Source organism: Methylobacterium carpenticola (assembly GCF_042748905.1).
Classification (GTDB): Bacteria; Pseudomonadota; Alphaproteobacteria; order Rhizobiales; family Beijerinckiaceae; genus Methylobacterium; species Methylobacterium carpenticola.
On sequence record NZ_JBHZEO010000001.1, the window covers coordinates 7,501 to 64,361 of the forward strand.

General features: G+C 71.4%; 51 protein-coding genes (2 of these 51 only partly in view). 28 read left to right on the plus strand and 23 right to left on the minus strand.

Going from position 1 to position 56,861, the window contains the following annotated elements; genetic code table 11:
• Nucleotides 1-63 carry the final stretch of a DEAD/DEAH box helicase gene (locus ACE101_RS00040; protein WP_379125481.1) on the plus strand. Its footprint begins 1,590 nt before the window's first position, so only the last 63 of its 1,653 coding nucleotides appear in the window; its start codon lies beyond the left edge, outside the window; its stop codon occupies nt 61-63.
• Nucleotides 64-76: 13 nt separating this feature from the next.
• Here ACE101_RS00040 and ACE101_RS00045 read toward each other — a convergent pair whose 3' ends face one another.
• A complete protein-coding gene (locus tag ACE101_RS00045) occupies nt 77-487 on the minus strand; it encodes a group III truncated hemoglobin (protein WP_379125482.1) in 411 nt (136 codons plus the stop codon).
• Between the two features lie 221 nt (nt 488-708).
• On the opposite strand from ACE101_RS00045, the gene ACE101_RS00050 reads away from it, so the two are divergent.
• Both ACE101_RS00050 and ACE101_RS00055 read left to right on the plus strand, forming a co-directional pair.
• Nucleotides 709-1,668 carry a hypothetical protein gene (locus ACE101_RS00050; protein ID WP_379125483.1) on the plus strand — a complete coding sequence of 320 codons (960 nt, stop codon included), beginning with the start codon at nt 709-711 and terminating at the stop codon, nt 1,666-1,668.
• A gap of 137 nt (nt 1,669-1,805) precedes the next feature.
• A complete protein-coding gene (locus ACE101_RS00055) occupies nt 1,806-2,936 on the plus strand; it encodes a mechanosensitive ion channel family protein (protein ID WP_379125484.1) in 1,131 nt (376 codons plus the stop codon).
• A 16-nt stretch (nt 2,937-2,952) separates the two neighbouring features.
• Here the strand turns inward: ACE101_RS00055 and hmuQ are convergent, their stop codons facing one another.
• Nucleotides 2,953-3,288, minus strand: a complete 336-nt coding sequence (gene hmuQ, locus ACE101_RS00060; protein ID WP_379125486.1) for a heme-degrading protein HmuQ — start codon at nt 3,286-3,288, stop codon at nt 2,953-2,955.
• 156 nt (nt 3,289-3,444) lie between these two features.
• On the opposite strand from hmuQ, the gene hemP reads away from it, so the two are divergent.
• The 6 genes from hemP to ACE101_RS00090 all read left to right on the plus strand — a co-directional run bounded on the left by hemP (nt 3,445) and on the right by ACE101_RS00090 (nt 9,250).
• On the plus strand, nt 3,445-3,636 hold the full coding sequence (gene hemP / locus ACE101_RS00065) for a hemin uptake protein HemP (protein ID WP_379125487.1): 192 nt from the start codon (nt 3,445-3,447) through the stop codon (nt 3,634-3,636).
• Nucleotides 3,633-4,517: a heme/hemin ABC transporter substrate-binding protein gene (locus ACE101_RS00070; protein WP_379125488.1), complete on the plus strand. Its 885-nt coding sequence runs from the start codon at nt 3,633-3,635 to the stop codon at nt 4,515-4,517. Before hemP ends, ACE101_RS00070 begins: the two co-directional genes overlap by 4 nt.
• Before the next feature lie 13 nt (nt 4,518-4,530).
• Complete coding sequence (locus ACE101_RS00075; RefSeq protein WP_379125489.1) at nt 4,531-5,604, plus strand: FecCD family ABC transporter permease; 1,074 nt, start codon at nt 4,531-4,533, stop codon at nt 5,602-5,604.
• Nucleotides 5,588-6,481, plus strand: a complete 894-nt coding sequence (locus ACE101_RS00080; RefSeq protein WP_379125490.1) for a heme ABC transporter ATP-binding protein — start codon at nt 5,588-5,590, stop codon at nt 6,479-6,481. The genes ACE101_RS00075 and ACE101_RS00080 overlap by 17 nt, the downstream gene beginning before the upstream one ends.
• 133 nt (nt 6,482-6,614) lie before the next feature.
• The gene (locus ACE101_RS00085) at nt 6,615-8,756 is read left to right on the plus strand and encodes a TonB-dependent hemoglobin/transferrin/lactoferrin family receptor (protein WP_379125491.1); all 2,142 of its coding nucleotides are present in this window, start codon (nt 6,615-6,617) and stop codon (nt 8,754-8,756) included.
• Between the two features lie 101 nt (nt 8,757-8,857).
• Nucleotides 8,858-9,250 (plus strand): VOC family protein, encoded by a 393-nt coding sequence (locus tag ACE101_RS00090; RefSeq protein WP_379125492.1) that lies wholly within the window; start codon nt 8,858-8,860, stop codon nt 9,248-9,250.
• A 6-nt stretch (nt 9,251-9,256) separates the two neighbouring features.
• On the opposite strand, the gene ACE101_RS00095 is transcribed toward ACE101_RS00090, so the two are convergent.
• The 7 genes from ACE101_RS00095 to cyoA are packed head-to-tail and all read right to left on the minus strand — an operon-like array spanning nt 9,257 to nt 16,091.
• Nucleotides 9,257-9,805, minus strand: a complete 549-nt coding sequence (locus ACE101_RS00095; RefSeq protein WP_379125493.1) for a response regulator transcription factor — start codon at nt 9,803-9,805, stop codon at nt 9,257-9,259.
• Nucleotide 9,806: 1 nt separating this feature from the next.
• A complete protein-coding gene (locus ACE101_RS00100; protein WP_379138391.1) occupies nt 9,807-11,114 on the minus strand; it encodes an ATP-binding protein in 1,308 nt (435 codons plus the stop codon).
• A gap of 53 nt (nt 11,115-11,167) precedes the next feature.
• Complete coding sequence (locus ACE101_RS00105) at nt 11,168-11,893, minus strand: SURF1 family protein (RefSeq protein WP_379125494.1); 726 nt, start codon at nt 11,891-11,893, stop codon at nt 11,168-11,170.
• On the minus strand, nt 11,890-12,282 hold the full coding sequence (cyoD, locus tag ACE101_RS00110; protein ID WP_379125495.1) for a cytochrome o ubiquinol oxidase subunit IV: 393 nt from the start codon (nt 12,280-12,282) through the stop codon (nt 11,890-11,892). Before cyoD ends, ACE101_RS00105 begins: the two co-directional genes overlap by 4 nt.
• Complete coding sequence (gene cyoC / locus ACE101_RS00115) at nt 12,279-12,908, minus strand: cytochrome o ubiquinol oxidase subunit III (RefSeq protein WP_379125496.1); 630 nt, start codon at nt 12,906-12,908, stop codon at nt 12,279-12,281. The genes cyoD and cyoC overlap by 4 nt, the downstream gene beginning before the upstream one ends.
• 10 nt (nt 12,909-12,918) lie before the next feature.
• A complete protein-coding gene (gene cyoB, locus ACE101_RS00120) occupies nt 12,919-14,946 on the minus strand; it encodes a cytochrome o ubiquinol oxidase subunit I (RefSeq protein ID WP_379125497.1) in 2,028 nt (675 codons plus the stop codon).
• Nucleotides 14,947-14,966: 20 nt separating this feature from the next.
• On the minus strand, nt 14,967-16,091 hold the full coding sequence (gene cyoA / locus ACE101_RS00125; RefSeq protein ID WP_379125499.1) for a ubiquinol oxidase subunit II: 1,125 nt from the start codon (nt 16,089-16,091) through the stop codon (nt 14,967-14,969).
• A gap of 153 nt (nt 16,092-16,244) precedes the next feature.
• Here cyoA and ACE101_RS00130 point away from each other — a divergent pair, with 153 nt between their 5' ends.
• Nucleotides 16,245-17,564: an MFS transporter gene (locus tag ACE101_RS00130; RefSeq protein WP_379138394.1), complete on the plus strand. Its 1,320-nt coding sequence runs from the start codon at nt 16,245-16,247 to the stop codon at nt 17,562-17,564.
• 299 nt (nt 17,565-17,863) lie between these two features.
• Nucleotides 17,864-18,046 (plus strand): hypothetical protein, encoded by a 183-nt coding sequence (locus ACE101_RS00135; protein WP_379125500.1) that lies wholly within the window; start codon nt 17,864-17,866, stop codon nt 18,044-18,046.
• Between the two features lie 27 nt (nt 18,047-18,073).
• Here the strand turns inward: ACE101_RS00135 and ACE101_RS00140 are convergent, their stop codons facing one another.
• From ACE101_RS00140 to ACE101_RS00170, 7 genes are all read right to left on the minus strand, one after another.
• Nucleotides 18,074-19,135: an HWE histidine kinase domain-containing protein gene (locus tag ACE101_RS00140; protein ID WP_379125501.1), complete on the minus strand. Its 1,062-nt coding sequence runs from the start codon at nt 19,133-19,135 to the stop codon at nt 18,074-18,076.
• A gap of 173 nt (nt 19,136-19,308) precedes the next feature.
• A complete protein-coding gene (locus ACE101_RS00145) occupies nt 19,309-20,850 on the minus strand; it encodes an amidohydrolase family protein (RefSeq protein WP_379125502.1) in 1,542 nt (513 codons plus the stop codon).
• A 14-nt stretch (nt 20,851-20,864) separates the two neighbouring features.
• Nucleotides 20,865-21,695, minus strand: coding sequence for a carbon-nitrogen hydrolase family protein (locus ACE101_RS00150; protein ID WP_379125503.1), 831 nt, complete (start codon nt 21,693-21,695; stop codon nt 20,865-20,867).
• Complete coding sequence (locus tag ACE101_RS00155; protein WP_379125504.1) at nt 21,692-22,489, minus strand: ABC transporter ATP-binding protein; 798 nt, start codon at nt 22,487-22,489, stop codon at nt 21,692-21,694. Before ACE101_RS00155 ends, ACE101_RS00150 begins: the two co-directional genes overlap by 4 nt.
• On the minus strand, nt 22,486-23,379 hold the full coding sequence (locus ACE101_RS00160) for an ABC transporter permease (RefSeq protein ID WP_379125505.1): 894 nt from the start codon (nt 23,377-23,379) through the stop codon (nt 22,486-22,488). The genes ACE101_RS00155 and ACE101_RS00160 overlap by 4 nt, the downstream gene beginning before the upstream one ends.
• A gap of 59 nt (nt 23,380-23,438) precedes the next feature.
• A complete protein-coding gene (locus ACE101_RS00165; RefSeq protein ID WP_379125506.1) occupies nt 23,439-24,491 on the minus strand; it encodes an ABC transporter substrate-binding protein in 1,053 nt (350 codons plus the stop codon).
• 317 nt (nt 24,492-24,808) lie between these two features.
• Nucleotides 24,809-25,636, minus strand: a complete 828-nt coding sequence (locus tag ACE101_RS00170) for an aldo/keto reductase (RefSeq protein ID WP_379138397.1) — start codon at nt 25,634-25,636, stop codon at nt 24,809-24,811.
• 230 nt (nt 25,637-25,866) lie between these two features.
• Between ACE101_RS00170 and ACE101_RS00175 the strand changes: the two genes are divergently transcribed.
• The 7 genes from ACE101_RS00175 to ACE101_RS00205 all read left to right on the plus strand — a co-directional run bounded on the left by ACE101_RS00175 (nt 25,867) and on the right by ACE101_RS00205 (nt 34,522).
• A complete protein-coding gene (locus ACE101_RS00175) occupies nt 25,867-26,538 on the plus strand; it encodes a GntR family transcriptional regulator (RefSeq protein ID WP_379125507.1) in 672 nt (223 codons plus the stop codon).
• Nucleotides 26,539-26,620: 82 nt separating this feature from the next.
• Nucleotides 26,621-28,006, plus strand: a complete 1,386-nt coding sequence (locus ACE101_RS00180) for an aspartate aminotransferase family protein (protein ID WP_379125508.1) — start codon at nt 26,621-26,623, stop codon at nt 28,004-28,006.
• Nucleotides 28,007-28,554: 548 nt separating this feature from the next.
• Complete coding sequence (locus ACE101_RS00185) at nt 28,555-28,947, plus strand: hypothetical protein (protein ID WP_379125509.1); 393 nt, start codon at nt 28,555-28,557, stop codon at nt 28,945-28,947.
• Between the two features lie 75 nt (nt 28,948-29,022).
• Nucleotides 29,023-29,400 (plus strand): hypothetical protein, encoded by a 378-nt coding sequence (locus ACE101_RS00190; RefSeq protein WP_379125510.1) that lies wholly within the window; start codon nt 29,023-29,025, stop codon nt 29,398-29,400.
• 143 nt (nt 29,401-29,543) lie between these two features.
• Nucleotides 29,544-30,857, plus strand: coding sequence for an efflux RND transporter periplasmic adaptor subunit (locus tag ACE101_RS00195; RefSeq protein WP_379138399.1), 1,314 nt, complete (start codon nt 29,544-29,546; stop codon nt 30,855-30,857).
• A 10-nt stretch (nt 30,858-30,867) separates the two neighbouring features.
• Nucleotides 30,868-34,119: an efflux RND transporter permease subunit gene (locus ACE101_RS00200; RefSeq protein ID WP_379125512.1), complete on the plus strand. Its 3,252-nt coding sequence runs from the start codon at nt 30,868-30,870 to the stop codon at nt 34,117-34,119.
• Between the two features lie 100 nt (nt 34,120-34,219).
• The gene (locus ACE101_RS00205; RefSeq protein ID WP_379125513.1) at nt 34,220-34,522 is read left to right on the plus strand and encodes a hypothetical protein; all 303 of its coding nucleotides are present in this window, start codon (nt 34,220-34,222) and stop codon (nt 34,520-34,522) included.
• 6 nt (nt 34,523-34,528) lie between these two features.
• Here the strand turns inward: ACE101_RS00205 and ACE101_RS00210 are convergent, their stop codons facing one another.
• Both ACE101_RS00210 and ACE101_RS00215 read right to left on the minus strand, forming a co-directional pair.
• A complete protein-coding gene (locus tag ACE101_RS00210; RefSeq protein WP_379125515.1) occupies nt 34,529-34,786 on the minus strand; it encodes a hypothetical protein in 258 nt (85 codons plus the stop codon).
• A 68-nt stretch (nt 34,787-34,854) separates the two neighbouring features.
• A complete protein-coding gene (locus ACE101_RS00215; protein WP_379125516.1) occupies nt 34,855-35,901 on the minus strand; it encodes a TRAP transporter substrate-binding protein in 1,047 nt (348 codons plus the stop codon).
• A gap of 753 nt (nt 35,902-36,654) precedes the next feature.
• Here ACE101_RS00215 and ACE101_RS00220 point away from each other — a divergent pair.
• The 3 genes from ACE101_RS00220 to ACE101_RS00230 all read left to right on the plus strand — a co-directional run bounded on the left by ACE101_RS00220 (nt 36,655) and on the right by ACE101_RS00230 (nt 42,920).
• Complete coding sequence (locus ACE101_RS00220) at nt 36,655-38,748, plus strand: peptidase domain-containing ABC transporter (protein ID WP_379138402.1); 2,094 nt, start codon at nt 36,655-36,657, stop codon at nt 38,746-38,748.
• Nucleotides 38,745-40,208, plus strand: coding sequence for an HlyD family type I secretion periplasmic adaptor subunit (locus ACE101_RS00225; RefSeq protein WP_379125517.1), 1,464 nt, complete (start codon nt 38,745-38,747; stop codon nt 40,206-40,208). The genes ACE101_RS00220 and ACE101_RS00225 overlap by 4 nt, the downstream gene beginning before the upstream one ends.
• A gap of 213 nt (nt 40,209-40,421) precedes the next feature.
• Nucleotides 40,422-42,920, plus strand: a complete 2,499-nt coding sequence (locus ACE101_RS00230; protein ID WP_379125518.1) for an esterase-like activity of phytase family protein — start codon at nt 40,422-40,424, stop codon at nt 42,918-42,920.
• Nucleotides 42,921-42,944: 24 nt separating this feature from the next.
• On the opposite strand, the gene ACE101_RS00235 is transcribed toward ACE101_RS00230, so the two are convergent.
• A complete protein-coding gene (locus ACE101_RS00235) occupies nt 42,945-43,949 on the minus strand; it encodes a P1 family peptidase (RefSeq protein WP_379125519.1) in 1,005 nt (334 codons plus the stop codon).
• A 202-nt stretch (nt 43,950-44,151) separates the two neighbouring features.
• On the opposite strand from ACE101_RS00235, the gene ACE101_RS00240 reads away from it, so the two are divergent.
• From ACE101_RS00240 to ACE101_RS00270, 7 genes are all read left to right on the plus strand, one after another.
• Nucleotides 44,152-45,417 carry an efflux RND transporter periplasmic adaptor subunit gene (locus tag ACE101_RS00240; RefSeq protein ID WP_379125520.1) on the plus strand — a complete coding sequence of 422 codons (1,266 nt, stop codon included), beginning with the start codon at nt 44,152-44,154 and terminating at the stop codon, nt 45,415-45,417.
• Nucleotide 45,418: 1 nt separating this feature from the next.
• A complete protein-coding gene (locus ACE101_RS00245; protein WP_379125521.1) occupies nt 45,419-48,562 on the plus strand; it encodes an efflux RND transporter permease subunit in 3,144 nt (1,047 codons plus the stop codon).
• A gap of 172 nt (nt 48,563-48,734) precedes the next feature.
• Entirely contained in the window at nt 48,735-49,952 is a 1,218-nt protein-coding gene (locus ACE101_RS00250) for an ABC transporter substrate-binding protein (protein WP_379125522.1), read from the plus strand.
• Nucleotides 49,953-50,150: 198 nt separating this feature from the next.
• Nucleotides 50,151-50,975, plus strand: coding sequence for an aldo/keto reductase (locus ACE101_RS00255; RefSeq protein ID WP_379125523.1), 825 nt, complete (start codon nt 50,151-50,153; stop codon nt 50,973-50,975).
• A gap of 352 nt (nt 50,976-51,327) precedes the next feature.
• A complete protein-coding gene (locus ACE101_RS00260) occupies nt 51,328-52,431 on the plus strand; it encodes a chymotrypsin family serine protease (RefSeq protein WP_379125525.1) in 1,104 nt (367 codons plus the stop codon).
• An 11-nt stretch (nt 52,432-52,442) separates the two neighbouring features.
• Nucleotides 52,443-52,688 (plus strand): hypothetical protein, encoded by a 246-nt coding sequence (locus tag ACE101_RS00265; protein ID WP_379125526.1) that lies wholly within the window; start codon nt 52,443-52,445, stop codon nt 52,686-52,688.
• Nucleotides 52,689-52,710: 22 nt separating this feature from the next.
• Nucleotides 52,711-53,148 carry an acyl-CoA thioesterase gene (locus ACE101_RS00270; RefSeq protein WP_379125527.1) on the plus strand — a complete coding sequence of 146 codons (438 nt, stop codon included), beginning with the start codon at nt 52,711-52,713 and terminating at the stop codon, nt 53,146-53,148.
• Here the strand turns inward: ACE101_RS00270 and ACE101_RS00275 are convergent.
• The 4 genes from ACE101_RS00275 to ACE101_RS00290 form a co-directional block, all read right to left on the minus strand.
• The gene (locus ACE101_RS00275) at nt 53,104-55,626 is read right to left on the minus strand and encodes a sensor histidine kinase (RefSeq protein ID WP_379125529.1); all 2,523 of its coding nucleotides are present in this window, start codon (nt 55,624-55,626) and stop codon (nt 53,104-53,106) included. The two genes, ACE101_RS00270 and ACE101_RS00275, sit on opposite strands and share 45 nt — an antisense overlap.
• A gap of 6 nt (nt 55,627-55,632) precedes the next feature.
• Nucleotides 55,633-55,926, minus strand: a complete 294-nt coding sequence (locus ACE101_RS00280) for an Rdx family protein (protein ID WP_379125530.1) — start codon at nt 55,924-55,926, stop codon at nt 55,633-55,635.
• A gap of 52 nt (nt 55,927-55,978) precedes the next feature.
• A complete protein-coding gene (crcB, locus tag ACE101_RS00285; RefSeq protein ID WP_379125531.1) occupies nt 55,979-56,353 on the minus strand; it encodes a fluoride efflux transporter CrcB in 375 nt (124 codons plus the stop codon).
• Between the two features lie 90 nt (nt 56,354-56,443).
• Nucleotides 56,444-56,861 carry the final stretch of a class I SAM-dependent methyltransferase gene (locus ACE101_RS00290; RefSeq protein ID WP_379125532.1) on the minus strand. It continues 461 nt past the right edge of the window, so only the last 418 of its 879 coding nucleotides appear in the window; its start codon lies beyond the right edge, outside the window — the gene reads right to left on this strand; it ends in the stop codon at nt 56,444-56,446.

A 56,861-nucleotide genomic window follows, 5' to 3' on the forward strand; every position in this document is an offset into this window, starting at 1 on the left:
GTGGCCCTGCGCTTCGCGGATGGGCGCGTGTTCACGGAGACCCGGCGGGAGGATGCCGCCTGAGCCCGATGCCGCCTCACGCTTCGTCCCGGCCGGGCGCGGCACCGGGCCGGAAGAACAGCCCCGCCTTCAGGCTGTCGCCGATGCGGTGCGCCCGCTCGGCCAGGGCGGCGGCGATCTCGGGCGCGAAGCGCTCGGCCGCCGTCGCCTCGAACAGGGCGAGCCAGCGGGCGAAGTGCTCCGGCCGGATCGCCCCGAGGGCTTGGTGCTTGCCGAAGGGGTTGCCCTTGTAGCGCCCGGTGCGCAGGAGCAGCGAGGACCAGAAGTCCCGGATGGTCGCCATGTGAAGCGGCCAGTCCGGATCGGGAATCGCCCCCGCGAAGACCGGCCCGATGAGCGGGTCGCCACGCACGCGCGCGTAGAAGGCATCGAGGAAGCGGGCGAGGCTCGCCTCGTCGAGGGTCGGCTCAGGGGTGACCGGGGACATGCAACCTCCGCTCTCATACGGTTTCCGGATGATCGCTTCGCGATGCGGAAATCGGCTTCGCTCAGTCGCCGCGCGGGCTTGTGATGGGTTTTCCGGAAGATCGCTCCCGGAAAACCCATCAGGGGCGTCGCCCTCCCGCCCGTCACGGGCGCCGCCTGCGGGATGAACCCGGCGTGTCCGGGACGGATCCGTGCTATGGCGCGCCGACCAGGGAACGACCGATGCTGACCCTCATCCGCCGCCGCGCGGCCGGCCTCCTCCTCGCCCTCGCCGCCGCGCTCGCCGGAGGGGCCTCCACGGCCGCCGAGCCGGTCTTCCCCGCCGCCGGGTCGATCGGTCTCGTGCCGCCGCCGGGGATGATTCCGGCCAAGGGCTTCGGCGGCTTCGAGCACGGCTCCGGCGCCGCGATCGTCATCGCCGAGATGCCGCCCGAGGCCTATGGGCCGATCGTGACGAAATTCACCGCCGAGGGCCTGCGCCCGACGGGCTTCGTCGTGCGCGGCGAGAGCGAGGCCTTGCCCGTTGCGGGCGGCGAGGGGCGGCTCCTGCGCGGCAGCCAGCAGGCGCATGGCCTCACCTACGCGAAATGGGTCGCCATCGTGACGGGCGGCAGCGGGACCGGGATCGTGACCGTGCAGGTGCCGGAGGGCGCGGCGGCGCAGGTTCCGGGCCCGGCCGTCGAGGCGGCCCTGCGCAGCATCGCCTTCCGCGCCCCGCAGAGCATCACCGAGCAGGTCGCGGCCTTGCCCTACACGGTGGGCGACTTCGCCGGGTTCCGGCCGGTGCTGGTGATGGCCGGCAGCACCCTGCTCCTCACCGAGGGCCCGAAGGGGGCCGATCCGGAGGGGACCCAACCCATGGTGGTGGTGGCGCCCTCGCTGGGGCAGGCGACGGGGGGCGCCGGACAGGAGAGCGCCATCGCCCGCAAGGCCCTCGGCAGCCTGCCGCAGGTGAAGGACCTCGCCGTCACCGGCGAGGAGCGCGCCGCGCGGGGCACGGGCGTCGTCGTGACGCTGCGGGGCTCGGGCAAGGATGCCCAGTCCGGGCGGGCGATCCGGGTGGTGCAGACGATGGTGTTCGACGCACGCGGCTCCCTGCGGGTCGTCGGCACGGCGGCGGCGGACCGGCCCGGGGCGATCGCCCGCGCCGAGCGCGTCGCGGCCTCGATCGCCTTCCGGTAGCCGCCGCGCGGACACGGGGGCGGATCGTCGCGCCGGCGCCCGGGCGGGAACCCGCCACCGCATCGCGGGACGCGATTGTGCGATGCGGAACCTCGCTCCGCCCCGGTCATTGCCCCTGCCGCAGGAGGTGATGTCCGATGCCGAACGTCGAATCACTGCTCGCGGTCCTGGCGGGGTGGCTCGCGTGGCTCCCCTGGTGGGCCGTCTGCCTCGTCCTGGTCGCCGGGTGCTGCGCGGTCGTGCTGCCGCTGCACCGGATCGCGACCCGGATCCTGGAGCGGGCCGTCCGGTCGCGCAGCCTGTTCTGGCGCTCCCTCGTGGCGCGGACCCACGGCCCGAGCCGGCTCGCCCTGCTGATCGTCGCGCTCAGCGCCGCCTCGGCGGCCGCGCCCCTTTCCTGGCAGGTGCGGATCGCGGTCAACCAGATCCTGATCGTCGCCCTCGTGACGCTGGTGGGCTGGTGCTGCGTCACGGCGCTCAACATCGCCTCCGTGATCTACCTGCGCGGCTACAAGCTCGACGCCGAGGACAACCTGCTGGCGCGCAAGCACGTGACCCAGGTCCGGCTCCTGAAGCGCGCCGCCGCCACGCTGGTCGTCCTCCTGACGGTCGCGGTCGCCCTGATGACCTTCGAGCCGGTCCGGCAATACGGCGTCAGCCTCCTCGCCTCGGCGGGGGCGGCCGGCCTGATCCTCGGCCTCGCCATGCAGCCGGTGCTCTCGAACCTCGTCGCCGGCATCCAGATCGCCGTGACGCAGCCGATCCGGATCGAGGACGCGATCATCGTCGAGAACGAGTGGGGCTGGGTCGAGGAGATCACCGCCACCTACGTGGTGGTGCGCCTCTGGGACTGGCGCCGGCTCGTCCTGCCGCTGACCTACTTCATCCAGAAGCCGTTCCAGAACTGGACCCGCGAGGGCTCCTCGCTCATCGGCAGCGTCATGCTCTACGTCGACCACGCGGCGCCGGTCGAGGCGATGCGGGGAAAGCTGCGCGAGATCGCCGCCGCCTCGAAGCTCTGGGACCGCAACGTGGTCAACCTGCAGGTCTCGGACGCGCGGGAGACCGTGATCGAGGTGCGGATGCTGGTGAGCGCGCGCAACGCACCGCAGGCCTGGGACCTGCGCTGCGAGGTGCGCGAGAAGATGATCGCCTTCCTGCGCAGCGAGCATCCCGAGGCGCTGCCGCGGCTGCGGTCGGAATGGACCAGCGCCGACCGGCTGATGGAGCGTCTGGAGGCGGGGAACCGCGTGCGGCGGGTGGCGTGACGGTCGCGCCCCGCGCTCAGGCCGCCGCCACCGCCGCGGGATGGGTCACCGTCTGGATGACCTCGAACCCTTCGAAGACCGGATGGCCGAGGGTGAGGGGCTGCGCGCCGGGCGCCCGGGCATGCGCCCGGCGGAAGGGCTCGGACCGGGTCCAGTCCTCGAAGGCCGCCCGCGACGCCCAGGTGGTGTGCGAGGCGTAGAGGATGTGATCCTCACGCTCCGGCCCGCGCAGCATGTGGAAGGCGATGAAGCCGGGGCTCTCGTGGAGGCTGCTCTCGCGCGTCAGCCAGACCTGCTCGAACGCCTCCGCCCTCTCCTTCAACACCTGAAAGCGGTTCATCGCGATGAACATCGGGGGCTCCGTCTCGGGGCGCCGCTTCCGGCGCCGGGAGCCACGGCCTAGCTCACCTTGCGCAACAGAAAAAGCCCTCTTAGGAGAGTTCATCGACAGTATCTGTTCTTTGGAATTGAGAAATTCTAAAGAGACGGCCACGGCAAAGATTGTAACATGTCCAAGCTTGACGCTGAAGAGAGCGAATCGACCGGAGTGGCGCCGGCGGAGGAGCGGAGCGCCGCGGCGGACACCGCGGTCAGCGCGGCCGCCCTGATGAACGGCCGGCGCGAGATCGTCATCCTGCATGCCGGCGCGCGCTACCGGTTGCGGATCACCGCCAACGACAAGCTGATCCTGACGAAATGACCGACGCCCCCGCCCCGCCCCGCTGGACCCGCCGCACCCTTCTCGCCGGCGCCCTCGGCTTCGCCGCCCTGCCCCGGCCGGCCGCCGCCGGGCCACCCGCCCGCATCGCCGCGCTCGGGGGCGCGGTGACCGAGATCCTCTATCGGCTGGGAGCCGCCGACCGGATCGCGGCGGTCGACACCACGAGCCTCTACCCGGCCGAGGCCCTGCGGGAGAAGCCGAATGTCGGCTACCTGCGGGCCCTGTCCGCGGAAGGGCTGCTCTCGGCCCGGCCGGACCTCGTCCTCGCCGCCGAGGGCGCCGGCCCACCCGACGTGCTCGCGCTCGTGCGGGAGGCCGGCATCCCCGTGGTCTCCGTCGCGGAGGCCCCGACGGAGGCGGGCGTCATCGAGCGGATCCTCGCCGTGGGCCGCAGTGCCGGCCTCGAGCGCGAGGCGGCGGCGCTGGCCGCGGAGGTGCGCGCCGACTTCGCCGCCCTCGCCGAGGAGCGCCGCCGCATCCGGCAGCCCGCCCGCGCCCTGGTGGTGCTGTCGCTCCAGAACGGGCGGGTGATGGCGGGCGGGCGCAACAGCACCGCGGACGGCATCCTGACACTCGCCGGCGCCGCCAATGCCGCGGCGGGAATCGAGGGCTTCAAGCCGATGGGCGACGAGGCGGTGATCGCCGCGGCCCCGGACGCGGTGGTGATGATGCGGACGGGCCACGGCGCGGCGACGCCCGAGAGCGTCTTCGCGCAGCCGGCCCTGAGCCAGACCCCGGCGGCCCGGCGGCACGCCCTCGTGACCCTGGACGGGCTCCTGCTGCTCGGCTTCGGCCCGCGCACGCCGCAGGCCGCGCGGGAACTGATGCGCGCGCTCTATCCCGACCTGCCGCGTGGCTGAGGCGCGGCCCGCCATGACACCCGCTACGACGCCCGCCGCCCTCCCGCGGCGAGGCGGGACCGCCGCCCTGTTCCTCGCCCTCGGCGCCCTCGCGGGGGCCGCGGCGCTCCTCTCCCTCGCCGCGGGCGCCGTCGCCATTCCGCCCGGGCGGGTCGCCGCCGTGCTCTGGACCGGCGGCGCGGATCCGGCCCTCGCCCGCGAGGCCTTCGTGGTCCTCAACATCCGCCTGCCGCGTACCCTGCTCGGCCTGATGGTCGGGGCGGCGCTCGCGGTCTCGGGTGCATTGATGCAGGGGCTCTTCCGCAACCCCCTGGCCGATCCCGGGCTCGTCGGTGTCTCGGCCGGGGCCGGGCTCGCGGCGGCGAGCGTGATCGTGGCCGGCGACCGGCTGCTCGCGATGCTCGGCCTGCCGGGCCCCCTCCCCTTCGCGGCGCTGCCGCTCGGCGCCTTCCTCGGAGGGCTCGCCACGACGGCCCTGCTCTACGCGCTCGCCACCCGTGCGGGCCGGACCTCGGTGGCGACGCTGCTGCTCGCCGGCCTCGCCCTCGGGGCGCTCGCGGGCGCGCTGACCGGAATCCTCGTGTATCTCTCGGACGACCGGCAATTGCGCGATCTCACCTTCTGGTCCCTGGGCAGTCTCGCCGGCGCCACCTGGGCGAAGGTGAACTTCAGCGCGCCCGCGATCCTGCCGGTGCTCGCCGCCGTGCCCTTCCTCGGGCGCGGCCTCAACGCCCTGGTTCTCGGCGAGGCGGAGGCCTTCCATCTCGGCGTGCCGGTGCAGGCGCTCAAGCGGGCCGCGATCCTCCTCGTCGCGGCGGCGGTGGGAGCGAGCGTCGCGGCGGCGGGGGTGATCGGCTTCGTCGGCCTCGTGGTGCCACACGTCCTGCGCCTCCTCGTCGGTCCCGAGCACCGCCGGCTGCTGCCCGCCGCGGCCCTGCTCGGCGGCGCATTGCTCGTCCTCGCGGACGTGGCGGCGCGCCTCGTCGCGAGCCCGGCGGAGCTGCCGATCGGCATCGTCACCGCCCTCCTCGGGGCGCCGGTCTTCCTGTGGCTGCTGATGGGACGCGCCCGTGTCCTCGACGTCTGACGCGCTGGTCGAGGCCCGCGGGGTGGATTTCGCGACGGGCGGGCGCCCCCTCGTCCGCGACGTCTCGCTGATCCTGGCACCGGGCACGCTCCAGGTGATCGTGGGGCCGAACGGGGCGGGCAAGTCGACCCTGCTGCGCCTGCTCGCGGGGGAGATCGCGCCCATGCGGGGCACCGTCACCTATGCGGGAGAGGCCGTGGGCCGGATCCCGGCCTGGCGCCTCGCCACCTTGCGCGCCGTGCTGCCCCAGGCCGCGCGGCTCGCCTTCCCGTTCACGGCAGCCGAGGTGGCGCGGATCGGCCTCGACGGGATCGGGCGCGGCCTCACGGCCGGGGACCGCGCCACGATCCTCGCCGAGGCCCTGGCGCGGGCGGACGTGGCCCATCTCGCGAGCCGCACCTATCCGAGCCTGTCGGGGGGCGAGCAGGCCCGGGTGCAGTTCGCCCGCGTGCTCTGCCAGCTCGCCGCCGGGCGCAGCGTGGCGCGCCGGCAGGTCCTGTTCCTCGACGAGCCGACCGCCAGCCTCGACCTGCGCCATCAGGCCGGCCTTCTCGACACGGCGAGGGCGCTCGCGGATGCGGGAACGGCGGTGCTCGCCATCCTGCACGACCTCAATCTCGCGGCGGCCTATGCGGACACGCTCATCGTCCTGCACGACGGCCGGCTCGTCGAGCGCGGGCCGCCCGGTGCGATCCTGCGCGACGACCTCGTCGAGCGCATCTTCGGAATCGGCTGGCCGGTGGGGCGGCTGCCGCCGCCGGACCAGCCCTTCGTGCTGCCGCGCCGCACTGTGGCAGGCACGCCACAATCCACCGCGGCGCAATCCGGAACTGGACCAATGCGAGATCCCGGCAGGGGCAGTCTGGAATCGGGCTAAACACCGATCCCCATTGGATTTCTTGATCTCCGGACAGCTTTGCGGCCAAGGTTTCCGGCACGCGAGCCAGCCAGCCCTCCGCCAGCCAGCCAGCCGACCCGATCGCCTGTCCTGCCTTGCGGATCCCCGTTCCATGCCCTCGCCCCATGCTGCGTCCCCGCGCCGAGCCGCCTCCCTCGCCCTCGGCAGCTCGCTCCTCGCCCTCACCGCAGCGCAAGCCCAGACCGCTCCCCCCACCACCGGCACCATCGACCTCGACACCATCACGGTGACCGCGACGAAGACGCCCGAGACGGCGATCGACGCCCTGTCGGGCACGAGCGTGATCACCCGCGAGCAGATCCGCCGCCTTCAGCCGAGCCGCCTCTCGGACGTGCTGCGCGACGTGCCCGGCGTGACCACCCAGGAGAACCAGAACGATCCGGCCCAGGCGATCAACATCCGCGGCCTGCAGGATTTCGGGCGCGTGAACGTGCTGGTGGACGGCGCCCGCCAGAACTTCCAGACCTCGGGCCACGCGGCGAACGGGGTGTTCTACCTCGATCCGGAACTGGTGGGCGGCGTCGACATCACCCGCGGGCCGACCTCGACCATCTACGGCTCGGGCGCCATCGGCGGCGTCGTGGCCTTCCGGACGCGCTCGGTCGACGACATCCTGCTCCCCGACGAGCGGATGGGCGCGGTGCAGAAATGGTCCTTCGGCTCGAACGGCCAGCGCTTCCTGAACTCCACGGCGGTCGGCGCGCGGATCGGCACCGCGGCGGACATCTTCGGCCAGTTCGTCTACCGCAACGCCACCCCCTACCGGGACGGCGGCGGCACGCTGGTGCCGGACACGGGCAGCGAGCTGCAAGCCGGCCTCGCCAAGGTCAACCTCCGGCCCGCCGACGGGCACGAGATCAGCGGCACCGCCCTCGTCCAGAACTTCGACTTCACCAACCGGGGCTCCAGCAACGCGGGCGCGCGCTTCGCCAACGCGGTGGCGGCCGACACCTACACGCTCGGCTACCGGTTCGCCCGGCCCGACGTGCCGCTGATCGATTTCTCGGCCAAGGGCTACACCACCACGACGCATAACCGGCTGACCTTCCTGCAGGACACCGCGAGCGGCCTCTACGGCCAGCTCGGTGCGCGCGCCGGCAGCCGGCTCGACTACGACATCGAGAGTCCCGGCTTCGACGTCCACAACACCGCGCGCTTCGACACCTTCGCGCTCAGCCACGCCCTCACCATCGGCGGCGACGGGGTCTTCGACCGGGTGCGGACCTCGGACCAGGCCGGCGGGTTCGGCGCCGCCTTCACGCCCTCCGGCACGCGCACGCTCACGGGCGCCTTCATCCAGGACGAGGTGCGCTACGGCGGCTGGCTGCGCGTGATCGGCGCCCTGCGCTACGACCAGTACGAGCTGTCGGGCGGGACCTACCGGTCGAGCGGCGAGCGGGTCTCGCCGAAAATCACCGTCGGCGTCTCGCCGCTGCCGTGGATCGAGCTCTACGCCACCTACGCGGAGGGCTACCGCGCGCCCTCGGTGACCGAGACCCTGGTGCAGGGCATCCACCCCTTCCCGGCCTTCACCATCCTGCCGAACCCGGCTCTACGCCCGGAAGTCGCGCACAACGTCGAGGGCGGCATCAACCTGAAGGCCGACGACGTGCTGCGGCCGGGCGACGCCGTGCGGGCCAAGCTCAACGTCTTCGCCAACACGGTCGACGACTTCATCAACATCCAGACGGTCGGACCGACCTACTTCGTCCCGGCGATCGCCGGCATTCCCGCCTCGATCTGCGCGCGCATCCCCGGCCGCTTTCCCTGCGTGATCCCGGTCCAGTCCTACCAGTACCTCAACATCGCGCAGGCCCAGCTCAACGGCGTCGAACTCGAAGGCACCTACGATTGGGGCGGGGGCTTCGCCACGCTGGCGGCGACCCACACGCAGGGGCGCGACCGCGCCACCGGCCAGACCCTGCTCACCGTGCCGCCGGATCGCATCAGCACGACGCTCGGCCTGCGCTTCCTCGGCGGCGACCTGACGCTCGGCACGCGCCTGACCTTCGTGGCGCCGCGCCGGGACGTTCCGGCGGGCTCGACCGTCCTGGCAACGCGGGGCTACGGCCTCGTGGACCTGTTCGCCTCCTATCAGGCGACGGACCGCATCCGCGCCGACTTCATCCTCCAGAACGCCTTCGACCGGCGCTACACGCAGTACCTCAACCTGCTGCCGAGCCCCGGCCTCACCGCCAAGGCGGCGGTCAGCATCAAGTTCGCGACGCAGTGAGAGCGGCGTCTGAATGTTGCCCCTTCCCCAAGGTCCCACTCCGTCATCTTGACGGATCGCGATCACGGTGAGGAAATCGCGATCCTCCCCAGGAGGACGCGATGCTCTCCCACGTCCATATCGGCATCCACGACTTCGACCGGGCCTTCGCCTTCTACGCCGCCGTGCTGCCCGAACTCGGCTGGCGGCTGAAATTCGTCGAGCGCGCGCGCCCCTGGGCGGGCTGGCAGCCCGGGGCAGCGGACAGGCCGCTGCTCCTCGTCGGCACGCCCTACGACCGCGCGCCGGCCTCGGCCGGGAACGGGCAGATGGTGGCGCTGCTCGCCCCGTCCCGGGCCGCCGTGGACGCGTTCTACGATCTCGCCCTCGCCCACGGCGCCACCGGCGACGGCGAGCCCGGGCTCAGGACCGAGTACCACCCGCATTATTACGGCGCCTACCTGCGCGATCCGGACGGCAACAAGCTCGGGGTGTGCTGCCACCACCCGGGCTGACGTCCCTCACTTCACCTGCTGCTTGTCCAGCTTGCGGGCGAGGGTGCGGCGGTGCATGCCGAGGCGGCGGGCCGTTTCGGAGATGTTGAAGTCCGTCGCCACCAGCATCTCGTGGATGCGCTCCCATTCGAGCGTCTTGATCGAGGTCGGGCGGTCGGTGAGCGAGACGTCGACGTTGCCCTCGGCCTTCGAGAAGGCCGCCTCGATGTCGTCGGTGTTGGCGGGCTTGGCGAGGTAGTGGCAGGCGCCGAGCTTGATCGCCTCCACGGCCGTGGCGATGCTGGCATAGCCCGTGAGCACCACGGTCAGGATCCCGGGATCGCGGTCGTGCAGCGCCTTGACGCAGGCCAGCCCCGATTCGCCCGCGAGCTTGAGGTCCACCACGGCGAAATGCGGCATGCGCGCCGCGAGCAGCGCCTCCAGCGCCTCCAGCCCGGCCACGCTCACCACCGTGTAGCCCCGCCGCTCGAAGGAGCGGGCGAGGGTCGCGGCGAAACGCGCATCGTCCTCGACGAGGACGAGCAGACGCTCCTCGGCCTTCCCGGTCGCCGCCATCTCAGACCGAGAGCACCGAGAGCGGCAGGCTGATGGTCACGACAGCACCTCCCTGGTCGCGGTTGCGGGCCGACACCGTGCCTCCGAGCTTACGCACGACATTGACCACGAGGAACAGGCCGAGCCCGCCGCCGAGGCGGCCCTTGCTCGACGTGTAGGGCTGGCCGAGCCGCGCCAGCATCTCCGGCGCGAAGCCCGGCCCGCGGTCGGCCACCGAGAGACGGAGGGCGTCGCCCTCCCGATCCACCGTCAGCTCCACGAAGTGCGGCGACATGTCGAGGGCGTTGTCGAGGACGTTGAAGACGACCTGCTTCAACGCGGTGTCGGAGACGATCGCCTGATCCTCGCCGAACACGTCGCGCAGCCGCAAGCCCCCGCAGGCGCGCATGCGGCGCCACTCGGTCACGAGTTCGGTCACGAAGCCGCGCACGCTGGTGAGATGCGAGGCCTCGCCCCGGGCGGTGCCCGCCGCGAGCAGGATGCCGGTGACGATGGCCTTGCAGCGCCCCACCGCCTCCTGCATCTCCTCGATCTCCCGGGCGATCTCGGGGGAGCGCGTGAGGTCCGGCATGCGCCGCCAATCCCCGAGGATCACGGAGAGGGAGGACAGGGGCGTGCCGAGTTCGTGCGCCGCCCCCGAGGCGAGCAGGCCCATGCGCACGATGTGGTCCTCCTCGGCGGCCCGCTGGCGCAGGGCGGCGAGGCGCGCGTCGCGCTCGCGCAGGTTCCGCGAGATCCGGGTCACGAAGACCGCGATCAGGGACGCGTTGAGCACGAACCCGACCAGCATGCCGATCAGGTAGAGGTCGAACAGCTCCCCCTCGCTCCCGGCCGGCAGCACGAGGGGCCGGTAGGCGAGCGTCAGCCCGACGAGGGCCGCCGCGGTGAGGGCGACGAGGCAGGCCGTCGCGTAGCGGTTCAGCAGCACCGCCCCGAGGGTGAGCTGCAGGAGGAACAGCGCGGTGAAGGGATTGGTGGCCCCGCCGCTGAGGTAGAGCTGGGCGGTGAGGGCCGCGACGTCGAGGAGGAGCGTGACGAAGAGCCCGCCCTCCGTGACGGTCGAGCCGCGCTTGAGCCAGGCGAAACCGAGGAGGTTGAGGAGGACCTGACCGGCGAGGACCGCGCTCATCGGGCCGAGCGGCAGCGCGATGCCCAGGACCCCCTCCGCCACCGCGATGGTGACGACCTGGCCGGCCACCGCGATCCAGCGCAGCTGCCAGAGCAGCATCAGGTTCTTGCGGGCGCTGTCGTCCTCGCCCGCCGGAGCGGGATCCTCGGGCCGGAACGGCGCGGCGAGCCGCGCCGCCAGCCGGGCGAGCACCTCCGCCGCCGAGCCCCGGCGGCCCTCCGGCGCGGCCCCGCTCACGGGCGCGGCTCCCGCAGCAGGCGGAAGACCGCGTAGGCCGACAGGGCGGAGAGCGCGAACCACGTCAGCGCGTAGACGAGATGGGTGTTGCGGAACGCGACCACCGTGAGGCCGCCGATCGGCTGGCCCGGCCCGTTGGCGGAGGCGTCGGCGTCGATGAAGAACGGGGCGACAGGCCCGAGGCCGCGGGCCGCCGCGATCGCCGCGACGTCGCGGGAGAACCAGCGGTCCGCCGCCGGATCGTTGCTGCGCAGGAAGGCGCCGCCCGGCTCCGGCATCCGCATCAGGCCGCGGACCGTCACCGGCTCCGCCTCGCCGCCCGGCGGCGGATGCCAGCCCGCGGGGACGAAGCCGCGATTGATCAGGATGGTGTCGCCCGCCGCGGTGACGAGGGGCACGAGCAGCCAGAAGCCCGGCCCGTGCTCGGTGACCGCCATGACGCGCACGGCGCGGTCGGGAAGGAAGCGGCCCCGGGCGACGACCCGGCGGTACTCGTCGGCGGCCGGCGCGATTTCCGGCCACGCGGCCCGCCCCGGCGCCGGGACGGGCGCCGCCGCGAGCCGGGCCTCGACCCGGGCGATGAGGTCGAGCTTCCAGGCCCGGCGCTCGATCTGCCAGATGCCGAGGGCGAGGCAGAGGATCGCCGCCGCGAGGGGCAGCGCGGCGATCAGGAATCCGCGCCGCCCCCGCGCGGGAAGCGGCGCGGCCGTCGCCTGCGTCACGGCATGGTGCGCATGTCGTGCGGCATCGGCATCATGTTGGTGTTGAGGTGGTACATCACCCATAGCGAGCCCGACAGCACGATCACGACGAGGACGAGCGTGAAGATCAGCGCCATCATCGTCCAGCCGCCTTCCGAGCGGGCGTTCATGTGCAGGAAGTAGATCATGTGCACCACGATCTGCACCACCGCGAAGGCCATGACGACGAGGGCGGTCACGGTCGCGTCGGCGATGACGTGGCCCATCACCAGCCAGAACGGGATCGCGGTCAGCACCACCGACAGCCAGAAGCCGGTCAGGTAGCCGCGGCGGGAGCCGTGGCCCGCCTCGTGGTGGTCGTGCGCGACCTCGACGTGGACGGCGTCGGACGCCTCGGTGCGCGCGCTCATCGCAGGGATCCCATCAGGTAGACGAAGGTGAAGACGCCGATCCAGATCACGTCGAGGAAGTGCCAGAACATGCTGAGGCACATCAGCCGGCGGCGATTGGCCGGGACGAGGCCGCGCTCGCGCACCTGCACCACCAGCGTCACCAGCCAGATCAGGCCGAAGGTGACGTGCAGGCCGTGGGTCCCGACCAGGGTGAAGAAGGAGGACAGGAAGGCGCTGCGCTGGGGCGTCGCCCCCTCGTGGATGAGATGCGCGAACTCGAAGAGTTCGAGTCCCACGAAGGCGAGGCCGAACAGGCCGGTGATCGCGAGCCAGCGCAGCGTGCCGTCCTGGTTGTCCTTCTCCATCTCCAGCATGGCGAAGCCATAGGTGATGGAGGAGAGGAGCAGCATGGTGGTGTTCACCGCCACCAGCGGCAGGTTGAACAGGTCCGCCCCGGACGGCCCCGCCGCGTAGTTGCGCCCCAGCACCCCATAGGTCGCGAACAGGATCGCGAAGATGAGGCAGTCGCTCATCAGGTAGAGCCAGAAGCCGAGCATGGTCCCGCCCTCGGCGTGGCCGTGCTCGTCGGCGACGTAGAAGCGCAGCTCCTGATCCGTCGCCGATGCCGTGTGCGTGTGTGCCATGGCTCGCCCTTTAGGCCGTCGCGCCGGCGAGCCGCTTGGTGCGCTCGCCTTCCGTCCGGACGACCATGTCGGCCGGGATGTAGTAGTCGCGGTGGTAGTCGAACGTGGAGTAGATCGCGGTGCCGACGAGGCCGACGAAGGAGATCGCCACCAGCCACCACACGTGCCAGACCAGGGCGATGCCGCAGACCGTGGCGATGCCGGCAAGAACCGGACCCGCCCAGGTATTCTTGGGCATGTGGATGGGCTGGAAGCCTTCGAGCGGGCGCTGGTAGCCGCGGTGCTTCATGTCCCACCACGCATCGCCGTCATGCACCAGCGGCGTGAAGGCGAAGTTGTAGGCCGGCGGCGGCGAGGACGTGGACCATTCGAGGGTGCGGCCGTGCCACGGGTCGCCCGTGAGATCGGCGAGTTCGTGCCGGCGCCGGATGCTCACCCCGATCTGGACCAGCATCGCCAGGATGCCGAGCAGGATCAGGAAGGCGCCGCAGGCCGCGATGACGAACCAGATCTGGAGCGAGCTGTCCGCGAACTGGCTGACGCGGCGGGTCACGCCCATCAGGCCGAGGATGTAGAGCGGCATGAAGGCGACCCAGAAGCCGACCACCCAGCACCAGAACGAGACCCTGCCCCAGAAGGGATCGAGCCGGAAGCCGAAGGCCTTCGGGAACCAGTAGTAGATGCCCGCGAACAGGCCGAACAGCACGCCGCCGATGATCACGTTGTGGAAGTGCGCCACCAGGAACAGGCTGTTGTGCAACACGAAGTCGGCCGGGGGCACCGCCAGCAGCACGCCGGTCATGCCGCCGACGACGAAGGTCAGCATGAAGGCCACCGTCCACATCATCGGCAGGTCGAAGCGGATCCGACCCCGGTACATCGTGAACAGCCAGTTGAAGATCTTCGCGCCCGTCGGGATCGAGATGATCATCGTGGTGATGCCGAAGAACGAGTTGACGCTCGCCCCCGACCCCATGGTGAAGAAGTGGTGCAGCCAGACGAGGTAGGACAGGATGGTGATGACCACCGTCGCGTAGACCATCGAGGCGTAGCCGAACAGGCGCTTGCCGCAGAAGGTCGAGACCACCTCGGAGAAGATGCCGAAGGCGGGCAGCACCAGGATGTAGACCTCGGGGTGGCCCCAGATCCAGATCAGGTTCACGTACATCATCGGGTTGCCCCCGAAGTCGTTCGTGAAGAAGTTGGTGCCGACGTAGCGGTCGAGGCTGAGCAGCGCCAGGACCGCGCCGAGCACCGGGAAGGAGGCGACGATCAGGATGTTGGTGCAGAGCGAGGTCCAGGTGAAGACCGGCATCTTCATCAGCGACATGCCGGGCGCGCGCATCTTCACGATGGTGGCGATCAGGTTCACGCCCGACAGCGTCGTTCCCACGCCCGCGATCTGCAGCGCCCAGATGTAGTAGTCGACCCCGACGCTCGGCGAGTAGGCGATGTTGGAGAGCGGCGGATAGGCGAGCCAGCCGGTCGCCGCGAACTCGCCGACGAACAGCGACATCATGACGAGCACGACGCCGCCGGTCGTCATCCAGAAGCTGAAGTTGTTCAGGAACGGGAAGGCGACGTCGCGGGCGCCGATCTGCAGCGGCACGACGAAGTTCATCAGCCCCGTGACCAGCGGCATCGCCACGAAGAAGATCATGATCACGCCGTGGGCGGTGAAGATCTGGTCGTAGTGGTGCGGCGGCAGATAGCCCTCGACCCCGCCATGGGCGATGGCCTGCTGGCCGCGCATCATGATGGCGTCGGCGAAGCCGCGCAGCAGCATGACGAGGCCCAGGACCATGTACATGATCCCGATCTTCTTGTGGTCGACGCTGGTCACCCACTCGCGCCAGAACGGGCCCCAGAGCCGGTAGTAGGTCATGGCGCCGAGGACGACGAGGCCGCCCAGCGCCACGACGAGGAAGGTCGCGACCAGGATCGGCTCGTGGATCGGCAGCGCCTCGAGGGTGAAGCGCCCGAACAGGAGCCGCCACCAGTGCGGATAGGCGTCGATCGGATTCGGTTCGGAGTTCATGGTCAGCCTGGATGCTGGCGTCAGTTCAGTCGCGGAAGGCGGTCGCGCGCCGGGGCGGCGTCGCGCGCGGAGACGTCGCGCGCCGAGGAGGCGCCGAAGCCGTAGGCGTCGTCCGGGGTGCAGAGCGCGGTGACGAAGCGGGCCGGGACCTTGCCGCTGCCGCGGCGCGCGGTCTTGTCGTAGTCGAGGGTCATCACGGCGGTGATGCCCTCGCGGCCGCCGCCCCCGCGGGCGTCGATCGCCGCCATGTCGCGCATGCACATCTTGGAGCGGTCGACGCACATGTTGAGGATGGCGTCGTAGAGCTTGGCATCGACGGCGTTGTAGAGGCGCACCGGCTCCCGCTCGCTCGGCCGCTCGAGCTTCAGGTAATCCTCGCGGGAGAGCGGACCGCCCTCGGCGCGGGCCTTCCCGACCCAGGCGTCGAAGCCCGGCTCGTCGAGGCCGCGGAAGGTGAAGCGCATGTGCGAGAACCCGGCCCCGCTGTAATTGGCCGAGAAGCCCTCGTAGTTGCCCGCCGCGTTGATGACCGCGTTGAGCTTCGTCTGCATGCCCGGCATCGCGTAGATCTGGCCCGCGAGCGCCGGGATGAAGAGCGAGTTCATCACCGAGGAGGAGGTGATGCGGAACTCGATCGGCCGGTCGACCGGGGCGGCGACCTCGTTGAGCGAGGCGATGCCCTGCTCGGGGTAGAGGAACAGCCACTTCCAATCGAGCGCCACCACCTGGATCACCAGGGGCTTGCCGGTGGCGAGCGGCGCGCCGTCGCTCGACACGATCGGCTTGGCCGCGCTGATGCGGCTGATCGGCCGGTAGGGATCGAGCAGGTGCGTCCCGAGCCAGGTGAGCGCGCCGAGCGCCACGATGATCAGCAGCGGGGCCGACCAGATCACCACCTCGAGCCCCGTCGAGTGATGGAACTCGGGGTCGTAGACGGCCTTGGTGTTGCCGGCGCGGTAGTGCCACGCGAAGGCGACGGTGAGCGCCATCACCGGAACGATGATGAGCAGCATCAGGGCCGTCGAGGCGATCAGCAGGTTGCGCTGCTGGAGCGCCACGTCGCCGGCCGGCGACAGGAGAACAGTGTTGCACCCCCCCAGGAGGAGGAGGCAGGGGAGCAGGACGAGAAGCGGTAAGGATCTCACGGGCGGCCCAACATGCTGCAGCGCAGCAGCCCCCCTAAGCCTCCGGGCAGCGCGCGGGCATTGGACGTTTTGTCCAAGCCCTGCCCGGGCGCCCGTCCTCTAAGGAGACGGGCATTGCGTAAGTCGGAGCGGGAATCGACGGACATGGCCACGATCACGGCGGATCACGCCGCAGCTTCCTCCTCCCAGTTGGAGCGGGATGCCCGCCTCGCCTCGTCGGATCCCGCTCACGTCGCGCCGGGCGAGATCGCGCTCGGGGTGATCATCGGCCGCACCTCGGAGTTCTTCGACTTCTTCGTGTTCGGGCTCGCCTGCGTGCTGGTCTTCCCGCGGCACGTCTTCCCGTTCGTGGATCCGCTCACCGGGACGCTCTATTCCTTCGGGCTATTCGCGCTCGCCTTCGTGGCGCGCCCGGCCGGCTCCGTGATCTTCATGGGCGTCGACCGCCGCTACGGCCGCGCCGCCAAGCTCACGGCCGCCCTGTTCCTGCTCGGCACCTCCACCTGCCTGATCGCCTTCCTGCCCGGCTACGGGGTGATCGGGAACTGGTCGTGGATCCTGCTGGCCCTCTGCCGCCTCGGCCAGGGTATTGCGCTCGGCGGCGCCTGGGACGGGCTCGCCTCGCTGCTCGCGCTGAACGCGCCGGCCAATCGCCGCGGCTGGTACGCCATGCTGCCGCAGCTCGGGGCCCCGGTCGGCTTCATGCTGGCGAGCGCGCTCTTCGCCTTCTTCGAGCTGCAGCTCTCGGAAGCCGACTTCATGGGCTGGGGCTGGCGCTACCCGTTCTTCGTCGCCTTCACGATCAACGTGGTGGCCCTGTTCGCGCGACTGCGCCTCGTCGCCACCGAGGAGTTCCGCCGCCTGCTCGAAGCCGACGAGCTGGAGCCGGAGCCCGTCCTCGACACCGTGCGCACGCACGCCCGGACCATCCTCCTCGGCGCGTTCGTGCCGCTCGCGGGCTACGCCCTGTTCCACCTCGTCACCGTGTTCCCGGTGAGCTGGATCACGCTCTTCACCCAGCGCTCGGTCGGCGAGTTCCTGATGGTGCAGTGCGCGGGGGCGGCCATCGCGGCCGGCGCCATCGTGACCTCGGGCCTGATCGCCGACCAGATCGGCCGGCGGGCGACCATCGCGCTCGCCGCATCGCTGATCGCCCTGTTCGCGGCCGGCAGCATCCTGGCGCCGCTCCTGTTCGGCGACAGCATGGCCGGGCAGACGATCTACGTGGTGGTCGGCTTCGGGCTGCTCGGCCTCGCCTACGGCCAGAGCTCCGGCGCCATCGCGGAGAATTTCGGCACCAAGTACCGCTACACCGGCTCGGCCCTGACCTCGGACTTCGCGTGGCTCCTCGGCGCGGGCTTCGCCCCGCTGGTGGCGCTCGCCGCATCGAGCCAGCTCGGGCTGCCCTGGGTGGGCGTCTATCTCCTGTCGGGCGCGGTCTGCACCCTCGGGGCCCTGGCCGTCAGCCGCTGAGCAGCGCTCGCCGACGTGGAGAGCGGTCCGGCGCCGGAGTGCGTCGGAGCCTTCGAGCAGCGGCCGATCGCGTTGCGATCGGCCGCTGCTTCATGGCGGCACGCTCGCCGCGCCCTTCCGTGAGGCGAGATCGCGGAAATCTTCTCCCTGCGGCGCTGGACCGAGAATGTCCTGCTGCCGCCCGGCGGAATAACGAAAATCGCTTTCATTGACCCGGCCACGCTCCACGGCTGAGATGGCACCCGTCCGGACCGCGTGCCCTCGGCGCCGGCTGTCCGGCTCGCTTCGGGAGTCTGCTCATGCCCGCCATCGCCGTCCGCCGGGTGCTCCGGCGCCGGGGCCTCTACGAGACGTGGCTTCTGCTCTCGGCCTTCGCCTTCGTGTTCTTCACCGTGCTCACGGCGCGGGCCGACGATGCGGCGATCCGGCTCGGCAGCCGGGACCACAGGCTGCATCACGCGGGTGCGGCGCTGACGGGCTGACGTCGCGACGCGGGAGGCCGGGCCGCCTCACCCCAGGGGCAGGGCGATGGTGCAGCGCAGCCCGTCCGGTTCGAGCCTCCAGACGACGTCCGCCTTCAGCTCGTAGGGCAACATGCTCTCGAGCAGCTCGGTGCCGAAGCCCCGGCGCCGCGGCGCGGCCTCGGCCAGGGCGAGGCCGGTCTCCTTCCAGGTGAGAACCACCCGCTGCCTGGGCCCGTCCGGCACGAGCTGCCAGTCGATGGCGATGCGGCCCGCCGGATCGGCCAGCGCCCCGTAATTGATCGCGTTCGTCGCGAGTTCGTGGATCGCCAGGGCCACGCGACCGCATAACCGCGCGGGCAACTGCACGGCCGGGCCGCCGATCGACAGCTGCCGGCCCTCATGGGCGTGATGCGCCAGCAATTCCTCGGCGATCAGCAGAGACAGGTCGGCCCCGATGGCCGGATCGAGGCTCACGAGGGAGTGCGGCCGGGCGATGGCGTCGATGCGGCCCTGAAGATGGAGGGCAAGGTCCTCCAGGGTCTCGCTCGCCTGGATGCCACGCCGGATCACCGCCCGGATCGCGCCGAGCGTGTTGCGGATCTGGTGCTTGAGTTCGCCGACCTGCGCCCGGGCCTGCCGGACGCTGTCCGCCCCGGCGGACTCGGCCCTGTGCAGGACCGCGAGCATGCCGGCGGGACGGCCGGCCGCGTCGCGGAGCGGCGAGCAGCCGAGATCGACCCGCAGCGCCGCCGGCCCGAGGCGGCAACCGGGCAGCGTCACGGCCCGGCCCGCCATCGCCGCCGCCAGCGCATCGGCCGCGGCGAGGTCCGGCCAGATCTCGTCCAGACGGCCGCCGATGGCCTCCGGCAGGGGCGTGCCCGTCAGGGCCGCGACGGCATCGTTGCACAGCATCCACCCTCGCGGCCCCCAGGCGAGGGCCATGGGCACCGGCGAGGGCAGGATCAGGTCGACGGCGCCCCGCAGCGCCTCCGGCCAAGCCGCCGGCGGACCGAGCGCCGTGCGCGACCAGTTCCTGGCGCGCATCAGCGCGCCAGCGCCGCCACCGTTGCGGGGCCAGGACAGGTCAGGCCCGTGCTCGACTCTCACACCGCGTTCTCCGGGGCAGGGCTGAGAAGGTTCGCCCTGCCCAACACCGCGGCCCTCGGCCGGGTTTCACGGTGTCGTGCAGCGATGGGTGCCGCTCGCGCTCCAGCCGACCCCGTCCCTCCGGGACGCTGCTCGCAGCGTCCGGGGGCGTGGCCCTGCCCTCGCCTCTCGCCTCACGCGATGGAGGAGCCGGCGTAGAAGGGCTGCCGGGGCGTATCGGGCAGGTAGCCCTCGTAGAACGCCTTCACGTGCGGGAAGACCGCACGGCCGAGATCCCGCCGCGCCACCTCCTCCGGCGAGCGGGGCCGCCCCAGCACCGCAGCGATCTCCGCCAGCACGGCGTCGCGGTCGACCTTGGTGAAGCGGCCATCCGCGTAGACGAGGTCGCCGTCGATGTAGACCGCGTCGACGCTGTCGGTCTTGGCCCGCTGGACCAGGGCGTCGAGCACCGGGATGTCCGGATCCTGGAACGGGTAGGTGGCGCGCGTCCAGTTGATCAGCGAGGCGTCGAAGAACCGGCCCGGATCGAGGCGCCCGATCTCGGCCCCGAAGGCGGTGGTCATCGCGCCCGATTCGGTCGCCATCCGCACCACCTGCGACGGGGTCGGCACGTCGGCGTCGTCCATGCCGGGCACCCGGTGGACCCGCAAAGCCAGCCGCAGTTCCTGCAGCATGTCGCGGTCGTCGTTGATGCCGGCCTCGTCGAGCCCCATCCCGACCGTGATGCCCTTCTTCTCCCAGGTGTTCAGGGGCGCGAGCCCCGAGCGCAGGCGGAAATTGGACGAGCAGTTGTGGCAGATGCAGGTGCCGGTATCGGCCACGATGTCGATGTCCTCGGCGGTGAGCCAGACGCCGTGGCCGAGGGTCATGTGCGGCCCGAGCACGCCGAGGTCGTGCAGGTGGCGCAGGGCCGTCTTGCCGGTGCGGCGGCGGGCATATTCCTTCTGGTAGGCGGTCTCCAGGAGGTGCATGTGCATCGGCACCCCGGCCGCGCGCGACTTCTCGTGGAGCGCGACCAGCCCCTCGTCCGTGCACCAGTGCAGGTTGGCCGGCGCGAGCTGGATGCGGGTCAGGCGCTGCCCGGCATTCTCCTCGGTGAGCTGGTCGAACAGGCGCAGGAAATCGCCGAAGGGCATCGCCTGCGCCTTCAGGTGGGCGGCGAGCTGCGCGCCGAGATCGGCGGGGAGCCGGGCGCAGAAGGCCTCGTCCGCCTCGTAGACGAGGCGGTTCTGCTCGCGCACGGCGTAGCAGTAGGAGGCCCGCATGCCGAGGCTGCGGTAGCTGTTCAGGGTCTGGGTCGCCGCGGCGTGGATGGCGTCGTAGCCGCCGGCCATCCAGCCCTGGATGTGCTGGACGGTGGTGATGCCGGAGGCCACCATCTCGAAGGCCGAGTAGAGCGTGTCGAGGGTGAGGTCGAGGCGCCGGGCCGGCAGCCGGCCCGCGAACCACAATTCCAGGGCGTAGTCCGGCGAGCCGAGCTGGAGCGGGGTGAGCCCGACATGGTGGTGGCTGTTGACGAAGCCCGGCAGCATGACGTGGCCGGGATAGCAGCGCAGCTCCGCTGCGGGCGCCTCCCGCTGCAGGTCCTCGAGAGCGCCGACTGCCGCGATCACGCCGTCGCGCGCGAGCACGGCACCGTTCTCCACGATGATCGGCGTGTTGCGGTCCTTGATCCCGGTGACGACCCAGCCGGCCTGGACGATGAGCTCTGCCATGGACGCGTGTTCCGTTACGCTGTGGTGGGGAGAGGGGGCCGGACCGGGTCCGGCGGCGACAGGGCGGCGAGGGCGGGTCGCGGCGCGAGCGCCCGGCTCGCCGCGAGCGGGCCGCTCGCCGCGAGGACACGCCCGTCCGGGCCGACGACGAGGCTATCCCCGTCGTGCCGCACGGGCCGGCCGAGACCATGCTCGATTCCGTAGCGGGCGGCGGCGAGGGCGGGGACGCGGCAGCGCCGGGCGTGCCCGGTGAGTTCCGCGGCGAAGAAGCCGGGCGGATCCTGCGGCGCCGGCCCGGCAACGAGCACCGCCACGAGATCGGCGGCGGCCGCCGCCTCGTCCCAGGCTCCGGCGAAGCGCCGGTCGTAGCAGACCAGGGCGGCGACCCGCACGGGGCCGACCCGCACGGCCCGTATTCCAGCGGGACCGGCGCGGAAATGATCGGCCTCGCCGAAGCGTTCCCCCGGGAGCGGGGGCGGCAGGTGCCGCTTCGCCGCGAGCCCGATCAGGCTGCCGTCCGATTGGGCAAGCATCGCCGCATTGAGCGGCAGCCGGTCCGCGTCCTCGGCGAGCGCCAGCCCGAACAGCACGGCGAGGCCGTGGCGCCGGGCGAGCCCGCCCATGCGCGCGGCGGTGGGGCCGTCCGCCGGCTCGGCGAGATGGCGCCAGCGCGCCGGGTCCGCTCCGGCGACGTAGGGCAGGACCGTCAGTTCCGGCAGGACGGCGAGGACCGCCCCCGCCGCGGCAGCCCTCGCGATGCCCGCATCGACCTCCCGCCAGAGGGGCTCCGGATCGGGCCCGGCCGGGCCCACCGGGATGGCGGCGACGCGGAAATCCGGGCTCATCGCGCCGCGACGGCCTCCTGCTCGGCGAAGGCACGGTCGACCTCGGCGCCGAGCAGGTCGGTGAAGAGGTCGCGATAGGCGTGATAGCGCGGATCCCGCGACGGGCGCGGCCGGGGCAGGTCGATCGGCACGATCGTCTTCACCCGGCCCGGCCGGGCCGTGAACACCACCACCCGGTCGGCGAGCGAGATCGCCTCGTCGATGGAATGGGTGACGAGCAGGATCGAGGCGCCGCTGTCGCGCCAGATCTGGAGCAGGAAGTCCTGCATGCGCGAGCGGGTCTGGACGTCGAGGGCCGCGAAGGGCTCGTCCATCATCAGCACCTTCGGGCGCATGGCGAGCGCCCGGGCGCAGGCGGCGCGCTGGCGCATGCCGCCGGACAACTCGTCGGGCTTCTTGTCGAGCATGTCGCCGAGCCCGACCCGGCGCAGCATCTCGACCGCCAGCTCGCGGCGCTTCACCGGCGGCACGTGCTGAACCGCGAGGCCGAAGGCGACGTTGTCGGCGATGGTGAGCCAGGGAAACAGCGAGGCTTCCTGGAAGATCAGCCCGCGCTCGGCGGAGGGACCGGTGACCGGATCCCCGTCGGCGAGGATCTCGCCGCCCGTGACCTCCTCCAGCCCGGCGATCATGTAGAGGAGCGTGGACTTGCCGCAGCCGGAAGGGCCGAGCAGCACCACGAACTCGCCCGGCGCGACCTCGAAATCGAGGTCGCTCAGCGCCTGCACCGGGGCGCGTCCCTCGGGCATCCAGCGCTTCGAGACGCTGCGGATCGAGACGGCGGGACGGGTCATCGGGCACCTCCCGGGCCGATCCACCACAGCATCTTCCGCTGCACCAGCCGCAGGCCGAAATCGGACAGGAAGCCGAGCACCCCGATGATCGCCATGGTGAAGAAGACGAGCTTGGCGTTGAAGGTCGAGCGCGCCATCGCGGTGATCTGGCCGAGGCCGGTGCCGACGCCGACCGTCTCGGCGATCAGCACCACCATCCAGGCCCCGAACAGGTTGAGGCGCAGCGTCATGAACAGGCTCGGCAGGATCGACGGCAGGATCACCCGCCAGAAGGTCTGCCAGCTGGTCGCCCCCATGATCCGGGCGACGTGGATGTAGGTCTTCGGCACGCTCTCGATCTGCGACCCGGTCGAGAGCACGATGGTGAAGAACAGCGTGATGAAGACGAGGAAGATCGCAGGCTTGTCGCCGATGCCGAAGACGAAGATGGCGACGGGCAGCCACGCCACCGGCGAGATCGGCGCGAGCAGCAGCACGGTCGGCAGCAGGAGGTTGCGCAGCAGGCGCACGTAATGGATCAGCGCGCCGACGAGGACGCCGCAGACGAAGCCGAGGGCGAGGCCGACGAGGACCCGCATCGTCGTCCAGGCCATGGTGACGAGGAGCGCCGAGACGCCGCCGCCGCTTCCCACGCTGCCGATGCGGTTCGAGCGGTCGAAGTAGCGCAAGGTGCCGGGAATGTCCGCGAGGAACAGGTGGGGCGGCGGCAGGAGCAGCGGGTTGACGAGGTCGAGGGCCCAGAGCGCCTCCCACAGGCCCGCGAACAGGCCGATGGAGACGATCCCCCAGCCGAGGCCGGCGAGGCGGCGGCGCCAAGCGGGGCCCAATCGGGGCAGCGCGGCGCGCGCCGGCGGAGCCGGCAGCGGGCCGATCCGTGCGTGTGTCGTCACGAGGTGCTTCCGTGCGGGAGGGGAGGCGGCCGGGCGCGGGCCCGGCCGGCGGCACCGGCTCAAGCGGATTTGAGCTTGAGGCCGTCGTAGAGGCCCTTGTTCTCGGCGATCACCGCCTCGAGCAGGCTCCAGTCGAAGGCGCCCTCGTCGGGGGCCTTCTTGACGTAGCCGAGTTCCTTCATGGAGGCGCCGCGCTCGATGATGAACCGGGTCTGGTCGCGCTGATCGACCACGATCGGCTGCTTGGACGAGGCGTCGACCGCCGCCTCCATGCTGGTCTTGTAGTACTTGCCCACCGTGTCCTTGAGAGCGGCGGCCTTGTCCGCCTCGGCCTGGGACTGGGCGACGAGGAGCGCCTTGATCACCGCCTTCACGGCGGCCGGATTGCTCTTGAGAAGCGGCGTGCGCACGGCGAGCACGCAATCCGAGTAGCCCTTGCCGTAGACGTCGGTGCCGTTCGACAGCACGCGCGCGCCCTTGCGGCCCATCACGCATTGCGAGGCGTAGGGCTCGATGTGGCAGATCGCGTCGAGGGCGCCGGCCATGAAGGCCTGGGCGAGTTCGGGCGAGGTGTCGAGATACTTCACCTCGACATCGCGAAAACTCATCCCGGCCTTCTTGAGGTAGTCGTAGGGCAGCACTTCGAGGGTGTCGGCCTGGAAGGTGCCGAAGGTCTTGCCCTTGAGGTCGGCGGCCGAGGCGATGCCCTCGCGCGCCACGATGATGCAGCCCTCGACCCCGCCGCCCGCGACGATCTTCACCGGCGCGCCGGCATCGTACAGGGTCATGAAGTTCGAGTAGGGGATCATCGACATGTCGACGAGCCCGGCGCCGAACATGGTGGTGATCTCGGTGTTCGAGGGCGTCACCACGAAGTCGAGATCGACGCCGTCCGCCTTGGTCAGCCCCCGCTCCTTGGCGAGGAAGATGCCCATGTTGCAGAAGCCCGAGCCGTGGGTGGCCTTGAGGGTGGTCCCGGCCGAAGCGGGCGTGGACGTCAGCAATCCCGCGAGATGCGCCGGCAGGGCGAGCGCCGCCGCGGCGCCGGCACTTCGGCCGAGAAAGCCCCGCCGGGAGAGATTACGGTAGAACGACCCGTCACGATCGCACATGGCTCCAGTCCCGCCTCGACGACAGGCCGGGCATCCGGCGAACGGGACCCTCACCGCGGCAATCGGCGAGGCCTCTCGGCCATGCGCGCATGGCCGGGCGGACGCTCAGCGGAAACCCGACGAAGGGCACGCCAACCCGACAAGAGCCATCCGGCTCTGCGCTGCGGGACGGGCGTCGCAAGCGGCGTGCCAGACGGGGCCCGGCGCTGGGCGGAATTGCATCGGGCAATTCCGCCTCGGCGCTCGGCCTCGCCTCATCTGCGCCGCCGAACCGGCGACCCCTTCGGCACCGGCCGCTTCGGCCGGCGGAATGACGCTCAGAGCATGGCGAGCGGGGTCTTGCGGCGGGGCGGCGGGAAGGCGGCGTCGAGGGTCGCGAGGTCCTCCGCGGTGAGCACGAGATCGGCAGCCCGGCGGTTCTCCTGCACGTGGGCGAGGCGCGCGGCCTTCGGGATCGCGACCACGTCCGGGTGCCGCAGCGTGAAGGCGAGCGCCACCTGATAGGGCGTCGCCCCGTGCCGGGCCGCCACTGCGGCGAGTGCGCCGGTGCGCGGCAGGCGGCCCTGCTCCACCGGGCTGTAGGCCATCACGGCGATGCCCTGGGCGGCGAGAGCCGGCAGGAGGTCGAATTCCGGCCCGCGGCGGGTCACGTTGTAGAGAATCTGGTTGACCGCGCAGGCGCCGCCGCCGGCCTGCCTCAGCTCTTCCATGTCGTCGGCGTCGAAGTTGCTGACGCCCCAGGCCCGGATGGTCCCGGCCCGCACCTGGGCCTCCAGCGCCTCCACGGTCTCGCCGAGCGGCACGTCCCCGCGCCAGTGCAGCAGGTAGAGGTCGAGATGGTCGGTGCGCAGCCGCCGCAGGCTCGCCGCGAGCGCCCGGGGCAGCCGGGCCCGGTCGGCATTGTGCGGATAGACCTTGCTCACCAGGAAGACCCGGTCGCGCAGCCCCGCCAGGGCCTCGCCGAGGAAGCTCTCGGTGTCGCCCTCCCCGTACATCTCGGCGGTATCGATCAGCGTCATGCCGAGGTCGATCCCGGCGCGGAGCGCCTCGGCCTCGGCGCGGCGGTCGCGGGACGACTCGCCCATCCGCCACGTGCCCTGGCCGAGGACGGGGATGGAGGCGGTGCGGAGCGTGAGGGTGCGCATGGTGCCAGGCAGGTTTCGCAACAATGGTCGCCGGTTTTGCGTCGAAAACCTCCGACACTTCAAGGAACGCGGAGGGCTCGTGGTGGGCTACCATCGCCAGCCCCCTGCGCCTCGTTCCAAGGCGGGGCGGGCATCCGCATCAGATGCGCCGGAGATCGGCCGGTGCCTTTGCGCGGATCGCAATATGATGCATCGATGACCCGATGCCGCGCCTTGCTCCGGAGGGCTTCATGACCGACCTGCCCCCCGTCGACCACGAGACCCTCAGCAACACCGTCTACGCCGCCCTCTGCGAGGCGCTGATCAAGGGGCGGATGCAGCCGGGCGACCGCCTGCGGATCCGCGAGATCGCCGAGCGGCTGGGCACCAGCGTCACGCCCGTGCGCGACGCCATCCTGCGGCTCGCGCATGACGACGCGATCGTCTTCCGCTCGCCCCGGGACATCCGCATCCCGACCATGACCGAGCCGCGCTACCGGGAGATCCGCGGCATCCGCATGCGGCTCGAGGGCATGGCGGCGGAGGCGGCGGCGGAGGCGGCCGGCCCGGCCGACATCGCCCGGCTCGAAGCCATCGTGCGGGAGAACGAGGCGGCCCTCGCGGCGGGCGACCGGCAGCGCGCCACCGAACTCAACCAAGCCTTCCATTTCCTGCTGCCGGCCATCGCCGGCCTGCCGCTGCTCACCGGGATCCTGCGGCGCCTGTGGCTGCAGATGGGGCCGGTGATCGCCGACGCCTATCTCGATGGCGGCCGCGCCATGATCGACCACCATTACCCGGTGGTGGAGGCCCTCCGGCGAGGGGACGGCGCGGGCGCCAGCGCGGCGATCATCGAGGACATCCGCAGCGGCGGGCGGCCGATCCTGGCGCGGATCCGCGCCGCGGAACCGGAGATGGCCTGACCCGACACCCGCGCTTTCGTTCGACAACGCGGCACGGATGATGCATCATCCATCAAGGCTGCGTCCTGCCGCAGGAGAGACCATGACCCTCGTTCCCAATTCCCCCGAGGCGCGCGACGTCGCCTATCACCTGCACGGCTACACCAATGCCAAGAAGCATCAGGAGGTCGGGCCGCTGGTGATCGAGCGCGGCGAGGGCATCCACGTCTACGACACGAGCGGCACCCGCTACATCGAGGCGATGGCGGGCCTGTGGAGCGTCGCGGTCGGCTTCAACGAATCCCGCCTCGTCACGGCGGCGACCCGGCAGATGGAGCGCCTGCCCTACTACCATTCCTTCACCCACAAGTCGCACGGGCCGCTGATCGACCTCGCCGAGAAGCTGGTGACCATGGCGCCGGTGCCGATGAGCAAGGCGTTCTTCACCAATTCCGGCTCCGAGGCCAACGATACGGTGATGAAGATCATCTGGTATCGCGCGAACGCGATGGGCCAGCCGCAGCGCAAGAAGATCATCGCGCGCGAGCGCGCCTATCACGGGGTGACGATCGCCTCGGCGAGCCTGACGGGGCTGCCCAACAACCACCGCTCCTTCGACCTGCCGCTCGCCGGCATCCTGCGCACCGGCAGCCCGCACCACTGGCGCGACGCGCTGCCGGGCGAGAGCGAGGAGGCCTTCGCGACCCGGCGCGCCGAGGAGCTGGAGCAGCTGATCCTGGCCGAGGGGCCGGAGACCATCGCGGCCTTCTTCGGCGAGCCGGTGATGGGCGCGGGCGGCGTCGTGGTGCCGCCGGCCACCTACTGGGAGAAGATCCAGGCGGTGCTGCGCAAGTACGACATCCTGCTCGTGGCCGACGAGGTCATCTGCGGCTTCGGCCGCACCGGGCGGATGTTCGGCTGCGAGACCTACGGGATCGAGCCCGACGTCATGGTGTTCTCGAAGGCCCTGTCCTCGTCCTACCTGCCGATCTCGGCGCTGGTGGCCAATGCGCGGGTGCTGGATCCGGTGATCGCCGAGAGCGACCGCATCGGCACCTTCGGCCACGGCTTCACCGGCGGCGGCCACCCGGTCGCGGCGGCGGTGGCGCTGGAATCGGTCCGCATCATCGAGGAGGACGGCCTCGTCGCGCAGTCCGCCCGGGTCGGGGCGCACCTTCAGGCGCGGCTCGGCGAGCTGCGCGACCACCCGCTGGTGGGCGAGGTGCGCGGCGTCGGGCTGATCGCGGCGGTGGAGCTCGTCACCAGCAAGGCGGCGAAGACGGCCCTGGAGCCGATCGGCCAGCTCGGCGGCCTCGTCAACGCGAAGCTGCAGGCGAACGGCGTGATCAGCCGGGCCATGGGCGACGCCCTCGCCTTCTGCCCGCCGCTGATCATCGACGAGGCGGGCGTGGACGCCATCGTGGAGCAGGTCCGCATCTCCCTCGACCAGACCCTCGCCGAGATGCCGGCCGGCCTGCTGGCGGCGTGAGACGCCGCCGCGTGGGAACAAGCGGCTCTGCGGCGATGCGACGAGGCGCGGGGAACCCCTCTCCCGAGGGGCTTGCGCATTCACGCAGTCTTTCCCGCACCAACATCCTGAGATCAGGCGCGCGTCTTCTATCCCAAGCGGGTCGATGTGCGCGCGCACATCGAAACGGGAGCCAGGATAATCCAATAAAAATCGCAAATCCCATGCATGGCAGTCACCGTCGCCCCTCAGGCTGAGAGGCGGGCAAGGCGAGCCTCGAAGCATCCCAGAATCGGATTCCAGGGCGCCAAAACTTGGACCGGCACTTGGACCGGCACTTGGGCCGGCACTTGGATCAGCCCTGCGGCGTGCTTCGAGGCTCCTTCGGAGCATCTCGGCCTGAGGAGCGGGACGCCCTCCAGATTCGTTCCGCTGATGAGCCGGCAACCGGGATGCGTGAACAGCGCAGCCCGCCTGGAAGAGGGGAGACTCGCACCTCGCCGACATCGTCGCGGAGCCCATGTCTGGGCTAAAGTCACGCCGATTCGACTCCGCACGGGGACATATGGATGACGCGCTGGCATGCGGGACTGGCGGCCCTCGGGCTGATCGCGGGGCTGACGGTTCCGGCGCTCGCCCATGATCATCCCGCCGCGAATGGCGGGCAGATCAAGCAGATCGGGCCCTACGAGGCCGAGCTGGTGGTGAAGGGCGCGGAGATGACCCTCCACATCGTCGACGAGCGGGACCGGAAGGTCGATGCCGGTGCCTTCACCGCCACCGCCACCGTGCTCGCCAGGGGCAACGAGCAGAAGCTCGTCGAGCTGAAGCCCTCCGGGGAGAACCGCCTCTCGGGCCGGATCGATTTCCCGGTGGACGGCAAGGTTCGCGCGACCGTCTCGCTGCGCACGCCCGCGGGCGAGGCCGGGAAGGGGCGCTACAGCCTCGACGCGACCCGATAGCGCAGCACCGCCACCCCGGGACCGATCTTGTTCGATCGGCCCGGATGCGGCTTTATGCGGCCCGAGGACCGACCCGTGACCCACGCCGCGACCAGCACGACACGCCGGAGCGCCCGCCGCGATGCGGGCGCGTGGTGGTGCGCGCTCGCGCGCGGCCTCGCCCTCGCGCTCGTCCTGATGCTCGTCCTCCCGGCAGCCGAGCGCGCCGCCGCGGAGCCGGCCGTCCACGGGGCCGTCCATCTCGGCCTCGCGGTCGGCGATGCGGGCACCGACCGGGCGCCGGATCCCGTGCCCGCTCATTGCGCCCATTGCGCCTGCCACCAGGCGGTCGCTCCCGCGGCCGCCTGCGCGCTGCCCGGCACGATGCCGGTCGCCGGCCGCCGCTTCGCCTGGGCCGACGAGACGGTGCCGGCCGCCGCCGCCGCCCCGCCGCGCAGGCCGCCCCGCGCCTGACGCCGGGCGGACGGCGATAGCCGTCCCGCAAAGCGCAGCCGGTCCCTTGAGCCGAGGGACGGCGCCGCACGTCCAGGCCGACCGGCCCTCGCGGGGCCATGACCCGGGCCGCCCGATGCGCGCCCACGGGGATTGTTGCAATGATCCGTTTTCTGCTCGTCCCGGCCGCGCTCGCGGCGGGAGTGGCCGTGGGTGCCCTCGTTCCGGAGGTCTCCCGCACGGCGAAAGCCATAGTCGCGGCCGCCGGCCTCGACGCCCTCGTCCCGCCGAAGGAGACCGCCGAGCACGGTCACGGCGGCCACGATCACGGCGAGGGCGAGAAGGAGGGGCCGGAAGGCCATGTCGCCCTCACGCCCGAGCAGATCGCCGCGGCGAAGATCGCCGTGGAGCCCGTCGCGGCGGGCGTGCTGCGGCGCACGCTCGCCGTGCCCGGGACCGTCGTCCCGGACGCCGACCGCGTCGCGCGCGTCGCCGCCAAGGTGGTCGGCACGGTGGCCGAGCTGCGCAAGCGCATCGGCGATCCGGTGGCGAAGGGCGAGGTGGTGGCGGTGCTCGACAGCCGCGAGGTCGCCGACGCCAAGAACGACCTCATCGCGGCCGTGGTCGGCCTCGAACTCCAGCAGACCCTGTTCGACCGCGACCACGAACTCTGGGACAAGAAGGTCTCGGCCGAGCAGCAGTTCCTGCGCGCCCGCACCGCCCTGGTGGAGGCGCAGCTCAAGGTCGATCTCGCCCGCCAGAAGCTCTCGGCCCTCGGCGTGCCGGACGACGAGGCGACCGCGCTCGCCGCCAAGCCCCCGGCCCCCAAGCTCGCGGCGGGGGAGGACGAGCACATGGCGGGCCTGCGGCGCACGCCGATCCTCGGCCTCCAGCGCTACGGCCTGCGCGCGCCGATCGGCGGCCGCATCATCGAGCGCCGGGTCGATGTGGGCTCGCCGGTGAATGCCGAGGGGCAGGAGAAGGAGATCTACACGATCGCCGACCTCTCCCGCGTCTGGGTCGAACTCGCCGTGCCGACCGGGGACCTGTCGGCGGTGAAGGAAGGGCAGGCGGTGACGCTCGTCACGAGTTCCGGCGAGAAGCCCGCCGCGGGGCGCATCATCTTCGTCAGCCCGCTCCTGAACGCGGAGACCCGCACGGCGAAGGTCATCGCCGCCATCGAGAACCCGGACCTGACCTGGCGGCCGGGCTCCTACGCGACCGTCCGGGTGGCGGTGGAGGAGCAGGCGGTGGACCTGCGCCTGCCGCGGGGTGCCCTGCAGGCCATCGGCGGCGAGCAGGTGGTGTTCGTGCGCAACAAGGAGGGCTTCGAGAAGCGCGAGGTGGTGCTCGGCAAGGGCGACGACGAGGCGGTGGAGGTGGTGTTCGGGCTCGATCCCGGCGACGCGGTCGCGACGACCAATTCCTTCGTCCTCAAGGCGGAACTCGGCAAGGCCGAGGCCGAGCACGCGCATTGAGGACACGCCCATGATCGCCCGCATCCTCGCCTTCTCGGTCCGGCAGCGCTGGCTCGTCCTGCTTCTCTCCCTCGTCGCCGCCGCCATCGGCGCCTATTCGCTGACGAAGCTTCCCATCGACGCCGTCCCGGACATCACCAACAACCAGGTCCAGGTGAACACGGTGGCGCCTCAGCTCTCGCCGTTCGACGTCGAGAAGCAGGTCACCTACCCGGTCGAGACCGCCCTCGCGGGCATCCCGGGGCTCGACTACACGCGCTCGCTCTCGCGCAACGGCTTCTCGCAGGTCACCGCCGTGTTCAGCGAGGCGACCGACCTCTACTTCGCCCGCCAGCAGGTGAGCGAGCGGCTGGCGCAGGTGAAGGCCGACCTGCCGACGGGGGCCGAGATCCGCATGGGGCCGATCTCCACGGGCCTCGGCGAGATCACCATGTGGACGGTCCACTACGTCCGCCCGGCGGCCGGGACGGTCCGCGACGGGCAGCCGGGCTTCCAGTCGGACGGCACCTATCTCACGCCCGAGGGCCAGCGCCTGCGGCCCGGCTTCGAGCAGGCCGCCTACCTGCGCACCGTGCAGGACTGGATCATCGGCCCGCAGCTCAAGACCGTGCCGGGCGTGGCGGGCGTCGACGTGATCGGCGGCTTCGAGAAGCAGTACCACGTCCAGCCCGACCCGGCGAAGCTGATCGGCCTCGGCCTCTCCTTCCGGGACGTCGCCGAGGCGATCGAGCAGAACAACCAGAACCGCGGCGCCGGCTACCTGGAGCGCAACGGCGAGGGCATCGTCGTGCGCTCCGCCGGCCGCATCGAGAGCCTGGAGGAGATCGGCCGCATCGTCGTCGCCGCCCGCGGCGGGGTGCCGGTGCGGGTGGCGGACGTCGCCGCCGTAGGCATCGGCCGGGAGCTGCGCACCGGCTCGGCGAGCGAGAACGGCGAGGAGGCCGTGGTCGGCACCGCCCTGATGCTGATCGGGGGCAACAGCCGCACCGTCTCGGCCGCCGTCGAGGCCCGCCTCGCGGAGATCGCCCGCACGCTGCCGCCGCAGGTGGAGGTGCGCACGGTCCTCAACCGCACGCAGCTCGTCGACGCCACCATCCGCACGGTGGCCAAGAACCTGCTGGAGGGGGCGGCCCTCGTCATCGCGGTGCTGTTCCTGCTCCTCGGCAACGTCCGGGCGGCGGTGATCACCGCCCTCGTCATCCCGGTCGCCATGCTGATGACGATGACCGGCATGGTGCAGGGACGGATCAGCGCCAACCTGATGTCGCTCGGGGCCCTCGATTTCGGCCTCATCGTCGACGGCGCGGTGATCATCGCCGAGAACTCCCTGCGCCACCTCGCCGAGCGCCAGCACGATCTCGGCCGCCGGCTGTCCCTGGAGGAACGGCTCGCCACCGTGCAGGCCTCGGCCGAGGAGATGATCAAGCCCTCGGTCTACGGGCAGGCCATCATCCTCCTCGTCTACGTGCCGCTCCTCACCTTCACGGGCGTCGAGGGCAAGATGTTCGCGCCGATGGCCCTCACGGTGATCATCGCGCTCGTGAGCGCCTTCGTGCTGTCGCTCACCTTCGTGCCGGCCCTGATCGCCATCGTCGTCACCGGGCGGGTGCAGGAATCGGAGAACGTCGTCATCCGCGGCCTGAAGGCGGTCTACCGGCCGGTCCTCCTGGCGGCCTTGCGCGCGCCCATGGCCGTGCTGAGCCTCGCGGTGGTGCTGTTCCTGGCGAGCGGACTTCTGTTCCTGCGGCTCGGCCAGGAATTCATCCCCCAGCTCGACGAGAAGAACATCGCCATGCACGCGATGCGCATTCCCTCGACGGCGCTGGGCCAGTCGCAGGCGATGCAGCTCGCCGTCGAGAAGGCGGTGACCGCCTTCCCGCAGGTGGCCCTGGTGTTCAGCAAGACCGGCACGGCGGAGGTCGCCACCGATCCGATGCCGCCGAACGTCTCGGACACCTTCATCATCCTGAAGCCCCAGGCGGAATGGCCGGACCCGCACCTGCCGAAGGACGCGCTGATCGGGCAGATCCAGGCCGCCGTGAACGCGGTGCCGGGCAACAACTACGAGTTCACGCAGCCGATCCAGATGCGCTTCAACGAGCTCCTGGCCGGCACCCGCGGCGACCTCGCCGTCAAGGTGTTCGGCGAGGATTTCGCCGCGCTGCTCCCGGCGGCCAACCGCATCGCGACCATCCTGCGCGGGGTCGAGGGCGCCCGGGACGTGAAGGTCGAGCAGGTCACCGGCCTGCCGGTGCTGGAGATCACGGTCGACAAGGCCGAGATCGCCCGCCTGGGCCTCAGCCACGCCGCCGTGCAGGACGTGATCGGCGCGGCGATCGGCGGCCGGGAGGCCGGCGTCGTGTTCGAGGGCGACCGCCGCTTCCCCATCGTGGTGCGGCTGCCCGACGCCCTGCGCGAGGACATCGAGGCCCTGCGGAACCTGCCGGTGCCCCTCGCCGCGGCGGGCAAGGCGGCCTCGGTCCCGCTGCGGCAGGTCGCGCGATTCGACTTCTCGGAGGGGCCGAACCAGATCTCGCGCGAGAACGGCAAGCGGCGCATCGTCGTCACCGCCAACGTGCGCGGGCGCGACATCGCCTCGGTGGTGGCGGAGGCGCAGGGCCGAGTGGCGGCGCAGGTCCGGCTGCCGGCCGGGGCGTGGCTGTCCTGGGGCGGGCAGTTCGAGAACCTCGCCGCCGCCCGCCAGCGCCTCATGGTGGTGGTGCCGGCCTGCTTCGTGCTGATCTTCCTGCTGCTCTACTCGGCCCTCGGCTCCCCGCGGGACGCGCTCCTGGTGTTCAGCGCGGTGCCGCTCGCCCTCACCGGCGGCATCGTCGCCCTGTGGCTGCGCGGGATGCCGTTCTCGGTGCCGGCGGCGGTGGGCTTCATCGCCCTGTCGGGCGTGGCGGTGCTCAACGGCCTCGTGATGCTGACCTTCATCAAGCACCTCGCGCAGCAGGGCGGGATGGAGACGCGGGCGGCGATCGTCGAGGGTGCCCTCACCCGCCTCCGGCCGGTGGCGATGACGGCGCTGGTCGCCTCCCTCGGCTTCGTGCCGATGGCGCTGGCGACGGAGACCGGGGCCGAGGTGCAGCGCCCGCTCGCCACCGTGGTGATCGGCGGCCTGATCAGCGCCACGCTGCTGACCCTGGTGGTGCTGCCCGCGCTCTACGCCCGCTTCGGCGCGGCGACCTCGGCGGCGGCCCCGGGTGAGGCGGCGCCGCAGGGCCTCGGCGGCGCGCCGCTGCGGCACGCGGCGGAATAGGATCGCGGCCGTGCTCGTTCATGGTGGCAGGGTTCCTCGCGTCACCCGGCATCCCGGCGAGGAGGGGTCCTCCCCTCCCGCCCCGTCACGAGGTCATCGCATGCGTCTCGCCCGTCTCGTCCCTGCCCGCCGCGTGGCGCAGGGACTCGCGCTCACGGCGATGGTGATCGCCGCGCCGGCACAGGCCGGCCATCATCAGCTGAAGCGCGCGCTGCAACAGGCCGGCTGCATCCCGCGGGCGACCAGCATCCTCCTGCGCGACGGCCCGCGGAGCGTCTACGACGTGATCTGCCTCGGCACGACGCCCGACCGCGTGATCATCGTCTGCACCGGGCGGCTGTGCATGCCCGACAACCCGGACCATCACGACGTCCTCGACGAGGACGCCGCCGAGGAGCCGTGACGGGCCTCAGTTGCAGCCGACGCAGATGCCGCGCGAGATCGCGTCATCCTGGCGCTGCCGCGGCGTGCGCCGCTCGATGCTGCCGGTGGTGGCCGGGCTCGCCTCGCGGCTCGGCGGCTTCGTCTGGCCGACGGCGGTCGTGTTCGGGGCGCGCTGCGTCGAGAGCGGGCCGCCGCCGGTTCCGGTGCGGTCCGCCTGGGCGAGAACGGGAGAAGCGGCGAGCGCGAGGGCGAACCCCGCGAGGGCCGCGCGCGACAGCGGCATGGTCGTCTCCTTGATTCCCCCGTTCAACGCGGGACCGGGAGAGGAGTTCGCGCCCCGCTGCCTCTGCGTCAGCGGGGCGCGCCCGATTGCGCGGCGGCCCAGTCCGCGATGGCGGCGGCCTCGGGCGGGACCTTGCCCTTCCAGGTCGCGACGGACCCCGCGGCGGCCTGCTTGAGGGCCGCGACGAGGGCGGCGGGCGCGGGATCCTCGATCGCGACTCCGTTCTCGCGCATCCGCGCGTAGTTCTCGGCGGTCCGGGTGGCGAGCCGCTCGATCTGGCTGCGCTCGGTCTCCGCCGCCGCCCGCATCACGGCCGCCTGCTGCTCCGGCGGGAGCGCCGCCAGCACGTCCTTCCGGATGAAGGCGACCGAGATCGGGATCGCGTAGTTGATCGAGGTGAAGTGGCGCAGGTCGTCCCACAGCTTGCGGCCCGCACCGCCGTCGCCGGAGGTCAGGATCGCGTCGATGGCGCCGCTGCGGACCTTCGCGATCGCCTCGTTGAAGGGCAGGAACTCCGCCGTGGCGCCGGCTTGGCGCATGACCTCCGCCGAGGTCGCGTCGTAGGTGCGAACCCGGATCCGCCGCAGGTCCTCGACGTTCCCGAGGGGCCGCGCCGACCACAGGCCGGTCGAGGGCCAGATCGTCACGTAGAGGAGCTGGAGGCCGCGCCGCTCCAGGGCCTGCGCGTAGAGCGGCCGGGCCCGGGCCACGGCCGCCTTGGCGGTTTCGACGGATTGCACCAGGAAGGGCAGCGAGGGCAGGCCGAAGACCGGGTCCTCGGCTTCGAGCGGCCCCGCGAAGGCGTCGCCGCCCGCGACTTGGCCGTCCTGCGCGGCCCGCAGCATCGCGGCCGCGGGGATCTTCAGGGTGTTGTCGAAGGCGGGCGCCACCGTGACGGCGCCCTGGCTGTGCTCCGCAGCGAGCCGCGCGAAGGTCGTGAGCCCGGCACCCGAGATGTTGCTCTGCGGGTACTCGGTGGTCATGACCCAGGGATCGGCGGCGAGGGCCGGCCGGAGCGTCGTCGCGAGCAGGGTGAGCAGCAGGCCCAGAATCGCTCGCCGGTTCCGGGCGGGCCGGCGGGTGGTCGCGAACGACCGACGGGAATGCGGGGACATCGCGGATATCGCCTCGTGATGGAGGGGCCGCCGAGACGCAGCCCCGGCCGACAGGCTCCCCTGGACGCCAGCCCGGCACAAGTCGCGCTCGGCATCAATCCGGCCCGCCTCGGCATGGTTAACGAATTGTAGAGGGAGACACTCCAGTGTCGCGACAGCAGACGGCAGCGCCGGCTCACCCCGTCGAGCCCGCCGCCGTTCCGCAGCGCAGCCTTGAGGACGACGCGATCGAGAGGCTGAGATGAGTAGCGCCGTATTGTCATCGGCACCGAACCGGCCGGTTGAGAGGGCAGCAACCGTGGGACAGCACGATCATCTCGACCCCGGTGACCGCGTTTCGACCGAAGCAATCTCGGCCGGCAACCGCTTTTGCTCCGGCAACCGGGCGGATCAACGATGCGCGGTGGGTTCCGGCGGCGGCGCATTCCGGCGCGACACCGGCCGTGCGGCGGCCTGATCCCGCGCCGCTCCGGTCTCGCGCCCGAATCCTCCTCCCGCCACGCGGAAGCCGCCATGCCAGCGCCCCACGATGCTCTCGCGGCCGGACGCCGCTGCCGCCGAACCGTCGAGGCTCAAGCCGTCGGGGCCCGGCCGGCCGCATGACGGACGCCCGCCGCCCGGCCCTGCCGACCCCTCTCTCTCATCGGACGCCGCGCGCGCCCCGCGCCGATCCGCCGAGCGGACCACGCCGTGAACGCACCTGCCTCCTTCCTCCTGTCGCGGCATCACACGGCGATCCGCTGCCTGTTCGTGATGTCGCTCCACCGGGGCGTCCAGCTGAAGCCCGAGGCTCTGTCCGGGATCAGCGAGACCGATCTCACCGGCTCGATCCTGCGCGTGCTCGCGGGGGCGGGCCTCGAAGGGAAGCTGCTCGAAGGCCGGCGCTGGAAGCACCTCGCCGCGCTCGGCAGCGCCTACCCGATGATGGCCCTCCTCAAGGACGGCAGCTGGGTGCTGATCGTCAACGCCGCCGACGGGCCGGACGGCCCGGGCGTGATGGTCCTCAACCCGCAGCGCGAGGCCGAGGGCGCGATGCGCCTCACCCGGGCCGAGTTCGGCCGGGATTGGGCGGGCGCGGTCATCGTCTGCCGCAAGGCCAAGCCCCAGCCCGCCGAGCCGCAGACCTTCGGCCTGACGTGGTTCATCCCGGAGATCCTGCGCCAGCGCCGCTACCTGCGCGACGTCGCCGTCGCCGCCACCATGGCGACGCTGATCGGCTTCGCCACGCCCCTCGTGTTCCAGGTGTTGATCGACAAGGCGATCGGCCACCACAGCTACCAGACCCTCGGCGCGATCATCATCATCGCGGCGATCCTGGTCGTGTTCGACGGCCTGTTCGCCTACACGCGCCAGTACCTGATGCTGTTCCTGACCAACAAGGTCGACGCGCGGCTGGCCTCCCGCACCTTCCAGCACCTGCTGCAACTGCCGCTGCACTTCTTCGAGTCGATGAGTGCGGGGGCGCTGACGCGCAACCTCCAGCAGACCGAGACCATCCGCAACTTCCTCACCGGACGGCTGTTCCAGGCCACCCTCGACGCCCTGACCCTGCCGATCACGGTGGGGCTGCTCGCCTTCTACAGCCTCAAGCTCACTCTCGTGGTGCTGGTGTTCTCGATCGCCATCGCGGCGGTGATCGGTCTGATCGTCCCGGCCTTCCGGCACCATCTCGACCGGCTCTACCAGGCCGAGGGCTCGCGCCAGGCGCATCTCGTCGAGACCATCCACGGCATGCGCACGGTGAAGTCGCTCGCCCTCGAACCCTACCGCCTGCGCGACTGGGACGAGGCGGTGGCGACCGGGGTGAGCCGGCGCGCCTCGGTGGGGCGGCTCGCGACGCTCGCCAACGTCCTCACCAGCAGCCTGGAGAAGAGCATGCAGATCTGCGTGCTCGGCCTCGGCGCCCTCGACGTGTTCGACGGCCACCTGAGCATCGGCTCGCTGATCGCCTTCAACATGGTGGCGGGCCGGGTCACCGGGCCGCTCATCCAGATCGTCGGACTCGTCAACGAATCGCAGGAGACCCGGCTCGCCGTGCAGATGCTCGGCACGGTGATGCAGCACCCGCCGGAGCGCGATCCGAGCCGGCCGGGCATGAAGCCGCCGGTCACCGGCCGGCTCGACTTCGACGCCGTGACCTACCGCTATCCCGGCGCCGCCGCGCCCGCCCTCGACGGGGTGAGCTTCACGGTGGAGCCCGGGCAGGTGATCGGCATCGTCGGGCGCTCGGGCTCGGGCAAGACCACGGTGACGCGCCTGATCCAGGCGATCCAGACCGCGCAGGAGGGGGCGGTCCGCCTCGACGGCATCGACCTCAGGCAGATCGACCTCGTCCATCTGCGCACCAGCATCGGCGTGGTGCTGCAGGAGAACTTCCTGTTCCGCGGCACCATCCGGGACAACATCGCGGCGGCCCGGCCCGACGCGCCCCTCGCCGAGATCGTCGAGGCGGCCCGGATGGCGGGCGCGGCCGAGTTCATCGAGCGGCTGCCCGCCTCCTACGACACCTTCGTGCAGGAGAACGGCGCCAACTTCTCGGGCGGCCAGCGCCAGCGCATCGCCATCGCCCGGGCCCTGGTGCTGCGCCCGCGCCTCCTGATCTTCGACGAGGCGACGAGCGCCCTCGACCCCGAGAGCGAGGCGATCATCCAGGAGCACCTCGCCGAGATCGCCGCGGGCCGCACCATGGTCATCGTCTCGCACCGCCTCGCCTCCCTGGCGAGCGCCGATTCGATCCTCGTCCTCGACCGGGGCCGGGTGGTCGACTACGCCCCCCACGCCACCCTGCTGACGCGCTGCGACGTCTACCAGCGCCTCTGGCACCAGCAGACCAGGCATATCCAGTGATCCTGCTGCGCCGTCCTCCCCCGCAGGAGCCCGCCGTCCCGGCGGCTTCCCCCGACCGGTCCCGGCGCCGCCCGGAGGGAGCCCCCTCCCTGGCCTGGGCCCGCCGCACGCTCGCGCGCGCCGCGCCGACGCGGCCGGCCTTCGACGATGCCCCCGACCTCGACGAGATCTTCGCCTCGCGCCCGCCGGGGCCCTTGCGCCTGACGCTCTACGGGGTGGTCGCGCTGGTGGTCGCGCTCGTCGCGGCCGCGAGCCTGATCCGGGCGGACATCGTGGTGTCGGCCCCCGGCCGCCTGCTGGCGGACGCCCCCACCATCGTGCTCCAGCCCCTGCAGCTCTCGATCATCCGCGAATTGCGGGTGAAGGCGGGCGATTCGGTGCGCAAGGGCGACGTGCTGGCCTCCCTCGACCCGACCTTCGCGCAGGCCGACCGCAGCACCCTGGTGGCGCAGCAGACCGCCCTGCGGGCGGAGATCGACCGCATCCAGGCGGAGCTCGACGGCACCGAGCCGCGCTTCGTCGGCGAGTCCCGCGACGTGCAGCTCCAGGCGAGCCTCTACCGGCAGCGGCAGTCGCAATTCGCCGCGCAGCTGCGCGCCTACGACGCGGAGATCCAGCGCATCACCGGCAGCATGGGCACCGCGAAGGTCAACGCGGTCTCGCTGCGCCTGCAATTCGACGTCTATACCGAACTCGAATCGATGTACGCGAAGCTCTATTCCAAGAGCGTCGCCTCGCGGGTGACCTATCTGGGCTCGTCGGTGAGCCGCATGAAGGCGGAGCGCGACAGCCAGGAGGAGCAGAACCGGCTGAGCGAGCTGACCAACCAGCTCGCCACCAAGCAGGCCGAGCGCCAGGTCTTCATCGACAAGTGGCGCAGCGACCTGATGGACGCGCTCATCAAGGCCCGCCGCGAGGAGAAGAGCCTCAGCGAGAACGTGGTCAAGGCCAACCTCATGACCGATCTCGTCGCCCTGGTGGCGCCCGAGGACGGCATCGTGATCGACGTGGCCCGGCGCTCCGTGGGCTCGGTGGTGCAGCCGGCCGAGCCGATCCTGACGCTGCTGCCCTCGGGCGCGCCGCTCTACGCGGACGTGTCGATCGCCTCGGCGGATGTGGGCTACACCAAGGCCGGCGACGCGGTGACGATCAAGATCGACGCCTTCCCCTACCAGCGTCACGGCTCCCTCACGGGCCGCCTGCGCTCGATCGGGATGGACGCCGCCGCGATGAGCCTCGGCCCGAGCGGGGGCATGCCGCAGCTCCACCCGGCGGGCGGCGTCGCCCATCGGGGCCAGATCGTCCTCACGGGCTCGCAGCTGCGCAACCTGCCGGAGGGCGCAAGCCCGATGCCGGGGATGAGCGTGACCGCCGACATCAAGGTCGGCACCCGCAGCGTGATCTCCTACTTCATCTATCCGCTGAAGCGCGGCTTCGACGAGGCGATCCGGGAGCCCTGAGCCCGGGACACCGGCCCGCGGCGCGGGCCGGTTCCGAAAGCACAACCGAAGCTGGATCCCTGCGTCAGCTTTCGGTTTCAAGTTGTCTCGACTGTGGCGCGCCGGCCATCATCGTCGCATCGTGCCGGCGCGGCGGCACGAAGACCGGTTTCGTCACGTCCCTGTCATCTGCCGACCGCAAAGCGGAGACGGATGAGAAACAGGGAGTCGATCGTGAGCACGCACCACATCCGGGCCGCGCTGGTGGCCGGGGGTCTGTTGTCCGGCACGTGCATGGGCGCCGGGGCGCAGAATCTTCAGGTGCGCACGCCGAACCTGACCGCCGCGGACGGTCCGGTCTCGGTGGATGTCGGCGGCGCCACATTCGTGAACCAGGGGCTCCAGGGCGTCGCCCGCCTGCCCGCCACGACCCGCGACTTCCTGGGCGACTCGCTCGGCTCGTTCTCCTCGCTGGCCGTCGACCTGCCGAGCTGGCGGCGCACCGGGGACAGCTACACGGGCACCCTCTTCACGCTGCCCGACCGCGGCTACAACAATCCCGATGGCGGCCTGTTCTCGGATTACGCCGGGCGGCTCAACCGCTTCACCCTGAGCTTCACGCCCCATACGGGCGCCGCCCTGCCGCAATCGACCGACTCGCAGCGCCAGATCGTGATGACGCCGGCCGGCGGCCTCGTGCTGACCGACGCCAAGGGCCAGCGCCTCAGCGGCCTCGACCCGGCCAACGGGACCACGGTGCAGCTCGGCGCCACCCTGCCCTCGGCCCCGACCGGCCCCAGCGCCGGCCGCATCAGCCTCGACGCCGAGGGCTTGGTGCGCAAGCTCGACGGCTCCTTCTACGTCAGCGACGAGTACGGCCCGAACGTCTACTACTTCGACCGCGACGGGCGGCTCCAGGGCATCCTCGGCATCCCGGCGGCCCTGAAGCCGGTGACGGGCGGCGCGCTCACCTTCAACTCGGTCACCCCACCGGATACGGGCCGGCGCAACAACCAGGGCCTCGAAGCCCTGGCGCTGACCCCTGACGGGCGCGGCCTCGTCGCCATCCTGCAGAGCGCGACGCTCCAGGATTCGGGGCCCAGCCAGCAGCAGCGGTCCAATACCCGCATCCTCGTCTACGACGTCTCGGCGAACCCGACGCCGGCCGCCCCGGTGCGCGAATACGTGCTGCAACTGCCGGTCTACCAGCAGAACGGCAATGGCGGCGCCCCGAACCGCACCGCCGCGCAGAGCGAGATGCTCGCCCTGAACGACACCCAGTTCCTGGTCCTGGCGCGCGATTCCAACGGGCTCGGCACCGGCAACACCACGCCGATCGTCTACAAGAGCGTGCTCCTCGTCGATACGGCGGGCGCCACCAACATCGCCGGCTCGGCCTATGACGGCACGACGCCCCTGTCGCCGAACGGCACGCTCAATCCCGGCATCACCCCGGTCCGGACGAGCGAGGTCGTCAACATGCTGAACCCGGTCCAGCTCGGCCGCCTCGGCATGAACCTCTCGACCAACCCGGCCGGCCAGACCACGCTCTCGGAGAAGTTCGAGGCAATGGGCCTGGTCCCGGTGCTGAGCGAGCGGGCGCCCAACGACTACTTCCTGCTGGTGGGCAACGACAACGACTTCCTGACCCGCCAGGGCAGCATCAACGGCCAGCCCTACGACGCCGGCATCAACAACGACAACATCCTGCTGGCCTACCGGCTGACCCTGCCGACCTACGTCGATCCCTACTCGCTGGCGGTGATGAAGGAGACCGCGCCCGTGGTGCTGCAGGGCCTCGCGGCCAGCGGCCTCGGCTTCGCGGGCGGGGCGATCCGCGGCGTGCAGGATCACCTCTCGGCCCTGCGCCGCGGCACGGGCGCGCCGGCGGGCGCCTGGAGCGCCGGGGGCCCGGCCCTCTGGCTCGGCGGCGACGTGGTCTTCGCCGACCTGCCGCGCAACGGCGGGCTCACCATCGACCGGACCATCGCGCAGGGCACGGCCGGGATCGACTTCGCCTTCGGCGGGTCCTGGCGGGCCGGATTGTCGGTCGGGGGCGGCGGCGGCTCGCTCAGCCGCGGCCGGGGCTTCCGCCAGGACCAGAGCGCCTTCACGGCCTCGGCCTATGCGGGCTATTACGGGCCGGACTTCTACGCCCAGGGCATCCTGGGCGGCGCGCCGTTCATCGATTTCAGCGGCATCCGCCGGCCGGGCGCGTATGGCCTCACCGCCGAGGGCCGCACCGGCGGCACCGCCTTCGCGGCGGATGGCGAGATCGGCCTGCCCTTCACCAAGGACGCGCTGCGGCTCACGCCCTTCGTCGGCCTGACGCATCTGTCGGCCCACGCGGATGGCTACACCGAGCAGGGCGCGGCGGGGAACAACCTCGCCTATGCGGGGCTGACGGCCTATCAGACCACCGCGCGCTTCGGCGCCGAACTCGCCTATTACGGCCTCGGGGACACGCTCATCCCCTCCCTGCGCGTGTCCTACAATCTCGCGACCGGGCCGCAGCGGAGCGGCGCCCTGGTCCGCCTCGCCAGCGTACAGCACCCGCTCGCCGCAGCGACGCTGCCGGTCCCGTTCGGGCAGTCGGATTTCGTCGGCGTCGGGGCGGGTCTCCAGGGCAGCCTGACCGAGCGCCTCGGCTGGCGCCTGGACTATCAGGCGGCGATCGGCACGAAGGCGGGCGTCGCCCACGGCCTCACGGCGGGGCTGCGCTACCAGTTCTGAACGCGGGCGGCGCGGCCCACCCCCTCATCGCGCAGGCGCCCCGAACCGGTCCCGCCACGCCGGCAGCGCGCCGGGGAAGGGCAGCGCCGTCGCGGCGTGGACGCCGATGGCCACGGCGCGGGCGAGCGTGCGCGCCGCGGCGTCGCCGAGCCGGGCGAGATCGCCCAGCGGATCCGCGAGCGGCACCCGGCCCGTGGCGGCGGCGAAGACCACGTCCCCGTCGAGGGGCGTGTGCACCGGCACGATCGCCCGGGCGAGCCCGTCCTGGGCCATCACGGCGAGGCGGCGGGCCTCGGCCTTGGTGAGCGCGGCATCGGTGACGACGAGGGCGAGCGTGGTGTTCGCCCCCGCCAGGGCCCGCCGGGGCCACGCGAAGGCCTCGGGCGGGATGCGCGCGGCCGGGCCGTGGCCGCCGAACTCGCCCCCCATCTCGAAGGGCCCGGCCCAGAAATGCGGGCCCTCCCCCACCGTGACGCGACCGAAGGCGTTGACGGCGACGAGGGCCGCCACCCGCGCGCCCGTTCCTTCGACCGGCGCCGAAGCCGAGCCGAGCCCGCCCTTGAGGTTCGCCGTGCCGGCGCCGTAGCCCGCCCCCACCGTGCCGAGGGTGACCGGCCCCGCGGCGGCCGCGGCGGCGGCCGCGTAGCCGAGGTCGCGATAGGGCGGGTAGCGCCCCCATGCCTTGTCGCCGCCGTTCAGGAGATCGAACAGGATCGCCCCCGGCACGATCGGCACCCGCACCGCGCCCACCGGAAAGCCCCGCCCCGCCTCGGCGAGCCACGCGGTGACCCCGGCGGCGGCATCGAGGCCGAAGGCCGAGCCGCCCGAGAGGACGAGGGCGTCGATCCCCGGCACGGTCCGCTCCGGGTCGAGGAGTTCGGTCTCCCGCGTCCCCGGCCCGCCGCCGCGCACGTCGACCGCGGCGGTGACGGGCGCGTCGAACAGGATCGCGGTGACGCCGCTCGCGATCCGCGGATCCTGCGCGTGCCCGACCCGGATGCCCTGGATGTCGGTGAGGCCGTTCGTCATGCTCCCCCTCGTCGCCTGCGACACGCGTCCCGCTCCCGTTCCGGGAACGACCCGGTTCATCGATGCATTCGCCCTTGCTGAAGTCGCGTGACGAACGACCCGCGTTGCGGGATGATCAATCAGTCGTGACCGCACAGCTGACGGACACGCCGTGCATAGCTCGACCAACAAAGCAGAAACATCGGATGCATAGAAGGTCCGGATGCGGCATGATTCGGATTCTGCTTTCATAGCCCCGAGAGCCGAGGGCGGGCCCCGCCGGCCCGCGGCCGTTCAGGAGGGCCACGCGCGCCCGACGCCCGGCCGCACCCGCCCGGCCCGGCGCGGCTGGGTCGTCCTCGTCCTCCTCCTCGTCGCGGGCGGCGGCGCCTTCGCGTGGCAGCGCTTCCACCCGGTCCCGCCGGCCGCCACCGCCAAGGCTCCCGCCCCGGTGCCGGTGCGGCTCGCCCCGGTGCAGCAGGGACCCTTCCCGGTCGTGCTCGGCGGCCTCGGCACCGTGCAGGCCTACAACACCGTGCAGGTGCGCACCCGGGTCGACGGCGAGATCCTGCGGATCGCCTTCAAGGAAGGCCAGATGGTGCATAAGGGCGACCTCCTGGTGCAGGTCGATCCGCGCCCCTATCAGGCAGCCTTCGACCAAGCGAAGGCGAAGAAGACGCAGGACGAGGCCAATCTCCGCAACGCCAAGGCGGATCTCGAGCGCTACACCAAGCTCGGCGACTACGCCTCGCGCCAGCAGACCGACACCCAGGCCGCCACCGTGGCGCAGCTCACCGCGCAGGTCGCCGCCGACCAAGCCGCCATCGACAATGCCGAGACGCAGCTCGGCTACGCCACCATCCGCGCGCCCCTCGACGGCGTGACCGGCTTCCGGCAGGTCGATACCGGCAACATCGTCAACGCCGCGACGCAGACCGGCATCGTCACCATCACGCAGATCGAGCCGATCACCGTCGTCTACACCGCCCCCGAGAGCGAACTCCCGGCGGTCGCCAAGGCGTTCGGCAGCGGCCCGGTTCCGGTCGAGGCCTGGACCAGCGACGGCCTGACCAAGCTCTCCGACGGCGCGTTGAGCGTGATCAACAATCAGGTCGACACGGCGACCGGCACCATCCGCCTCAAGGCGAGCTTCGCCAATGCCGACCACGCCCTCTGGCCCGGCCTGTCGGTCTCGACGCGGATGCGGGTCGGCGTGGTGCAGGAGGCGGTGACGGTCCCGGACGACGCCGTGCAGCACGGCCCCAAGGGGCTCTACGCCTTCGTGGTCGACAAGGCCCAGAAGGCCCATCAGCAGGCGATCACGGTCGGGCGCTCCGGCGGGGGCCGCACTCTGGTGCGGTCGGGCCTCTCGCCCGGGCAGAGCGTGATCATCGAGGGCCAGTCGCGGGTGCAGGACGGCGGCCTGGTGGCCGGGAGCCGCCCGACCGAAACGGCGCGGGCGGAGACCGCGGCGACGGGGGCACCCTGACATGAAGGGCGGCATCTCGGCCTACTTCATCCGCTTTCCCGTCGCGACCTCGCTCATCATGGCGGGGATCCTGTTCGTCGGGCTGGTGGCCTATCCGCTGCTCGGCGTCGCGCCGCTGCCGCAGGTCGACTTCCCGACCATCCAGGTGACGGCGCAGCTCCCCGGGGCCAGCCCGGAGACCATGGCCTCCTCGGTGGCCCAGCCCCTGGAGCGGCAGTTCTCGCAGATCCCCGGCGTCAGCCAGATGACGTCGACGAGTTCGCTCGGCATCTCCAGCGTCTCGGTGCAGTTCGACCTCAACCGCAACATCGACGCGGCGGCGAACGACATCCAGGCGGCGATCAACGCCGCGGGCGGCCAGTTGCCGAAGAACCTGCCGAGCCCGCCGACCTACCGCAAGGTGAACCCGGCCGATTCGCCGATCCTGATCCTCTCGGCGACCTCCGACACGCTGCCCCTCATCGACGTGGACGACGCCGCCGACGTGCAGCTCGCCCAGCGCATCAGCCAGGTCTCGGGGGTGGCGCAGGTGCTGATCGGCGGCCAGCAGAAGCCCGCCGTGCGCATCCAGGTCGATCCGGCCAAGCTCGTCGCCAAGGACCTGTCCCTGGAGGACGTGCGCGCCCAGCTCAGCATCACCACGGTCAACAACCCCAAGGGCAATTTCGACGGCACGACCCGCAGCTTCACGGTCTACGCCAACGACCAGCTCACCGAGGCCAAGGACTGGAACGACGTCATCATCGCCTACCGCAACGGCGCGCCCCTGCGGGTGCGCGACATCGGCGCGGCGGTGGCAGGGCCCGAGGACGCCAAGCAGGCGGCCTGGACCAACGGCCAGCGCGGGGTGTTCCTGGTCATCTTCAAGCAGCCGGGCGCCAACGTCATCGAGACCGTCGACCGCATCAAGGCGGAGCTGCCGCGCCTGCGCGCGGCCCTGCCGGCGGGCGTCAAGGTGGAGGTGCTGAGCGACCGCACCACCACGATCCGCGCCTCCGTGGAGGACGTGCAGTTCACCCTGATCCTGACGATCGGCCTCGTCGTGGCGGTGATCTTCGTCTTCCTGCGCAGCCTGTGGGCGACGCTGATCCCGAGCATCACGGTGCCGCTGGCGCTGCTCGGCGCCTGCGCGCTGATGTGGGCGGCGGGCTACACCCTCGACAACCTCTCGCTGATGGCGCTCACCATCTCGGTCGGCTTCGTGGTCGACGACGCCATCGTGGTCCTGGAGAACATCGCCCGCTACATCGAGGAGGGGATGCAGCCCCGCGAGGCGGCCCTGAAGGGCGCGGGCGAGATCGGCTTCACCATCGTGTCGATCTCGATCTCGCTCATCGCGGTGCTGATCCCGCTGCTCCTGATGGGCGGCATCATCGGGCGGCTGTTCCGCGAATTCGCCGTCACGCTCTCGATGGCGATCGGCGTCTCGGCCTTCGTGTCGCTGTCGCTCACGCCGATGATGGCCTCGCGCTTCCTCAAACCCCATTCCGAGGAGCGGCACGGGCGCCTCTACCGCATCAGCGAGCGCATCTTCGAGGGCATGGTCAACGCCTATGGCCGCGCCCTCGACGTCGCCCTGCGCCACCGCTTCCTGACGCTCGTGAGCTTCCTCGGCACCGTAGCGCTCACGGTCCACCTGTTCATGATCATCCCGAAGGGCTTCTTCCCGCAGCAGGATACGGGCCTGCTCACGGGCATCACGGAAGCCGGCCAGGACATCTCCTTCGCGGCCATGAAGCAGCGCCAGGAGGAGGTCGGGCGGGTGATCCTCGCCGATCCGGACGTGGCGAGCATCGCCATGTCGATCGGCGGCAGCGGCCAGTCGCTCAACACCGGGCGCATGTTCATCACCCTCAAGCCCCGGGACGAGCGCCACGCCGACGCCTTCGCGATCATCGGCCGGCTGCGCCCGCAGCTGGACAAGCTCATGGGCATCAAGGTCTTCCTGCAGGCGTCGCAGGACGTGCGCACGGGCGCGCGGGCCTCGCGCACGCAGTTCGAGTACACCCTGCAGGACCCGAACCTCGACGAGCTGAATGCGTGGTCGCCGCGGCTCCTCGAGAAGCTGAAGACCCTGCCCGAATTGCGCGACGTCGCCACCGACCAGCAGACCAGCGGCACGACGCTGACCCTGACGATCGACCGCGACGCCGCCTCGCGCTACGGCATCACGCCCCAGCTCATCGACGACACCCTCTACGACGCGATCGGCCAGCGCCAGATCGCCCAGTACTTCACGCAGCTCAACAGCTACCACGTGATCCTGGAGATCCTGCCTGCCCTGCAGGGCACGCCCGACACCCTGCGCAACATCTACGTGAAGTCGCCGACGACCGGCGGGCAGGTGCCGCTCGCCGCCTTCGCCGCGTGGAGCACCGACCCGGTGCGCCCGCTCTCGATCAGCCATCAGGGCCAGTTCCCGGCGGTGACGATCAGCTTCAACCTCGCGCCGGACGTGGCGCTGGGGCAGGCGACCGCGGCGATCGAGCAGGCGAGCCGCGACCTCAAGGTGCCACCGACCCTCGTCGGCGCCTTCCAGGGCACGGCCCAGGCCTTCCAGCAATCGCTCGGCACCGTGCCGCTCCTGATCGTGGCGGCCCTGATCGTGGTCTACCTGATCCTCGGCGTGCTCTACGAGAGCTACATCCACCCGTTGACGATCCTCTCGACCCTGCCCTCGGCGGGCGTCGGGGCGCTGGCGATGCTGCTCGGCTTCGGGTTCGATTTCAGCCTGATCGGGCTCATCGGCATCATCCTGCTGATCGGCATCGTGAAGAAGAACGGGATCATGATGGTGGACTTCGCCATCGCGGCGGAGAGGGCCGAGCACCTCTCCGCCGAGGAGGCGATCCGGCGGGCTGCCCTGCTGCGCTTCCGGCCGATCCTGATGACCACCATGGCGGCGCTCCTCGGCGGCATCCCGCTGATGTTCGGCCACGGCACCGGCTCGGAGATCCGCCAGCCCCTCGGCTACGCCATGGTGGGCGGCCTCGCGGTGAGCCAGGTGCTCACTCTGTTCACGACGCCGGTGATCTACGTCTACCTCGACCACTTGGCGAGCTTCCTCGCGCGCAGGGGCAAGCCGGAGACGGAGGCGACGAAGGACCAGCCGCGCCGGCCGCGGGAGCTGCAGGCCGCCGAGTGAGCCGGGCGGGAGCCACCCCCTCTCCCCACCCCGACCTGAGGGCCGGGGTGGGGAGAGAGTCACGGTTCACCGGAATTATAATTCCATCGCGCGAAAGCCATCGACGCTCCGGTGCAGGGCTGACATACGGTGGGCCACCGCGTCCGCGCGGTCCTCGCCTTGGAGATGCCCGATGTCGTTCCGTCCGTTGCGTCAGGCCCTTGAGGCCGGCTTCGCGTGTCTGCTGGCCCTGTCGGCCCCCGCCCTCGCGCAGGATGCGGCCGGTCCGGTCAAGGTCGGCGTGCTCAGCGACATGAGCGGCCCCTTCGCGGATCAGGCGGGCACCGGCTCGGTGGTCGCCGCCCAGCTCGCCGCCGAGGACTTCGCCAAGGAGGCGGGTGAGATCAAGGTCGAGATCGTCTCCGCCGACCACCAGAACAAGCCCGATGTCGGGCTCGCGGTCGCCCGCAAGTGGCTCGACCAGGACAGCGTCTCGACCATCGTCGACCTGCCGAACTCGGCGGTGGCGCTCGCCGTCGCCAACCTGATGCGCGAGCGCCACCGGGTCGCGCTGGCGTCGAGCTCGCTCACCTCGGACCTCACCGGCAAGGCCTGCGCGCCGACCACCGTGCAATGGGTCTCCGACACCTGGGCGCAGGGCTCGGCCACCGCCCGCGCCATCGCCGAGCGCGGCGGCAAGTCCTGGTACTTCCTCACCGTCGACTACGCGCTCGGCCAAGCCCTGGAGCGGGACGCCAGCGCGGCCCTGAAGGCGGCCGGCGGCACGGTGAAGGGCGCGACCAAGCACCCGCTCAACGCGGGCGACTTCGCCTCCCCGCTCCTCGCCGCGCAGGGCTCGGGCGCGCAGGTGCTGGCGCTCGCCAATACCGGCGCCGACATGATCAACGCGGTGAAGCAGGCGGCCGAGTTCGGCCTGATGCCCGACATGCGCGTCGCCGCCCTGTTCCTCCAGCTCTCGGACATCCACGCGCTCGGCCTCAAGGCCGCACAGGGCCTGCAATTCACCAGCGCCTTCTACTGGGACCGCACGGACGGGACCCGGGCCTTCGCCAAGCGCTTCGCCGAGCGCATGAACGGCCGCATGCCGACCGAGAACCACGCGGGCGTCTACTCGGCGACGCTGGCCTACCTGCGCGGCGTGCGCGCCGCGGCCACCGTCGAGGGCGAGAAGGTGCTCGCCGCCATGCGCGAGAAGCCGATCGAGGATCCGCTCTTCGGCACCGTCACCATCCGCCAGGACGGGCGCGCGGTGCACGACGTCTTCCTGTTCGAGGTCAAGACGCCGGCCGAATCGAAGGGCGCCTACGACTACTACAAGCTCCTCGCCACGGTGCCGGGCGACAAGGCCTTCCGGCCGATGAGCGAGGGCGGCTGCCCGCTGGTGAAGTAAGGGAACGTCTCATACGGTTTCCGGATGATCGCTTCGCGATGCGGAAACCGGCCTCGCTCAGGCGCCGCGCGGGCTCGTGATCCGGTTTCCGAAAGTGATCTTCCGGAAACCGTATCAAGCCTCGACAGATCGCGGGCCGCTCCCAGATCAGGCGGGAGCGGCGCATCGCTGCGCCGCCCCGCACGAGGACCGAGAGCCATGACGCAGCCGACCCTGACGCTCAACGACGGGAAGCGCATTCCGCAACTCGGCTTCGGCGTCTGGAAGCTCGCCGACGAGGATGCCCCCGAGACCGTGGGCCTCGCCCTGGAGGTCGGCTACCGCTCCATCGATACGGCGGCGGCCTACGGCAACGAGGCCGGCGTCGGCCGCGCCATCGCGGCGAGCGGGATCCCGCGCGAGGAGCTCTTCGTCGCCACGAAGCTGTGGAACGACGCCCACGGCACCGACGAGGCCCTGCGCGCCTTCGATGCCTCGCTCAAGCGCCTCGGCCTCGACTACGTCGACCTCTACCTCGTGCACTGGCCCGTGCCGCAGCGGAACGCCTACGTGGAGACCTGGAAGGCGCTGATGCGCCTGCGCGAGGATGGCCGCGCGCGCTCGATCGGCGTGTCGAACTTCACGGTCGCCCATCTGAAGCGCGTCATCGACGAGACCGGCTCGACGCCCTCCGTGAACCAGATCGAGCTGCATCCCCGCTTCCAGCAGCGGGAGCTCAGGGCCTTCCACGCCGAGGCCGGCATCGTCACGGAGGCCTGGAGCCCGCTCGGCCAGGGCGCGGCCCTGGAGGATCCGGTGATCCGGGGCATCGCGGACAAGCACGGCCGCACCGCCGCACAGGTCATCCTCCGCTGGCACCTCGACCTCGGCCAGGTGGCGATCCCGAAATCGCAGAACCCGGCCCGCATCCGCGAGAACGCCGACGTCTTCGGCTTCTCCCTGGACGAGGCGGATCACGCCGCGATCGCGGGCCTCGATACGCCGGACGGCCGCATCGGCCCGCATCCGGACACCTTCGGCTGAGGCGATAATCGGCGGGTGGAGCCCACCGGCTTGTCCAATCGGGCGCTCTCCGCCGATCAATCCGCCTCCTGATCAGCAAGCCAGATCAATCGCGTCGTCCCCGACGGCGAGCGACAAGCCGGGCAATGTCCGCCTGCCGTTCCGAGACCGGCGCACGGACACGGAAGTCGCGCGCTCCACCGGCAGAAGCAAGGCACCCTCCCTGCTTGCCAAGTAAAATGCATATGATTTCGAGACAGCGATTTTTCCACTCAAGGAAAACATGATTTCATGATTAGACTTGCAACAATTCTCTTTTACTCGGAGTTCATCCATGTAATTTGCCACGGTCCATGATCGGGGAATGCGCCACATGAACTGGGACGACGTGCAAGGCGTGAAGGCAGAGATTTTCGAGAAGGTCTTCGAGTTTCGCGCGCTCCCGACGGCCGCTTCAGCCGGACGCACTCTGCCGTTGTTCGCCCCGATGCCGGGCACGGGCTTGCACCGGGCCATCGTGGAAGGCCGCAAGAAGAAGAGCCGCGACCCGCGGGACCTCATCGCCCTGGGCGCGCTGGGCGGCGGAAGCCCGGAGCGCAAGTCGAACAACGTGCAACTCGGCATCTTCATTCAAAAGGACGGATTGCGAGACCATCCGATCGTTGAGGAAGCCGTCGCCGCCGCTCACGGACAGGCCCGGATCATATACACCGGCCGAGTGCGGCGCTACGCGAACTCCCAGCCGGCCCATCCCAACGCGTGCAGGCCCCTGACGATCGGAGCGTCCGTCGGGCATCACCGCGTCACGGCGGGGACGCTTGGCTGCATCTGCCGGCACGATGGCGGCGGGATCGTCTTCCTGTCGAACAATCACGTCCTCGCTGACACGAACAAGGCGAGTCATGGCGACATCGTTCTCCAACCGGGCCGGGCCGATGGCGGACATCGGACCAAGCAGGAGAGCCATGTGGCGACGCTGTTCGACTACGTGCCGATCCAGTTCGAACCGCAATCACGCAACCTCGTCGATTGCGCCTTCGCCACGATGTTGAAGGGGATCGCGTATGATGGCACGGTTGCTCGCGATCCGCGGGACCATTCGAATTGCTGGCCAGTCCGGGCAGTCCCCGCCGAGGTGCTGGTGAACGACACCGTGCGGAAGATCGGCCGGACCACGGGCTATACGCAGGGACGTGTGACGGCCATCGACGTCGACAACCTCGTCGTCGCGATGGTGCTTGGCCACGGTGAGCGGCTGGCGCGCTTCGACGGGCAAATCGCGATCGAGAGCACCACCCATCCCTTCTCGCTTGGCGGCGACAGCGGCTCGCTGATTTGGACCGACGACGGGTCCGCGGCAGCGCTCCTCTTCGCCGGAACCGAGAAAGGAGGCGTCAACGGATATGGGATTACGTATGCTAATCCCATCCAGCCGGTCCTTGATGCGCTGCAGCTTGATATCCATACTGACCCGTGAAGGAGGCGACCATGGTTGACTCGAGAGCCAAACTCCTTGCGTCCAAGTCGGAAGCGCAGGCGGCCAAGGAGGCGTTCGCGTCACAATACGTCGCCGGACGCGACGATCTGTCGGTCGGTCTCGGCGTGAACAGCGCGGGCGACGACTGGGCCGTGACGGTCTTCGCGACATCCTCATCGGCGGCTCAATCGCTGCCCGACCATTACGGAAAGTATCCCGTGGAGGTGCGGGTCACGGGACGCGCCAAGGCGTATTGAGGCCGCGTTCACGCGCTCCTTGATGACCGACCGCGCTCCCCCCGAGACCCGCGCCGCCTACCGGCGCTTCGTCCCGATCCCTACACGCTGGGGCGACAACGACGTCTACGGCCATGTGAACAACGTGGTCTACTACGCCTTCTTCGACACGGCCGTGAACCGGGTGCTGATCGAGGACGGGGCCCTCGACATCGCGGAGAGCCCGGTGATCGGCCTCGTGGTCGAGACCGGCTGCCGCTACTTCCGCTCCATCGCCTTCCCGGACCGGGTCACCGCCGGCATCCGGGTCGCGCATCAGGGGCGCAGCAGCGTGCGCTACGAGGTCGGGCTGTTCCGGGAGGACGAGGACGAGGCCGTCGCGCAGGGGCATTTCGTGCACGTCTACGTCGACCGGGCGACGCAGCGGCCGGTTCCGCTACCCGACGTGCTCCGGGCGGTCCTCGGCCCGCTGCGCGTGTGAGATCGGGCGCTCCTCCCGCGGCCCGCCGGGTTCGCCGAGGGGCGCGCGGATCGTGCAGACCACGCCCTCCCGCGCGTAGTCGAGGCTCACCGAGCCGGCGAGTTCCCGCGCGAGGCTCTGGCCGATCAGCCGCGAGCCGAACCCCGTGCGCTCCGGCGCCGTCACCGGCGGGCCGCCGCTCTCGCGCCAGCTCAGGCGCAGTTCGCCCTCCGCGATGCTCCAGCTGATCGAGACCTGCCCCTCGACGGTCGAGAGGGCGCCGTACTTCACCGCGTTGGTGCCGAGTTCGTGCAGGGCCATGGCGATCGAGAGCGCCATGCGGGGCGGCAGCCGCAGGGGCGGCCCCTCGACGCGGAAGCGGGCCCGGCGGCCATGCGGCCCTTCGAGGGGCGCGGTCGCCCCCGCCACGACCTCGCCGAGATCCGCCCCCTCCCAGCTCTCGCGGGTGAGCACGTCGTGCGCGCGGGCGAGCGCGATCAGCCGGGCCACGAAGGCCTCGCGGGCGCTCGACGCCTCGCGCCCGTGCAGGAGCCGCAGGCTCTGCATGGCGATCGACTGCACGGTGGCGAGCGTGTTCTTCACCCGGTGGTTCAGCTCGTGGATCAGCAGCCGCAGGTGATCCTCGGAGCGGCGGCGCTCGGTGACGTCCTGGTGGATGCCGATGACCCGGCGCGGCCGGTCCGAGGCGTCGCGCTGCACCATGGCCTCGGCGCTGACCCAGCGCAGGGCCCCGTCCTCCCCCCGCACCCGGAACTCCGTGCGGTACTCGCCCTCCCCCGCCACCAGGGCCGCAAAGGCGGCGTCGAGGGACGGGCGGTCCGCCGGATGCACGGTGCCGATCCAGCCCTCGCGCGTCGGCGGCGGCCCGGTGATCTCCACGGAGCGGGCGGAGAGCCGGTTCTGGCCGGTCGCGAGGTCGATCTCCCAGGTGCCGAGCTGGCCCGCCGCCAGGGCGAGGCGCAGCCGCTCCTCGCTCTCGCGCAGGGCGGCCTCGGCGAGCTTCACCTCGGTGATGTCGACGTTGCAGCCCGTATAGCCGAGGAAGCGCTGCCGGTCGTCGAGGCGGGGCACGCCCTCGCAGAGCAGCCAGCGGACGATCCCGTGGCGGTCGACGACCCGGGTCTCGGCCCGGAACGGCCGGCGCGCCGCGAAGGCCGAGCGGAAGGTCGTCTCGAAGGCGGCGACATCCTCCGGATGCACGATCTCCTTCCAGCGCTCCCCCGCGAGCGCCCCGACCCGGCGGCCGAACATGTACTCGAAATGCATGTTGACGAAGGTCGTCTCGCCGGTCTCGTCGGTCATCCAGATCAGGGCCGGGGCGGAATCGGCCATGTGGCGGAAGCGCGCCTCGCTCTCGCGCAGGGCGACGAGGGCGCGGCTCTGCTCGGCGAGGGCGGCGTCGCGCTCGGCGATGCGGCTGCGCAGGCTCTGCGAGGCGTCGGCCAGCACGTCGGCGAGCTGGCGGATCTCGCGGATCGGCGTCGAGACCCGCGGCACCGGCTGGCCATGCGCCAGGGCGTCGCCCGCCGCCGCGAGCTGGCGCAGGGGTTCGGCCACCCGCGACCACAGCCGCACGGCGAGCACGGAGGAGACGGCGAGAGCGAGCAGGCCGAAGCCCATGAAGGCCAGCACCCAGCGCCGCACCGAGGCCTCGACCATCGCCTTCGGGATGCTGGCCGCCGCCGTCCAGCCGGTGATGCGGGTCTGCGTCTCCACGAACAGCACCGGGCGGCGCTGGCGGTCCATGCCCTCCCAGAGGCCCGGCATCCCGGTCTCGCGCCCGCGCAGGGCCTCCAGCATCGGCTGGCCGGCGAGGTCCGCGTGATCCTGCGAGCGGGCGAGCAGGAGGCCGCGGCGGTCGACGATGCCCGTGGTCCAGCCCGGGGCGAGGTCGCGCAGCAGGATCTGGCGCAGGCGCTCGACCGGGACCGTCACGCTGAGCGCGAAGGCCGCCTTGCCGTCGATCGTCACCGGCACCGCGACCGCGTAGGTCGGCGGCCGGCCGGGGGCACCGGGCTGCACCCCGGTCACCAGCGGGCGCTCGGCGGCGAGCAGCTCCGCGTCGTAGGGCTGGCCGCCCTGCGGCAGCGGGGCCCCGGGCGGCAGCGCGGTGTTGACCACCTGCGTCCCGTCCGGCCGGCGCAGGGAAAGCGTCAGGTGCAGGGCCTCGCTCACCGCCCGGGCCTCGCCCTCGAAGCTCGCGACCTCGTCGCCCCGCAGCCGCGGCGAGGTGGCGAGCGTCTGCAGCACCGAGATCAGGCCCGCCGTGTCGCGGTCGATGGTGAGGGCGATGCCCCGCACCGCCTCGCGGGCATCCTGCTCGAAGCGTGCCCGCTCCAGGCCGGCATAGCGGCCGAGCAGGACCGCCGTGAACAGGAGACCCGGCCCGATCAGCGCGATGGCGAGCGCCACGAGGTAGACCTGCGTGGACAGGCCGCGCTCGCGCAGACGGTTCAGCCGCTGGCGGAGGACGCCCACGCCGCCTCAGCTCCGGTCCACATGACCGAGATCGCGCCCCGGCTCGACCACGTCGCGCACGCGCTGCTTGAGCGCCTTCACGTCCGGAAAGCCGCCGTCGCGGACCCGCTCCCAGATCAGCGCGTCGCCGCAGGTGATCGAGAAGGCGCCGCCCGTGGCGGGGACGAGGGCGACCTCGCCGAGATCGCCCTTGAAGGTGGAGAGGAGTTCCTGCGCCATCCAGGCGGCGCGCAGGAGCCAGCCGCATTGCGTGCAATAGGTGATGGCGACCCGGGGCTTCCCGGCAGGATTGTCCGTCATGGCACCCCGACTCCGGCCCGATCGGGCGGGCTTGTCAACCGCGTCACCTCCGTCAGCCGAAATGCCGGATGACGGCGATGCTCGCGGCGACCCCGGCGATGCCCGCCGTCACCGAGCCGATCACGTAGAGCGCCGCCGCGGCGAGCGCGCCGCGCTCGATCAGCAGGAAGGCCTCGAGGGAGAAGGTCGAGAAGGTGGTGAAGCCGCCGAGGATCCCCGTGGTGAGGAAGAGGCGCCATCCCTGCGGCACGCCGCCCCGCACGGCGAACCAGCCGGTCAGGATCCCCATCGCGAGGGATCCCGAGATGTTGATGATCATGGTGCCGGCCGGGAAGGCCCCGCCGAGCCGGGCGGCGGCGAGGTTGATCCCGTGCCGGAGCGCGCCGCCGAACCCGGCGCCGAGGAAGACCACCACCGTGTTCAGCATCGCGTATCCGTCGTCTCCTGTGCCGGGCGCACCATCCCGGCGCGGAAGGCCGCCGTGAAGCCCCGGCGGCACACAATGCCGTGGACGGGATCAGGTCCGCCGCCGGAGATGGAAGCTGCGCCCGTCCCAGAGCGTGAAATCCGATGTGCCGTCCCGCAGGACCGTGAAGCCGTGCGCCGCCGCGAGGCGGCCCGCATCCGCGCGGTCCCGGGCGAGGTCGCCCCGGTAGGAGAAGTTGAGGATGACGAGATCGCCGCCGGGGACGAGCACGCGGGCCGCCTCGCGCAGATGCGCCTCCGCCAGCCCGGCCTGGACGAGGTAGGGGAAGGCATCGACCGCGAGGACGAGGTCGGCGCTCCCGCTCGCCGCGGGAGCGAGGTCGCGCCCGCTGCCGAGATGCAGGGCGACGTTCGCATGCGCCGCGCAGCGCACGCGCGCCGCCGCGATCATCGCCGGGGCGATGTCGAGGCCGAGCACCGGCCCGACCCGGGGCGCCAGGGCCGCGGCG

Excerpts from the sequence above, each read along its gene's own strand:
- ACE101_RS00045 (WP_379125482.1), bottom strand. The coding sequence starts at position 487 with ATGTCCCCGGTCACCCCTGAGCCGACCCTCGACGAGGCGAGCCTCGCC.
- ACE101_RS00050 (WP_379125483.1), top strand. The coding sequence starts at position 709 with ATGCTGACCCTCATCCGCCGCCGCGCGGCCGGCCTCCTCCTCGCCCTC.
- ACE101_RS00055 (WP_379125484.1), top strand. The coding sequence starts at position 1,806 with ATGCCGAACGTCGAATCACTGCTCGCGGTCCTGGCGGGGTGGCTCGCG.
- hmuQ (WP_379125486.1), bottom strand. The coding sequence starts at position 3,288 with ATGTTCATCGCGATGAACCGCTTTCAGGTGTTGAAGGAGAGGGCGGAG.
- hemP (WP_379125487.1), top strand. The coding sequence starts at position 3,445 with ATGTCCAAGCTTGACGCTGAAGAGAGCGAATCGACCGGAGTGGCGCCG.
- ACE101_RS00070 (WP_379125488.1), top strand. The coding sequence starts at position 3,633 with ATGACCGACGCCCCCGCCCCGCCCCGCTGGACCCGCCGCACCCTTCTC.
- ACE101_RS00075 (WP_379125489.1), top strand. The coding sequence starts at position 4,531 with ATGACACCCGCTACGACGCCCGCCGCCCTCCCGCGGCGAGGCGGGACC.
- ACE101_RS00085 (WP_379125491.1), top strand. The coding sequence starts at position 6,615 with ATGCCCTCGCCCCATGCTGCGTCCCCGCGCCGAGCCGCCTCCCTCGCC.
- ACE101_RS00090 (WP_379125492.1), top strand. The coding sequence starts at position 8,858 with ATGCTCTCCCACGTCCATATCGGCATCCACGACTTCGACCGGGCCTTC.
- ACE101_RS00095 (WP_379125493.1), bottom strand. The coding sequence starts at position 9,805 with ATGGCGGCGACCGGGAAGGCCGAGGAGCGTCTGCTCGTCCTCGTCGAG.
- cyoD (WP_379125495.1), bottom strand. The coding sequence starts at position 12,282 with ATGAGCGCGCGCACCGAGGCGTCCGACGCCGTCCACGTCGAGGTCGCG.
- cyoC (WP_379125496.1), bottom strand. The coding sequence starts at position 12,908 with ATGGCACACACGCACACGGCATCGGCGACGGATCAGGAGCTGCGCTTC.
- cyoB (WP_379125497.1), bottom strand. The coding sequence starts at position 14,946 with ATGAACTCCGAACCGAATCCGATCGACGCCTATCCGCACTGGTGGCGG.
- ACE101_RS00135 (WP_379125500.1), top strand. The coding sequence starts at position 17,864 with ATGCCCGCCATCGCCGTCCGCCGGGTGCTCCGGCGCCGGGGCCTCTAC.
- ACE101_RS00145 (WP_379125502.1), bottom strand. The coding sequence starts at position 20,850 with ATGGCAGAGCTCATCGTCCAGGCCGGCTGGGTCGTCACCGGGATCAAG.
- ACE101_RS00150 (WP_379125503.1), bottom strand. The coding sequence starts at position 21,695 with ATGAGCCCGGATTTCCGCGTCGCCGCCATCCCGGTGGGCCCGGCCGGG.
- ACE101_RS00155 (WP_379125504.1), bottom strand. The coding sequence starts at position 22,489 with ATGACCCGTCCCGCCGTCTCGATCCGCAGCGTCTCGAAGCGCTGGATG.
- ACE101_RS00165 (WP_379125506.1), bottom strand. The coding sequence starts at position 24,491 with ATGTGCGATCGTGACGGGTCGTTCTACCGTAATCTCTCCCGGCGGGGC.
- ACE101_RS00170 (WP_379138397.1), bottom strand. The coding sequence starts at position 25,636 with ATGCGCACCCTCACGCTCCGCACCGCCTCCATCCCCGTCCTCGGCCAG.
- ACE101_RS00175 (WP_379125507.1), top strand. The coding sequence starts at position 25,867 with ATGACCGACCTGCCCCCCGTCGACCACGAGACCCTCAGCAACACCGTC.
- ACE101_RS00180 (WP_379125508.1), top strand. The coding sequence starts at position 26,621 with ATGACCCTCGTTCCCAATTCCCCCGAGGCGCGCGACGTCGCCTATCAC.
- ACE101_RS00185 (WP_379125509.1), top strand. The coding sequence starts at position 28,555 with ATGACGCGCTGGCATGCGGGACTGGCGGCCCTCGGGCTGATCGCGGGG.
- ACE101_RS00200 (WP_379125512.1), top strand. The coding sequence starts at position 30,868 with ATGATCGCCCGCATCCTCGCCTTCTCGGTCCGGCAGCGCTGGCTCGTC.
- ACE101_RS00205 (WP_379125513.1), top strand. The coding sequence starts at position 34,220 with ATGCGTCTCGCCCGTCTCGTCCCTGCCCGCCGCGTGGCGCAGGGACTC.
- ACE101_RS00210 (WP_379125515.1), bottom strand. The coding sequence starts at position 34,786 with ATGCCGCTGTCGCGCGCGGCCCTCGCGGGGTTCGCCCTCGCGCTCGCC.
- ACE101_RS00215 (WP_379125516.1), bottom strand. The coding sequence starts at position 35,901 with ATGTCCCCGCATTCCCGTCGGTCGTTCGCGACCACCCGCCGGCCCGCC.
- ACE101_RS00220 (WP_379138402.1), top strand. The coding sequence starts at position 36,655 with ATGTCGCTCCACCGGGGCGTCCAGCTGAAGCCCGAGGCTCTGTCCGGG.
- ACE101_RS00235 (WP_379125519.1), bottom strand. The coding sequence starts at position 43,949 with ATGACGAACGGCCTCACCGACATCCAGGGCATCCGGGTCGGGCACGCG.
- ACE101_RS00240 (WP_379125520.1), top strand. The coding sequence starts at position 44,152 with ATGCGGCATGATTCGGATTCTGCTTTCATAGCCCCGAGAGCCGAGGGC.
- ACE101_RS00245 (WP_379125521.1), top strand. The coding sequence starts at position 45,419 with ATGAAGGGCGGCATCTCGGCCTACTTCATCCGCTTTCCCGTCGCGACC.
- ACE101_RS00250 (WP_379125522.1), top strand. The coding sequence starts at position 48,735 with ATGTCGTTCCGTCCGTTGCGTCAGGCCCTTGAGGCCGGCTTCGCGTGT.
- ACE101_RS00255 (WP_379125523.1), top strand. The coding sequence starts at position 50,151 with ATGACGCAGCCGACCCTGACGCTCAACGACGGGAAGCGCATTCCGCAA.
- ACE101_RS00260 (WP_379125525.1), top strand. The coding sequence starts at position 51,328 with ATGAACTGGGACGACGTGCAAGGCGTGAAGGCAGAGATTTTCGAGAAG.
- ACE101_RS00265 (WP_379125526.1), top strand. The coding sequence starts at position 52,443 with ATGGTTGACTCGAGAGCCAAACTCCTTGCGTCCAAGTCGGAAGCGCAG.
- ACE101_RS00270 (WP_379125527.1), top strand. The coding sequence starts at position 52,711 with ATGACCGACCGCGCTCCCCCCGAGACCCGCGCCGCCTACCGGCGCTTC.
- ACE101_RS00280 (WP_379125530.1), bottom strand. The coding sequence starts at position 55,926 with ATGACGGACAATCCTGCCGGGAAGCCCCGGGTCGCCATCACCTATTGC.
- crcB (WP_379125531.1), bottom strand. The coding sequence starts at position 56,353 with ATGCTGAACACGGTGGTGGTCTTCCTCGGCGCCGGGTTCGGCGGCGCG.